Annotated in this window: 53 protein-coding genes, 1 tRNA gene and 2 pseudogenes (1 of these 56 only partly in view); 28 read left to right on the forward strand and 28 right to left on the reverse strand. The window is 63.7% G+C overall.

Translation table 11 applies throughout. The features are described 5' to 3' along the window. From AC27VE_RS17225 to pdxK, 3 genes are all read left to right on the forward strand, one after another. Window positions 1-368: antitoxin Xre/MbcA/ParS toxin-binding domain-containing protein (locus AC27VE_RS17225; protein ID WP_488704521.1), on the forward strand; the 368-nt coding region annotated here is incomplete at its 5' end. Beyond that, window positions 365-874 (forward strand): RES family NAD+ phosphorylase, encoded by a 510-nt coding sequence (locus tag AC27VE_RS17230; protein ID WP_427956463.1) that lies wholly within the window; start codon window positions 365-367, stop codon window positions 872-874. The genes AC27VE_RS17225 and AC27VE_RS17230, both read left to right, overlap by 4 nt. 77 nt (window positions 875-951) lie before the next feature. Then, on the forward strand, window positions 952-1,815 hold the full coding sequence (pdxK, locus tag AC27VE_RS17235; RefSeq protein ID WP_427956466.1) for a pyridoxine/pyridoxal/pyridoxamine kinase: 864 nt from the start codon (window positions 952-954) through the stop codon (window positions 1,813-1,815). Window positions 1,816-1,843: 28 nt separating this feature from the next. Here pdxK and cynS read toward each other — a convergent pair whose 3' ends face one another. From cynS to amaB, 8 genes are all read right to left on the reverse strand, one after another. After that, on the reverse strand, window positions 1,844-2,287 hold the full coding sequence (cynS, locus tag AC27VE_RS17240) for a cyanase (RefSeq protein WP_006222009.1): 444 nt from the start codon (window positions 2,285-2,287) through the stop codon (window positions 1,844-1,846). Window positions 2,288-2,298: 11 nt separating this feature from the next. Next, window positions 2,299-3,093, reverse strand: coding sequence for an ABC transporter ATP-binding protein (locus AC27VE_RS17245; protein ID WP_427956468.1), 795 nt, complete (start codon window positions 3,091-3,093; stop codon window positions 2,299-2,301). A 4-nt stretch (window positions 3,094-3,097) separates the two neighbouring features. After that, window positions 3,098-3,940, reverse strand: a complete 843-nt coding sequence (ntrB, locus tag AC27VE_RS17250) for a nitrate ABC transporter permease (protein ID WP_088590901.1) — start codon at window positions 3,938-3,940, stop codon at window positions 3,098-3,100. Further along, entirely contained in the window at window positions 3,940-5,286 is a 1,347-nt protein-coding gene (locus AC27VE_RS17255) for a CmpA/NrtA family ABC transporter substrate-binding protein (RefSeq protein WP_488704522.1), read from the reverse strand. Before AC27VE_RS17255 ends, ntrB begins: the two co-directional genes overlap by 1 nt. A gap of 135 nt (window positions 5,287-5,421) precedes the next feature. Continuing rightward, entirely contained in the window at window positions 5,422-6,060 is a 639-nt protein-coding gene (locus tag AC27VE_RS17260; protein ID WP_006222005.1) for a response regulator, read from the reverse strand. Between the two features lie 8 nt (window positions 6,061-6,068). Continuing rightward, window positions 6,069-7,184 (reverse strand): sensor histidine kinase, encoded by a 1,116-nt coding sequence (locus tag AC27VE_RS17265; protein WP_280029420.1) that lies wholly within the window; start codon window positions 7,182-7,184, stop codon window positions 6,069-6,071. A gap of 618 nt (window positions 7,185-7,802) precedes the next feature. After that, window positions 7,803-9,095, reverse strand: coding sequence for a phospholipase A (locus tag AC27VE_RS17270; protein WP_427961270.1), 1,293 nt, complete (start codon window positions 9,093-9,095; stop codon window positions 7,803-7,805). A 221-nt stretch (window positions 9,096-9,316) separates the two neighbouring features. Further along, window positions 9,317-10,819 carry an L-piperidine-6-carboxylate dehydrogenase gene (gene amaB, locus AC27VE_RS17275; protein WP_088589256.1) on the reverse strand — a complete coding sequence of 501 codons (1,503 nt, stop codon included), beginning with the start codon at window positions 10,817-10,819 and terminating at the stop codon, window positions 9,317-9,319. A gap of 196 nt (window positions 10,820-11,015) precedes the next feature. Here amaB and AC27VE_RS17280 point away from each other — a divergent pair, with 196 nt between their 5' ends. The 7 genes from AC27VE_RS17280 (at window position 11,016) to AC27VE_RS17310 (ending at window position 16,185) form a co-directional block, all read left to right on the forward strand. Then, window positions 11,016-11,765: an amino acid ABC transporter ATP-binding protein gene (locus tag AC27VE_RS17280; protein WP_006222001.1), complete on the forward strand. Its 750-nt coding sequence runs from the start codon at window positions 11,016-11,018 to the stop codon at window positions 11,763-11,765. A gap of 106 nt (window positions 11,766-11,871) precedes the next feature. Next, window positions 11,872-12,663: an ABC transporter substrate-binding protein gene (locus tag AC27VE_RS17285; protein ID WP_488704523.1), complete on the forward strand. Its 792-nt coding sequence runs from the start codon at window positions 11,872-11,874 to the stop codon at window positions 12,661-12,663. A gap of 71 nt (window positions 12,664-12,734) precedes the next feature. Beyond that, window positions 12,735-13,427 (forward strand): amino acid ABC transporter permease, encoded by a 693-nt coding sequence (locus tag AC27VE_RS17290; protein ID WP_006221999.1) that lies wholly within the window; start codon window positions 12,735-12,737, stop codon window positions 13,425-13,427. A 2-nt stretch (window positions 13,428-13,429) separates the two neighbouring features. Next, on the forward strand, window positions 13,430-14,119 hold the full coding sequence (locus tag AC27VE_RS17295) for an amino acid ABC transporter permease (RefSeq protein ID WP_488704524.1): 690 nt from the start codon (window positions 13,430-13,432) through the stop codon (window positions 14,117-14,119). A gap of 16 nt (window positions 14,120-14,135) precedes the next feature. Next, a complete protein-coding gene (locus AC27VE_RS17300; RefSeq protein WP_488704525.1) occupies window positions 14,136-15,428 on the forward strand; it encodes an NAD(P)/FAD-dependent oxidoreductase in 1,293 nt (430 codons plus the stop codon). A 13-nt stretch (window positions 15,429-15,441) separates the two neighbouring features. Beyond that, window positions 15,442-16,026, forward strand: a complete 585-nt coding sequence (locus tag AC27VE_RS17305) for a helix-turn-helix domain-containing protein (protein WP_006221996.1) — start codon at window positions 15,442-15,444, stop codon at window positions 16,024-16,026. An 82-nt stretch (window positions 16,027-16,108) separates the two neighbouring features. Continuing rightward, a tRNA-Arg gene (locus AC27VE_RS17310) sits at window positions 16,109-16,185 on the forward strand. A gap of 1,230 nt (window positions 16,186-17,415) precedes the next feature. On the opposite strand, the gene AC27VE_RS17315 is transcribed toward AC27VE_RS17310, so the two are convergent. The 4 genes and pseudogenes from AC27VE_RS17315 to AC27VE_RS17330 form a co-directional block, all read right to left on the reverse strand. After that, window positions 17,416-18,396 carry a hypothetical protein gene (locus AC27VE_RS17315; protein ID WP_488704526.1) on the reverse strand — a complete coding sequence of 327 codons (981 nt, stop codon included), beginning with the start codon at window positions 18,394-18,396 and terminating at the stop codon, window positions 17,416-17,418. A 1,418-nt stretch (window positions 18,397-19,814) separates the two neighbouring features. Further along, entirely contained in the window at window positions 19,815-20,093 is a 279-nt protein-coding gene (locus tag AC27VE_RS17320; RefSeq protein ID WP_427957265.1) for a BrnA antitoxin family protein, read from the reverse strand. A gap of 52 nt (window positions 20,094-20,145) precedes the next feature. Beyond that, window positions 20,146-20,910, reverse strand: a complete 765-nt coding sequence (locus AC27VE_RS17325) for a LysR substrate-binding domain-containing protein (RefSeq protein ID WP_488704569.1) — start codon at window positions 20,908-20,910, stop codon at window positions 20,146-20,148. A gap of 48 nt (window positions 20,911-20,958) precedes the next feature. Then, window positions 20,959-21,156, reverse strand: a pseudogene (locus AC27VE_RS17330) (LysR family transcriptional regulator); the annotation flags it as partial. A gap of 236 nt (window positions 21,157-21,392) precedes the next feature. Between AC27VE_RS17330 and AC27VE_RS17335 the strand changes: the two are divergent. The 7 genes from AC27VE_RS17335 (at window position 21,393) to AC27VE_RS17365 (ending at window position 30,840) form a co-directional block, all read left to right on the forward strand. Beyond that, window positions 21,393-23,642, forward strand: coding sequence for a nitrilase-related carbon-nitrogen hydrolase (locus AC27VE_RS17335; RefSeq protein WP_488704527.1), 2,250 nt, complete (start codon window positions 21,393-21,395; stop codon window positions 23,640-23,642). Window positions 23,643-23,678: 36 nt separating this feature from the next. Further along, entirely contained in the window at window positions 23,679-25,277 is a 1,599-nt protein-coding gene (locus AC27VE_RS17340; protein WP_006221993.1) for an ABC transporter substrate-binding protein, read from the forward strand. A gap of 7 nt (window positions 25,278-25,284) precedes the next feature. After that, window positions 25,285-26,226: an ABC transporter permease gene (locus tag AC27VE_RS17345; RefSeq protein ID WP_006221992.1), complete on the forward strand. Its 942-nt coding sequence runs from the start codon at window positions 25,285-25,287 to the stop codon at window positions 26,224-26,226. Window positions 26,227-26,239: 13 nt separating this feature from the next. Beyond that, window positions 26,240-27,142 carry an ABC transporter permease gene (locus AC27VE_RS17350; RefSeq protein ID WP_427957260.1) on the forward strand — a complete coding sequence of 301 codons (903 nt, stop codon included), beginning with the start codon at window positions 26,240-26,242 and terminating at the stop codon, window positions 27,140-27,142. A 25-nt stretch (window positions 27,143-27,167) separates the two neighbouring features. Continuing rightward, window positions 27,168-28,829: a dipeptide ABC transporter ATP-binding protein gene (locus AC27VE_RS17355; RefSeq protein ID WP_488704528.1), complete on the forward strand. Its 1,662-nt coding sequence runs from the start codon at window positions 27,168-27,170 to the stop codon at window positions 28,827-28,829. A 107-nt stretch (window positions 28,830-28,936) separates the two neighbouring features. Beyond that, window positions 28,937-30,469, forward strand: a complete 1,533-nt coding sequence (locus tag AC27VE_RS17360) for a M81 family metallopeptidase (protein WP_488704570.1) — start codon at window positions 28,937-28,939, stop codon at window positions 30,467-30,469. A gap of 167 nt (window positions 30,470-30,636) precedes the next feature. Then, on the forward strand, window positions 30,637-30,840 hold the full coding sequence (locus AC27VE_RS17365) for a cold-shock protein (protein ID WP_174544694.1): 204 nt from the start codon (window positions 30,637-30,639) through the stop codon (window positions 30,838-30,840). 123 nt (window positions 30,841-30,963) lie between these two features. Here AC27VE_RS17365 and AC27VE_RS17370 read toward each other — a convergent pair whose 3' ends face one another. The 4 genes from AC27VE_RS17370 to AC27VE_RS17385 all read right to left on the reverse strand — a co-directional run bounded on the left by AC27VE_RS17370 (window position 30,964) and on the right by AC27VE_RS17385 (window position 32,237). Beyond that, window positions 30,964-31,203 (reverse strand): hypothetical protein, encoded by a 240-nt coding sequence (locus AC27VE_RS17370; protein ID WP_427957258.1) that lies wholly within the window; start codon window positions 31,201-31,203, stop codon window positions 30,964-30,966. Between the two features lie 64 nt (window positions 31,204-31,267). Beyond that, window positions 31,268-31,513: a hypothetical protein gene (locus AC27VE_RS17375; RefSeq protein ID WP_488704529.1), complete on the reverse strand. Its 246-nt coding sequence runs from the start codon at window positions 31,511-31,513 to the stop codon at window positions 31,268-31,270. Between the two features lie 121 nt (window positions 31,514-31,634). Continuing rightward, entirely contained in the window at window positions 31,635-31,913 is a 279-nt protein-coding gene (locus AC27VE_RS17380) for a hypothetical protein (RefSeq protein WP_427957256.1), read from the reverse strand. Window positions 31,914-32,000: 87 nt separating this feature from the next. After that, window positions 32,001-32,237, reverse strand: coding sequence for a CrpP-related protein (locus AC27VE_RS17385; RefSeq protein ID WP_488704530.1), 237 nt, complete (start codon window positions 32,235-32,237; stop codon window positions 32,001-32,003). Window positions 32,238-32,394: 157 nt separating this feature from the next. On the opposite strand from AC27VE_RS17385, the pseudogene AC27VE_RS17390 reads away from it, so the two are divergent. Further along, window positions 32,395-32,892, forward strand: a pseudogene (locus AC27VE_RS17390) (low affinity iron permease family protein). A gap of 848 nt (window positions 32,893-33,740) precedes the next feature. Here the strand turns inward: AC27VE_RS17390 and AC27VE_RS17395 are convergent. Continuing rightward, window positions 33,741-34,859, reverse strand: a complete 1,119-nt coding sequence (locus AC27VE_RS17395; protein WP_427957252.1) for a glycosyltransferase family 4 protein — start codon at window positions 34,857-34,859, stop codon at window positions 33,741-33,743. Then, a complete protein-coding gene (locus AC27VE_RS17400; protein WP_488704531.1) occupies window positions 34,834-35,790 on the reverse strand; it encodes a glycosyltransferase family 9 protein in 957 nt (318 codons plus the stop codon). The genes AC27VE_RS17395 and AC27VE_RS17400 overlap by 26 nt, the downstream gene beginning before the upstream one ends. Window positions 35,791-36,049: 259 nt before the next feature. On the opposite strand from AC27VE_RS17400, the gene paoA reads away from it, so the two are divergent. The 3 genes from paoA to paoC are packed head-to-tail and all read left to right on the forward strand — an operon-like array spanning window position 36,050 to window position 39,847. Then, window positions 36,050-36,694, forward strand: coding sequence for an aldehyde dehydrogenase iron-sulfur subunit PaoA (paoA, locus tag AC27VE_RS17405; protein ID WP_488704571.1), 645 nt, complete (start codon window positions 36,050-36,052; stop codon window positions 36,692-36,694). Then, window positions 36,691-37,641 carry an FAD binding domain-containing protein gene (locus tag AC27VE_RS17410; protein ID WP_488704532.1) on the forward strand — a complete coding sequence of 317 codons (951 nt, stop codon included), beginning with the start codon at window positions 36,691-36,693 and terminating at the stop codon, window positions 37,639-37,641. Before paoA ends, AC27VE_RS17410 begins: the two co-directional genes overlap by 4 nt. A 4-nt stretch (window positions 37,642-37,645) precedes the next feature. After that, the gene (gene paoC, locus AC27VE_RS17415; protein WP_488704533.1) at window positions 37,646-39,847 is read left to right on the forward strand and encodes an aldehyde oxidoreductase molybdenum-binding subunit PaoC; all 2,202 of its coding nucleotides are present in this window, start codon (window positions 37,646-37,648) and stop codon (window positions 39,845-39,847) included. A gap of 31 nt (window positions 39,848-39,878) precedes the next feature. Here paoC and AC27VE_RS17420 read toward each other — a convergent pair whose 3' ends face one another. From AC27VE_RS17420 to cyoA, 5 genes are read right to left on the reverse strand one after another with little or no spacing between them, the layout of a single operon-like run. Then, window positions 39,879-40,994, reverse strand: coding sequence for an aminotransferase class I/II-fold pyridoxal phosphate-dependent enzyme (locus AC27VE_RS17420; RefSeq protein ID WP_488704534.1), 1,116 nt, complete (start codon window positions 40,992-40,994; stop codon window positions 39,879-39,881). Between the two features lie 10 nt (window positions 40,995-41,004). Further along, the gene (gene cyoD, locus AC27VE_RS17425) at window positions 41,005-41,400 is read right to left on the reverse strand and encodes a cytochrome o ubiquinol oxidase subunit IV (protein ID WP_427955351.1); all 396 of its coding nucleotides are present in this window, start codon (window positions 41,398-41,400) and stop codon (window positions 41,005-41,007) included. After that, a complete protein-coding gene (gene cyoC / locus AC27VE_RS17430) occupies window positions 41,397-42,005 on the reverse strand; it encodes a cytochrome o ubiquinol oxidase subunit III (RefSeq protein ID WP_280026996.1) in 609 nt (202 codons plus the stop codon). Before cyoC ends, cyoD begins: the two co-directional genes overlap by 4 nt. 3 nt (window positions 42,006-42,008) lie before the next feature. Then, on the reverse strand, window positions 42,009-43,985 hold the full coding sequence (cyoB, locus tag AC27VE_RS17435; RefSeq protein ID WP_006221975.1) for a cytochrome o ubiquinol oxidase subunit I: 1,977 nt from the start codon (window positions 43,983-43,985) through the stop codon (window positions 42,009-42,011). Then, on the reverse strand, window positions 43,970-44,941 hold the full coding sequence (gene cyoA, locus AC27VE_RS17440) for a ubiquinol oxidase subunit II (protein ID WP_006221974.1): 972 nt from the start codon (window positions 44,939-44,941) through the stop codon (window positions 43,970-43,972). Before cyoA ends, cyoB begins: the two co-directional genes overlap by 16 nt. Before the next feature lie 191 nt (window positions 44,942-45,132). Between cyoA and AC27VE_RS17445 the strand changes: the two genes are divergently transcribed. Then, on the forward strand, window positions 45,133-46,521 hold the full coding sequence (locus AC27VE_RS17445) for an aminotransferase-like domain-containing protein (protein ID WP_488704535.1): 1,389 nt from the start codon (window positions 45,133-45,135) through the stop codon (window positions 46,519-46,521). Here AC27VE_RS17445 and AC27VE_RS17450 read toward each other — a convergent pair. Beyond that, window positions 46,518-47,426, reverse strand: coding sequence for a LysR substrate-binding domain-containing protein (locus AC27VE_RS17450; protein ID WP_424624360.1), 909 nt, complete (start codon window positions 47,424-47,426; stop codon window positions 46,518-46,520). The genes AC27VE_RS17445 and AC27VE_RS17450 overlap by 4 nt on opposite strands. Before the next feature lie 225 nt (window positions 47,427-47,651). Here AC27VE_RS17450 and AC27VE_RS17455 point away from each other — a divergent pair, with 225 nt between their 5' ends. Beyond that, window positions 47,652-48,437: an SDR family oxidoreductase gene (locus AC27VE_RS17455; protein ID WP_488704536.1), complete on the forward strand. Its 786-nt coding sequence runs from the start codon at window positions 47,652-47,654 to the stop codon at window positions 48,435-48,437. 31 nt (window positions 48,438-48,468) lie between these two features. Continuing rightward, window positions 48,469-49,404: a dihydrodipicolinate synthase family protein gene (locus AC27VE_RS17460; protein ID WP_315136514.1), complete on the forward strand. Its 936-nt coding sequence runs from the start codon at window positions 48,469-48,471 to the stop codon at window positions 49,402-49,404. Here the strand turns inward: AC27VE_RS17460 and AC27VE_RS17465 are convergent. Further along, window positions 49,401-49,817, reverse strand: a complete 417-nt coding sequence (locus tag AC27VE_RS17465) for an Hpt domain-containing protein (RefSeq protein WP_088589234.1) — start codon at window positions 49,815-49,817, stop codon at window positions 49,401-49,403. The two genes, AC27VE_RS17460 and AC27VE_RS17465, sit on opposite strands and share 4 nt — an antisense overlap. A gap of 131 nt (window positions 49,818-49,948) precedes the next feature. On the opposite strand from AC27VE_RS17465, the gene AC27VE_RS17470 reads away from it, so the two are divergent. Beyond that, a complete protein-coding gene (locus tag AC27VE_RS17470; protein WP_488704537.1) occupies window positions 49,949-50,650 on the forward strand; it encodes a response regulator in 702 nt (233 codons plus the stop codon). Window positions 50,651-50,663: 13 nt separating this feature from the next. On the opposite strand, the gene ggt is transcribed toward AC27VE_RS17470, so the two are convergent. Together ggt and AC27VE_RS17480 are read right to left on the reverse strand one after the other, a co-directional pair. After that, a complete protein-coding gene (ggt, locus tag AC27VE_RS17475; RefSeq protein ID WP_088589233.1) occupies window positions 50,664-52,259 on the reverse strand; it encodes a gamma-glutamyltransferase in 1,596 nt (531 codons plus the stop codon). A gap of 24 nt (window positions 52,260-52,283) precedes the next feature. Continuing rightward, the gene (locus AC27VE_RS17480; protein WP_488704538.1) at window positions 52,284-53,267 is read right to left on the reverse strand and encodes a Bug family tripartite tricarboxylate transporter substrate binding protein; all 984 of its coding nucleotides are present in this window, start codon (window positions 53,265-53,267) and stop codon (window positions 52,284-52,286) included. A 216-nt stretch (window positions 53,268-53,483) separates the two neighbouring features. Here AC27VE_RS17480 and AC27VE_RS17485 point away from each other — a divergent pair, with 216 nt between their 5' ends. After that, entirely contained in the window at window positions 53,484-54,140 is a 657-nt protein-coding gene (locus AC27VE_RS17485; RefSeq protein ID WP_006221965.1) for a GntR family transcriptional regulator, read from the forward strand. A gap of 16 nt (window positions 54,141-54,156) precedes the next feature. Here AC27VE_RS17485 and AC27VE_RS17490 read toward each other — a convergent pair whose 3' ends face one another. Beyond that, a complete protein-coding gene (locus AC27VE_RS17490; protein ID WP_488704572.1) occupies window positions 54,157-55,044 on the reverse strand; it encodes a DMT family transporter in 888 nt (295 codons plus the stop codon). 38 nt (window positions 55,045-55,082) lie between these two features. Here AC27VE_RS17490 and AC27VE_RS17495 point away from each other — a divergent pair, with 38 nt between their 5' ends. Then, window positions 55,083-55,652 carry a helix-turn-helix domain-containing protein gene (locus tag AC27VE_RS17495; RefSeq protein WP_088589231.1) on the forward strand — a complete coding sequence of 190 codons (570 nt, stop codon included), beginning with the start codon at window positions 55,083-55,085 and terminating at the stop codon, window positions 55,650-55,652. A 160-nt stretch (window positions 55,653-55,812) separates the two neighbouring features. Then, a protein-coding gene (locus AC27VE_RS17500; RefSeq protein ID WP_488704539.1) for a sigma-70 family RNA polymerase sigma factor crosses the window boundary here: on the forward strand, window positions 55,813-56,307 show its 5' portion. It continues 9 nt past the right edge of the window; the window shows 495 of its 504 coding nt (coding positions 1-495); its start codon is at window positions 55,813-55,815; its stop codon lies beyond the right edge, outside the window.

Consider the following 56,307-nt stretch of genomic DNA (forward strand, 5'->3'; position numbering starts at 1 on the left):
TGGGCGACGCCCAGCCGCCCGCCAGCCTGCAGTGCGCCGGCGCATTGCTGCAGGCGCTGCGGCAGACCTATCCCGACGATTTGGGGCGCTGGTTTCCGCTGGTGCCCGAACAGGCGCCGGTGCGCGCCCGCGACGTGTCACGCGAATTGGGGCTGGACTTGTCGGACTTGCGGGTGCTGTACCGGGCGTTGCGGGTGACCTGGCTGGCCGAACTGGTGTTTGGCGGCCGCGAGCAGGCGCGCCAGTGGCTGTGCAGCCCCAAGCGGCGCCTGCTTGGGCGGGTCCCCTTGTCGCTATGCCAGCATGGGCGGCACGCCGGGATGATCGAACAATGGCTCGTCAATATTGATGAAGGAAACGGTCCATGATTGCGCTGTGGCGCTTGAGCAATAGCCAGGACCTGCAGCCGCGGGCCCGGCCTGCGGGCCGCTGGCATGGCGCCGGCGCGCCGGTGGTGGTGCTGGACGCGAACCCGGCAGCGGCCGTGTTCGCGCGGCTGGCCTTGTCTGAGGTGGGGCATCCGCGGGCGTTGCCCAGCCACTATTTCCTGTTGGAGGTGATGGCGCCGGACCATGCCGTCAGCGATGCCGACCCGCCCCTGCACTGGGAGACCGACCTGCCCGTGACCCGGGCGGTCGGCAATGCCTGGCTGGCGCGCGGCGACACCTTGCTGCTGCGGGTGCCGTCGCCGGCGGGCGGCTTCCAATACCTGCTGAATGCCGCCCATCCGCAACTGGCGCAATGCCAGATCGTGTCGTCGGCGGCGTATCCCTATGCGCCGCATCTGGCGGGTATTGCGGACGCGGTGATGGATGGGGCGGGGTGGCTGGTGGCGGCGGGCCGAGAGGGCGGACGGGACAGCGGACGGGACTAGGGCCGGTTATGGCCCTAGAATGAGGCACAGCCGGCGCTGCGCCGGCTGGCAACTTGTTCCCGTCAGGAGCCCGCCGTATGACCGCAATCTCCGCTGCCCCCGCGCCGGGCGCAGCGTTGCCCGCCTACACCGCGCAGGTGGACATCGTTTCCATCCAGTCCCAAGTCGTCTATGGCTACGTCGGCAACAACGCCGCCATGCCGATCTTCCGCCGCGCGGGCCTGCGGGCCATCGCGGTGCCCACCGTCATCTTGAGCAACACGCCGCATTACCCCACGCTGCATGGGGGCGCGGTGCCGCTGGATTGGTTCGAAGGCCTGTTGAAGGGGCTGGACGAGCGCGGGGTGACCAAGGTGGCGCGCGCCGTCGTCTGCGGCTACCTGGGCCAGCCGGGGCAAGCCGATTTGCTGGCGCGCTGGCTGCCGACGGTGCGCGCGGCGCGCCCGGACCTGCGCGTGCATATCGACCCTGTGATGGGCGACCGCAACGACGGCCTGTATGTGGACGCCGGCCTGGTCGCGCAATACCGCGATTTGCTGGTGCCGCTGGCCGACGGCATGACGCCGAACCACTTCGAACTGGAACTGCTGGTGGGCCGCCCCCTGGCGTCGATCGACGACGTGGTGGAGGCCGCTCGTGAATTGATCGCGCAAGGGCCTGAATGGATCGTCGTGACCAGCGCTGCCCCGATGGCAGCCGCCCCCGGCACCTTGCAGCTGGCGGTGGTGACGGGGGACAAGGTCAGCGTGGTAACCCACCCCGAGATCGCCATCCCGCCGTCCGTGCATGGCACGGGCGACGTGTTCATGGCCAGCCTGACGGCCAGGCTGCTGACCGGGCAGGACCTGCCCGAAGCGGCGCGCGAGGCCGCAGCCCAGGTGACGGCAACGCTGGAGCGCACGCGCGAACTGGCCTGGGAAGAGCTGGCGGTGGAAGACTAGGGCCAGGCCCCAGATGGGGCCTCTCCCATCAGTACGTCTTGTACGGCAGGAACTTGCCGCTCATCACGATCTGCACGCGGTCGCCCTTGGGGTCGGCCTCGCGCGACAGGTCCATCTTGAAGTCGATGGCGCTCATGATGCCGTCGCCGAACTCTTCATTGATCAGCGCCTTGAACGTGGTGCCGTAGACGCTGATCAGTTCATAGAAGCGGTAGATCAGCGGATCCGTCGGCACCGACGTCGGCAGGGACCCCTTGTAGGGCACCACTTGCAGTTGCACCACGGCATCGGCGGGCAGGTCCAGCACGCGCGCGGCGGCCAGGGCCTGTTCCTCGGTCAGCGTCATCTGGCCCAGCAGCGCGGCCGTGGTCCATTCTTTGCTCTGGCCGACGGCTTCGGCGATGGCGGTCCACGTCAGCTTCTTTTCCAGCTTGCGGGTGACGATCAGTTCGGTGACTTCAGCGCGGGACATCATGATGGGATTCACTCCTTGTGGGATGCCTTGTCGACCAGGAAGTCGACGAGATGGTTGCGGATTTCGTAGTAGCGGGGCTCGTGGTGCAGGCTGGCCCGGGTCCGGTCGCGCGGCAGGTCCACGCTGACGGATTCGGCGATGCGGGCATAGGGGCCCGCGCTCATCAGCAGGATGCGGTCCGACAGCAGGATCGCTTCGTCCACGTCGTGCGTGATCATGAATACGGTCTGGCGGGTTTCCTGGACAATGCCGCGCAGCTCATCCTGGATGGTGCCGCGGGTCAGCGCGTCCAGCGCGCCGAAGGGCTCGTCCAGCAGCAGCATCTTAGGCTGGATCGCAAAGGCGCGGGCAATGCCCACGCGCTGCTTCATGCCGCCCGACAGCTCGCAGGGCTTCTTGCCGGCGGCTTGCGCCAGACCCACCATGTCCAGATAGCGCAGGCTGTGTTCGCGCACCTGGTCGCGGTCGTAGGCCGGCCAGCGCGACCGCACGCCGAATTCCACGTTTTGCAGCGCGGTCAGCCACGGCAGCAGCGCGTGCGCCTGGAACACCACGCCGCGTTCCAGCGACGGTCCGGCGATCTGGCGGCCGTCCATGATGACGATGCCCTCGTTGGTGTCGTCGATACCGGCCAGCACATTCAGGATGGTCGTCTTGCCGCAGCCGGAATGGCCGATCACGCAGACGAACTGGCCCTGTTCGATCGTGAAATCGATGTTCTCGAAGACGGGCGGCTGGGGCTGCCCGTTGCGTCCCGGGTAGCGTTTTCCCAGGCCTTGTACTTGCAGGAAAGCTTGGCTCATGGCGTCATTCCCGATAGCTGACCAGCCGTGCGGCGCGCGCCAGCAGGGTATCCAGCAGCATGCCGATCAGGCCGATGAAGAAGATGGCGCAGATGATGTTCGCGATGGACAGGTTGTTCCATTCGTTCCAGACGAAGTAGCCGATGCCGGTGCCGCCGATCAGCATTTCGGCGGCCACGATGACCAGCCAGGCGATGCCCACCGAAATGCGCATGCCGGTCATGATGGTGGGCGCGGCGGCGGGCAGGATCACCTGCAGGGCGGTGCGCAGGCGCGACACCTCCAGCGTGCGCGCCACGTTCAGCCAGTCCTGCCGCACGGCGCCCACGCCGAAGGCGGTGTTCACCAGCATGGGCCACAGCGAGCAGATGAAGATGACGAAGATGGCGGACGTGTCGGCGTCCTTGATGGTGTAGAGCGCCAGCGGCATCCACGCCAGCGGCGAGATCGGCTTGAGCACCTGGATGAACGGATCGAAGGCGCGGTAGACGGTCTTGGACATGCCGATCAGGAATCCCAGCGGAATGGCGGCCAGCGCCGCCAGGCCAAAGCCCGTCAACACGCGCGCCACCGAATAGGCCAGTTGTACGCCGATGCCCTTGTCGTTGGGGCCGCGGTCGTAGAACGGATCTTTCAGGTGCTGCCACAGTTGCGCGCCGACGTCGGCGGGGCCGGGGAAGGGTGTCTTCGACCCGCTGGCCGCGGCATTGCCGACCAGCGCGGCGTAGGCCGGGTCCACCGTCGCGCCCCCCGTGTTGGTGCGTGTGGCAACGTGCCACAGCAGCAGAAAAGCCAGGAACAGGGCGACGGACAGGAACGTCGCCCGCCAGTGTTGCACGGACCGCATCAGGTCCTCCGGATCTTGAAGCCGGCCAGATAGGCCTCGGGTTGGGCGGGGTCGAAGGGTTTGCCCATGACGCTGAAGGTCTTGGCCGTTTCGGCGGGCGGGGTCAGGCCGGATTCGCGCATCAGGCGCAAGGCGTCGGTCGCCAGGAAGACCTCGCTGGCCACCTTCTGGTAGTCCACGTCGCCCTTGATCTGGCCCCAGCGCTTCATCTGCGTGAGGATCCATACGGCGAAAGACTGCCAGGGCATGGGATCGAAGTCGATGCGGTTGGGATCGGTCAGCACCTTGCCCAGCCCGTCGGCGTAAGTGCCGGTCAACACCTGCTCCACCACGGTCACCGGCTGGTTCAGGTAGTTGGGCGCCGCGATGGCGGTGGCGATTTCCTTGCGGTGCGCCGGGTTGCGGGCGTAGGCGGTGGCTTCGATGATGGCCTTCAGCAATGCCTGGTAGGTATTGGGCATCGTCGTCACGAATTCCTTGCTGGCCGAGAAGGCGCAGCAGGGATGGCCGTCGCAGATCGCCTTGGACAGCGTGTGGATGAAGCCCACGCCGTCATAGACCGCGCGCTGGTTGACGGGGTCGGGCGCCAGGAAGCCGTCGATGTTGTCGGCGCGCAGGTTGGCCACCATTTCAGGCGGCGGCACGGAACGGATCTGCACGTCGGTGTCGGGGTCCAGTCCGTGTTCGGCCAGGTAGTAGCGCAACAGGTAGTTGTGCATGGAATAGTCGAACGGCACGGCGAACTTGAAGCCTTTCCAGTCCTTAGGATCGCGCCGGTCCTTGTGCTTCATCGACAAGGTGATGGCCTGGCCGTTGATGTTCTCGACGGCAGGCATCGTCCACGGCACGGCGCGGCTGGCGCCCACGCCCATCGAGATCGCCAGCGGCATCGGCGACAGCATGTGCGCGGCGTCGTATTCGCCCGACATGGCCTTGTCGCGGATCAGCGCCCAGCCGGCCGTCTTCACCACTTCCACATCCAGCCCCTGCTTGGCATAGAAGCCCATGGGGTGCGCCATGATGATGGGTGTGGCGCAGGTGATGGGGATGAAGCCGACTTTCAGCTTCTGCTTTTCCAGCGGGCCGGCGGATTGCGCGAAGGCTTCGCGGGCGGCAGCCAGCGGGAAGATCGACGCGATGGCCGCCATTGCCGTGCTGCTGCCCACCGCGCGCAGGAAGCGGCGGCGCAGCGCATCCTGCGGGAAAAGGGCGCGCATCACCGCCTGTTCGACGGCGGTATCCGTGGCGGATTGCCGAGCGGCTTCGTGTTCAGCCTGCGAGGCGTGGCGGCCGCAACCGCAGGCAAGGCGGGTGTCGGCGTCGAACGGATTGCTGAATAGGGACATGGGATGGCTCCGGCCAGACTGGGTTGGAGCCATCATGGGGCCGGCCGCGCAGGGCCGGTATCCCGGGTTCGACGATATGCATGTAGTGCCTTTACTACGCGGTGCGGGCCGTGCGCCGTGCTGGTGCGCGGGCGACTACGGCGCACCCAGCTGGTGCGTGTTGGCGTAGGCCACCAGCTCCACCAGCGTGCGCACGCCGAGTTTTTCGAAGATGCGGCTACGGTAGGTGGAAATGGTGTTGACCGACAGCGCCAGCTGTTCGCCGATGGCCGATACCGAACGGCCGGCCACCAGCAGTTGCAATACCTGGAATTCCCGGTTGGACAGCAGCTCGTGCGGCAGGCGTGAGCTGTCCTGGCGGACGGTCTGGGCCAGCAGTTCGGCCACGGCGGGGGTGACGTACATCTTGCCGGCCGCGGCGTTGACCAGGGCGGCCAGCAGTTCGTCGGGGTCGCAGCCTTTGTTCAGATAGGCGTGGGCGCCGGTACGCAGCGCGCGCACGGCGAACTGCGTTTCGGGGTAGACGGACAGCATCACGACGCCCAGCGCAGGGTAGTCGGCGCGCACGGTCTTCAGCACGTCCAGGCCGTCGCGTTCACCCAGCGCCACGTCCAGCACCATGGCGTCGTAGCGGGCCTGGCGCAGGGCGCGCAAGGCGGACGGCGCGTCGGCGGCTTCGTGCACGAGGGCGACGCGGGGATCCTCTTCCAGGATGCGCGCCAGGCCGCGGCGGATGATCAGGTGGTCATCGACGATAAGCAGGTTCAGGGCCATATTGCGTGTCAGGGTGGGTTAAGGCGCAGGCGGGCGCGCATGCCGGCGCCAGGCGCGCTGTCCAGCGCGAGGTCGCCGCCGATGCCGCGGGCGCGCTCACGCATGCCGAGGATGCCGAAAGTGCGAGGCGTTTCGGGCAGCTGCATGCCGATGCCGTCGTCTTCCACGGTCAGCAGCAGGCCGTCTTCGCTCCAGGCGGCGCTGACGCTGACGCTGCGGGCGCGGGCATGACGCTGCACGTTGGTCAGCAGTTCCTGGACGATGCGGTAGACGGCGATTTCGGCGTTGCGGTCCAGGCGCCGCCGTTCGGTGTCGGGCGGGCACAGGTAGCGGCATTGCAGGCCCGTGCGGGCCTGCAGATCCTGCAGCAGCGTTTCCAGCGCGGCCCACAGGCCCAGGTGGTCCAGGACGACGGGGCGCAGGTCGCTGAGGATGCGGCGAGTGGCGCCCATGGCGGTTTGGGTGACTTCCAGCATGCGATCGACGTGGGTCTGCAGCGCGGGCGTGGCGCCCAGTTGGCGGCGCAGCCAGTTCAGGTCCAGCTGCAGGGCGGTGAATGACGCGCCCAAGTCGTCGTGGATGTTGCGGGCGATGTGGGCGCGCTCTTCTTCGCGCAGGCTGGACAGGTGTGACGACAGGCGGCGTAGCGAGTCGTGGGCGTCGCTGAGTTCAGCGGTGCGTTCGCCGACGCGGCGTTCCAGTTCGCGTTCGATGCGCTTGCGGTCGGTGATGTCGGAGAAGGTGACGACGGCGCCGACGACTTCCTGGTCGTTGAGGATGGGGTAGGAGGCGTATTGGGCGTCGAAGCAGGACCCGTCGCGGCGCCAGAGCACTTCGTCATCGACGCGTTCGCCGCGGCCTTCGCGGAACGCCCGGAAGATGCGGCAGTCGTGGACGGGCATCAGGGCGCGGTTGGCGTGGGAGTGATGGATCAGGTAGTGCATGTTGCGGCCAACGACTTCATCGGGCGTGTAGCCGAGCATGGCGGCGCCGGGGCCGTTGATGAAGATGCAGCGGCCGCGCAGGTCGATGCCGTAGATGCCTTCGCCGGCGGATTCCAGCAGCAGTTCCAATTGCCGACGCCAGGCGGCGTGGTGCGAGAGGTGGTTCAGGTCGGCGAACATGACTGTGTGTCTTTCCGGGGGTGATGCCCCGGCCCCTTGCGAGTTTTTTCGCGTGCTTTTTTTTGGTTTTCGGGGGAGTTTACGCTTACGTTCGCTGCGTGGTGTGTGTTTGCTGGCTGGGGGTGTTGGTTCTTTTGGCGCCCGGGGTGGCGGCGGCCTGGGGGGCGCGGGTCAACGATTGCGGTCCGGAGCCTTCGCTCCGGACTGCCCCGTCGTCATCCTCGTTGCCGCCTACGGCGGCTGCCTTCGGATTCCCTCGGGCTTATCGACTCCCCGCGCCCCCCAGGCCGCCGCCACCCCGGGCTCGGGAAGTTCATGCTCGAAGTCAGCGGGGTAGGGCGGAGTGCTTGGCATCCTGTTGGGGAGTCAGCGCAAGTTTGGAAGATATCGCGGGGTCGCCCATCGCCTGCCGCGCGGGCGGCGGGCGATGGGCATTTGGGCGGGGAACGTGGACGGATGCTGAACGCGTCCGGGGGGAGGGGTGGCGGACTGGGCGCCCTGAATGGGGCGTCGCCGCATTGGTGGATATGACGAACCCCGTAGGATGGGTGGAGCGCGGCATGCCCGTCACGCGCAACCCATTGCGGATCGCGCGTAACCCATCACACCCCGTCCGCCTTACGGCACCAACGACAACCCGATACGGAACTGCGATTCGTTGCGCTGGTTGTATCCAAGCAGCGTTTCGCCGTAGCCGTTGAAGTACTGCAGGTGCAAATACCCGTTCATGTTCAGCCACGTACGCTGCAGCGGCCATGCGAAGTCCAGCTGGGTCGTGCGGCGTTTCTGGTCGCCCTGGCGGTACATCGCCGACACGACGGCGCCGTTGTCTTGCGCCCAGCGCAGTTGCCAGTCGACGCGGCCGGCGTAGTCGGCGTAGTCGCGATTTTCGTCGGCGACGGCGAAGTAGGCTTTGACCTTGGGGGCGAAGGTCAGGGTGCTGCCGCCGTCGAAGCGGTAGTGGAAGCGCGGCTCGATGTAGCCGTCGTTGACGGAGCGGGAGTCTTCGCCGTCCTTGCCGTTGGAGTTGTGTTCGACGCCGGTGTTCATGCCGAAGCGCCAGTTCTGGTTGGCGGACTGCCAGATGTTGTCCGACAGCCAGAAGGCGCTGGGGTTGAAGGTGGTGTCGATGAAGGGCATGGAGTCGCCCTGCAGGTCCCACAGCGAGGTCTGGGTGTAGGCCAGGTAGAAGTTCTCGCCCCACGTCGCCGGGCGGTCGCCGCTGGGGCTGAAGAGGCGGTACTTGGCGCTGATCTGGAAGCGGGCGGTGGTTTGGCCGCGGGTGCCGATGTCGAAGTAGACGGGCTTGTATTCCGAGATCGAACTGCGGAACCGGTCGAACGCTGTTTGTTGCGCGACGGTGGGGATCACTGCGGCGCTGGGCGCGGGGCCGCCTTCGGGCGAGGCGCCGACGGCGGTGACGGCGGCAGGCGGCACGGGTTGGCCGCTGCGGGCATCCACCACGGGACCTTGCGCGGGCGTGCTGGCCAGCGTGCCGCTGTCGCGGCCGGTGGCGTCCAGCGCCATCATGGAGGGTTGGCCTTCGATGGAGACAGCTTGCAGGCCGCGCGCGGTGCTGGGCACGACGGCGGTCCACGCCATGCGCGCGAAATTGTTGACCGGCACGCTATAGCTGGCGCGGTCGCCGGCCAGTTTGGCCAGGCTACGCACGATCTGGCCGTCCTGGCTGCGCCATTGCAGCACGAGCTCCGGCGGCGCTTCCCAGTTGGCGCGCGCGCTGCCTTCATTGAAGTACACCGCTTCGATGGTGACGGTCTCGCCAGGGGCGGCGGACGGGCGGTCCAGGCGGTACGACACGCCGGCGGCGGCTGAGCCTGCGGCGCCCAAGGCGACGATGGCCGTCAGGGTGCGCAGGGAGAATGAGGGGGCGGTGAGACGTCGTGGGGACATGGGCGCAATGTGTTTTTCTTGTGACGAGGCAATGTAGCATCGCGCGCCGAAACTGTTTGTAAGGCAGGCTTATCGGATGTAGAGGGTGTAATAAACGAGTGTTAATCAGAAGGTGATGGCATGGCATGCGGCGCGGGCATCCCGCCATCCGCCGTGCATGCAACAAGGCCCCGCGCATTGTCGACAATGCGCGGGGCCTTGTATTTCAAGCCTTGCGGGGCTTATTCGCCGAACTTGATGCCCTGCGCCAGCGGCAGGTTGCGCGAATAGTTGATGGTGTTGGTCGCGCGGCGCATGTAGTTGCGCCAGGCGTCGGAACCCGATTCGCGGCCGCCGCCCGTCTCTTTTTCGCCACCGAAGGCGCCGCCGATTTCCGCGCCGGAGGTGCCGATGTTGACGTTGGCGATGCCGCAGTCCGAGCCCGATGCCGACAGGAAGGTCTCCGCTTCGCGCAGGTCATTGGTGAAAATGGCCGACGACAGGCCTTGCGGCACGCCGTTCTGCAGCGCCAGCGCATCGGTGAATTCCTTGTAGCGCATCACGTACAGGATGGGCGCGAAGGTCTCGTGGCAGACGACGTCCGTCTGGCCGGGCATTTCGGCGATGGCCGGGCGCACGTACCAGGCGTTGGGGTATTCATCGGCCAGCACGCGTTCGCCGCCAGTGACCTTGCCGCCTTGCTCGCGCGCGGCCTTCAAGGCGTCTTGCATGGCGTCGAACGACACGCGGTCGATCAGCGGGCCGACCAGGTTGCCGCTGTCCAGCGGGTTGCCGATGGGGGCGCTGGCGTAGGCCTTGTGCAGGCGTTGGACCAGTGCGTCGGCGACGCTTTCATGCACGATCAGGCGGCGCGTGGTGGTGCAGCGTTGGCCGGCCGTGCCGATCGCGCCGAAGACGATGCCGCGCGCGGCCATGTCCAGGTCGGCGGTGGGGCCGACGATGATGGCGTTGTTGCCGCCCAGTTCCAGCAGCACGCGGCCGAAGCGTTGCGCCACGCGCGGGCCCACCTGGCGGCCCATGCGGGTGGAACCTGTGGCCGAGACCAGCGCCACCGTGTGCGAATCCACCAGCGCTTCGCCGACTTCACGGCCGCCGATCAGCACTTCGGACAGGCCGGCGGGCGCGTCGCCGAAGCGCTGCATCGCCTGGGCGAAGAGCGCCTGGCAGGCCAGGGCGGTCAGCGGGGTCTTTTCCGACGGCTTCCACACCACGGCATTGCCGCAGACGATGGCCAGTGCGGCGTTCCAGGACCACACGGCCACGGGGAAGTTGAAGGCGCTGATGACGCCGATGACACCCAGCGGGTGCCACGTTTCCATCATGCGGTGGCCGGGGCGCTCGGACGCGATGGTCAGGCCATACAGCTGGCGCGACAGGCCGACGGCGAAGTCGCAGATGTCGATCATTTCCTGCACTTCGCCTTCGCCTTCCGCCACGATCTTGCCGGCTTCCAGGCTGACCAATCGGCCCAGCGCGGTCTTGTTCTCGCGCAGCGTTTCGCCCAGCAGGCGGATCAGTTCCCCCCGGCGCGGCGCCGGCACGTCACGCCAGGCCAGGCTGGCCTGACGCGCACGGGTGATGGCCGAATGGGCTTGCGCCACCGTGTGTTCGTGCACCTGGGCCAGTTCGGCGCCGTCGATCGGGCTGCGTGCGGTCAGCGTGCCGCCGGTAAGCGCGGCCGCGTTCAGGCCGAGCGCGCGCAGGATGTCTTGGGGGGTGTCCATGCCGGTTCCTTGGATTGCCAGCGAAGCCCATGTCTTCGCTTAAGGGTTATGCCTAAGTGGCGATTCTGGAAAAAAATTTACTATACGAAACTCCAGCGTGAATTGCGAAACTTTTTTTTCTTAACCGGCTTTAGCGCCGCTTCCCTCGAGAGGCCGCCCCGGGGCCGGTTTGGAAAACCTCTTTCGGGGTGCATCAGTGGCAGACGCTTTACTTGATGTCCAAGCAGTCACCAAGACCTTCCAGCGCGACGGCCAGCCGCCGCATCGGGCGCTGGACGGCGTCGATTGCCAGCTGAACCGGGGCGAAGTCATGGTGGTGGTCGGGCCTTCAGGCTCCGGCAAAAGCACCTTGCTGCGCACGCTGAACGGCCTGGAAAGCATCGACAGCGGCACCATCCGGGTGGACGGCGTGTCGCTGACGGACCCCGCCACCGACGTGAACCGGTGGCGCACCGAGGTCGGCATGGTGTTCCAGCACTTCAACCTGTTCCAACACCGTACTGCGCTGGACAACGTTGCGCTACCCCAGCGCGTGGTCCGCGGGCGCAGCCGCGCCGACGCCGAACGCTATGCCCGCGACCTGCTGGGCCGTGTCGGCATGGGGGATTACGGCGAGCGCTATCCCAGCCAATTGTCCGGCGGCCAGCAGCAGCGCGTGGCGATTGCCCGCGCGCTGGCCATGGACCCCAAATTGATGCTGTTCGACGAAGCGACGTCCGCGCTCGACCCTGAAACCGTGGGCGGCATCCTGGAACTGATGCGCGGCCTGGCGCGCGACGGCATGACGATGGCTGTCGTGACGCACGAAATGGGCTTCGCGCGCGACGTCGGCGACCGGGCGCTCTTCATGGATGCGGGCCGCATCGTGGAAATGGGCACGCCCGACGAGGTGTTCTGTCATCCGAAAGAGCCGCGCACGCGCGCCTTCCTGGAAAAGATTTTGTAGTCCAAGCAAGCCGGTCCGGCTAAATCCGGGCGCTGCCGGCCTTGCGGCAACACCACATGCTTTGCCCGGAATGACAAGGTTTCATCCACCTCTAGGGGATATTGAAATGCTGAAAATCAAACAATGGCTGGGCGTGGCCAGCGTCGCCCTGGCGGCCGCCACCGTGGCGCTGCCGGCGCAAGCCGATGAACTGGGCGACATCATCAAGCGGGGCGAACTGCGCGTGGCGGTGCAGACCTCGGGGCCGCTGATGAGCTTCATGGACAAGACGGGCAATCGCACGGGCTTGGCGGTGGAAGTGGCCAAGCGCATGGCCGACGACCTGGGCGTGAAGCTCGTCCTGCAAGACTATGAATGGAAGGGCCTGTTGCCCGCGCTGCTGTCCGGCAAGGCCGACATGGTGGCAGCCGACATGACGCCCACGCCGCAGCGCGCGGCCCAGGTGCTGTTCTCGGCGCCGATGTTCTATGCCGAGACCGTGGCCGTCGTGCCCAAGGATTCCCCGTACAAGTCGTACGAGGAACTGGACAAGGCGGGTGTGAACGTCGGCGTGCTGGGCGCCAGCACCTACGCCGAAGTGGGCAAGAAGATGCTGCCCAAGGCCACCCTGAAAGAGTTCTCGGGCGGCAGCGCCCCGGTCGGCCAGGCCCTGTCCAGCGGCCGCCTGGACGCCGGCATCATGTCCATGTCCACCGCCAACCAGTTCCTGGTCGACTTCGGCAACCTGCGCGTGCTGGACGGCGTGATGGTGCGCGAACCCCTGGCCTTTGCCGTCGGCCCCAACGCTTTCCGCCTGAAGTTCTGGCTGGACAACTGGCAAACGCTGAAGACCGCGGACAACACGCTGCCCGAGCAGGTGAAGTACTGGTACTCCACCGACTGGAAGAAAGACCATTAATCACTTGGGCCTGCGCAAGGCTTCTTAGTGTCAACAGGCTCTAGCACCGCTACGGGGAGACCGGACCGCCCATGGACTGGCTGATCGATTACTACAACTGGCGCATCGTCAGCCAGTACACGGGCCAATTCGCCACCGGCCTGGCCAACACGCTGATCGCCGCGGGCGCAAGCCTTGTGCTGTCGGTGTTGGCCGGTGTGCCGCTGGCGCTCTTGCACATGTCGTCCAAAGCGGCCATCTGGCGCCCCGTGGCGGCCTACGTGCAATTCATCCGGTCTACCCCGTTGCTGGTGCAGATCTACCTGGTCTATTACGCCGTGCCCATGCTTATCCCGGGCGCCAAGGGCTGGAGCGAGATGGTGCTGGGCATCCTGGCGATGACCCTGCACCACGCCGCCTACATGAGCGAAATCATCCGCGTGGGCATCGAGTCGGTGCCGCGCGGCCAGATCGAAGGCGCCAAGGCCTGCGGCATGAACTATCAGCAGCGGCTGCGCTACGTGGTGTTGCCGCAGGCCTTCGTCAACACGCTGCCGCCCTTGCTGGGCCAGACCGCCGTGCTGATCAAGGACACCTCGCTGCTGTCGCTGATCACCGTGTTCGAACTGGTGGCAGCCGGCGTGCAGATGAATAGCGACCGCATCGTGCCCAACGAAAGCTTCCTGACCATCGCCGCGGGCTATCTGCTCATCTACGGCGTCATGCTGTTGTTGTCCCGGGGCGTGAGCCTCTGGCTGGCGGGTCCGGCCTGGAACGCGAGGTAAGCATGCTGGATTCCTATCTTTCCACCGCCGGCGTCGTGCTGCCTTTCTTGCTGAAAGGCTTCTGGGAGACGCTGAAGATCTCGTTCGTGGCCATCATCGCGGGCTCGCTGTTGGGCTTCGTGATCGGCGTGATCCGCAGCTACCGCATCCGCGGCATCCACCAGTTACTGGGCCTGTACATCCATATCCTGCGCGGTACGCCGTTCCTGGTGCAGCTCTATATCTTCTACTTCGTACTGCCCAGTTCCGGCATCGAACTTCTGCATTGGGATTCCGGTACCGCGGCCTTCGTGTCGCTGTCCGTGTACACGTCCTGCTATGTGGCGGAAATCGTCATGGGCGCCATCCAGTCCGTGCCGCGCGGTCAGACCGAAGGCGCCATGACCCTGGGCCTGCGTCCCCTGCAGATCCTGCGGCTGGTCATCCTGCCGCAGGCCATGCGCCTGATCGTGCAGCCCATGAGCGGCGTCTACGTCATGCTGATCAAAAGCACTGCCATCCTGTCGGTGGTCGGCATCACGGAGCTGACCCGGCAAGGCGAGGTGTTCATCATCACGTTCCCGGCTAAATCGCTGTTCATCTACGGCATGATCGCCGCCATCTATTTCATCTACTGCTACCCGTTGCTGCGCCTGGCCAACTGGCTGGAAAAGCGCCTGACGGGTGGTTTGCAGGGCGCAAGCCTGAACTGACACGGACCCCACCGGCATGGCCTCCGAGTACATCGACACCTATTACAAGCGCACGCTGTCAGACAGCGCGACCTACTATCCGCCGCTGGCGGGCGCCTGCAACACGGACGTCTGCGTGGTGGGCGCCGGCCTGGCCGGGCTGTCCACCGCGCTGGAACTGGCTCGCCGCGGGCGCAACGTCACCTTGCTGGAAGGCAAGCGCGTCGCGTGGGGCGCGTCGGGCCGCAACGGCGGATCGGTCTCGCCGGCGTTCTCGGCCGGCGCCGACGCCATCAAAAAGCACGTCAGCGAAGACCACTATCGGCAGCTGTACCGGCTGTCCATGGAAGGCGTGGAGATCATCCGCGACAATATCCGCAGCCTGGCCATCGCCGACGCGCACAAGGTCGACGGGCGCCTGCGCGTGGTGCGCTATGAAGCGACCGATGCGCTGAACCAGTGGTGCGATGCCCAGCGCCGCGACTTCGGCCGCGACGTGCGCTTCCTGACGCGCAGCCAGGTGCGCGAGCGCCTGGTGTCGGACGTCTACCACCAGGGTGTCGAAGACCCCGCCTCGTTCCATTTCCATCCGCTGAACTACGCGCGGGCGCTGGCCCGCGAATGCGCCCGGCTGGGCGTACGCATCCATGAAGATTCCCCGGTCATCGGCGCCGCCCTGAACGGCGCGGTCAAACACCTGCAGACCGAGCGCGGGCAGGTCGACGCCCGCACCGTCGTGCTGGCCACCGGCGGCTACACGGGCGACGTCGTGCCGGCCCTGCGCCGGGCGATGCTGCCCATCGCCACCTACATCATGTTGACCGAACCCCTGGGCGATCGGGTGCGGGAGGCCATCCGCAGCACCGCGGCCATCGGCGACGACCGCCGCGCCGGCAACTATTACCGGGTGCTGGATGGCGGGCGCATCGGCTGGGGCAGTAGAATCACCACCCGTGTCGACGACCCGCCCGATCTGGCCGAGTCCCTGCGCCGCGAATTGCTGTCCGTCTACCCCCAATTGCAGGGGCTGCGCGTCGAGACCGCATGGTCGGGGCGCATGGCCTACGCCCGGCACCTGATGCCGCAGATCGGCCTGTTGGCGCCGGACGTGTGGTATTGCACGGCGTTCGGCGGCCACGGCATGAACACCACGTCGATCGGCGGGCGCGTCGTGGCCGAAGGGATCACGGGCGACACCCAGCGCTACAAGCTGTTCGAACCCTTCGGACTGGCATGGAACGGGGGCAGCCTGGGCGCGGCAGCGGTTCAACTGACCTATTGGTCTTACCAGGCGCGCGACTGGTGGCGGGAGCGCACAACGCGGGCATGACAAGGTACACAGGATGCAAGGCAACAAACAGAGCGCATTGGCACAACGGCTGCGAGCCCTGCGCCAGGCGCGCGCTTGGACATTGAAGCAGGCAGCGGCGGCCACGGGCGTCGCCGCGTCCACGCTGTCCAAAATCGAGAACAGCCTGCTGTCGCCCACCTATGACAACCTGATCAAGATTGCCGCCGGCCTGGACCTGGACGTGGCCGAACTATTCACGGCGTCCGACGCGCACATGGGCACCGGCCGCCGCAGTCTCAGCCGCCAGGGCGAAGGGCGCCAGTACGAAACCCCGTACTACGACCACCGCCTGCTGTGCACCGCGTTGTCGCACAAGCGCATGATGCCGTTCCACACGCGGGTCAAGGCGCGCTCGTTCGACGAATTCCAGGACTGGAGCCGCCACCGCGGCGAGGAATTCGTCTACGTGCTGGAAGGCGAGGTGCAGCTGTACACCGAGTTCTATGAACCCGCGCGCCTGAAAGCCGGCGAAAGCTTCTATATAGACAGCCGCATGGGGCACCGGGTGATCAGCCTGAGCAAGGACGACGCGATCGTGCTCTGGGTGTCCACGCACGCGGATATCGAAGAAGAGTAGGGCGGCATCCGTCCCGCCCACCTTTTTCCGCAACAAGGTAAAATGCGGCGCCCGGATCTCTTCCGGGGCGCCAAAAGACTGCGCGGCAGTAGCTCAGCTGGATAGAGCACGGGCCTTCTAAGCCCGGGGTCGGGGGTTCGAGCCCCTCCTGCCGCGCCATAGGACTTCTTTAAATCAACGGCTTGGTACCAAACAATTTTTCTAAGCCGCCGTTGTAAACGCGCACTCAATTTTTCAATTGGGGCGGGCGTGGATTTTGTTAATAATCTTTATTAATAATTAGCCTGTTGTGCCGCATCGTCTGCATTTTCTTTTGCCACCAACCTTCACTTCGTGGTCAAGAAATTTTACCCATTCATGATCTTCTCGTCCTGTTTCAATGGTCCCGCAGTCACGGCATTTGCTAATTAATCTGCAATTTTCGTCCTTTCCATTATTTTTGTATTCGTGAACTACTTGTTCTTCAGTGCTTCCGCAATGTTTGCACTCTCGAATGGAATTGCAATTTGAATAGTTGATTTTTTTCCACTCGGTGTAAGAGTGTTTGTTTGTTGTCACGTAAGTATGGCAATCGGGGCATGTCTTTCCCATTGAGCATTCCGGGCCGCCGGCAGTTTTTTGCCAATCTCCTGCATGCCATCCGGTCGCACACTTGGCAGAAAGCGCAACGCTTTTTACTACGTCCCAAAAACCCATTTTTCTCTCTAATCAGAATTGAAGTTCGGTCCCGTATTCATATATGGGAAATAAGAAATATTAAAGTCAAGCCACCATCTTCATGTGCTATTGTGCTTCGATAACACAGCCACAGCCACAGCCACAGCCACTGACTCTTAAGGACTATGGGGGGCAGAGCTATAGAACTCTTCCTCAACCGGCTTTAAGCCTCAGCGCACTTAGCCGTTTTTTAATCCAAAGAAATTTTGCCAATAGCGTTCTAGTTGATTTATGTCCTCATCTGGAGATACATTGCAAATGAACGATAGTCGTATCGTCTCGCCAGCTTTAACAGCTTGCGCCATCCGTCTATGTATGGGCCTGAACTTTGTCGGTTTGCTCTTTCGATATGGCTGGCCGGTTAACAAATTAATAACATTGCGTTTGTACTGAGTGCGAGGTCGGTGCGCTCCCCCGGAGGCTTTGCCGACGTATCTACAGACAATATTTCCGTGGGAATTAAGAATTTCCCATAGATATATAAGCGCTCGAGCAGGGTCGATATTTCCAGGTGATTCCGTGAAATTCATTGGCTTTTGTGGATATTCAATCGGATGGCTAGCGGGCAATAATTCATACAAAGTATTGATCGGGTGAGGTAATGCACGCTACGGTCGAAAAATTGTGCCCCATTATGCGTGAAGCCTCGTGCCCGGTGGATCATCACCACGATCACGCTCCCGTCCAGCCTCCGCCGGTATGTCCTTTAGAAGATTGGACAGCGAAAACGACTGAGTCCAGTACGGCAAGGTTTGGAATGTCATTTCGATGGATTTGCGCGATCATCAGCGCCTTGCGAATCACATCTTCGACTTCAAGGTAAGCGTTACGGCGACCGAGATCGGCTGGGTCGAAATGCATCCTGTGGCCGATGTACGCTTTCCAGCGGGAATCCAGAGGGATGACATTATGGGCGAGGCCAGTATTTACGAGGATGTTGCGAATCTGCTTGTGGCTGATTCCATATAGTTCGTCGGCATCTAGGCTCCTGCTAAACCTCGCCGAAGTGGCAATTTCGTGATCGTTCGTGAGGCCGCGTGCTAAATCGAGGAAGACAGATAGTCCTCCCCCAGATCTTCCATTGACTAGCAGATCGTCAAGTCCTCTTGTGGTTACGAAAGCGCGTCGAGCTGCTAGGACCAGCTCCCTTTTCTTCCCCGTCATCCGGTTCAAACCTGCTGCGGCAAGTTCAGCGGCAATCCAATCCGGATTCTCGCCATTGGCAATAACGGACGGCAGATGCATAAGTGACGATTCGCCCTCGGCGAACCGACCAAGAGGGGTATCGGGGTCACTCTTTTCCTGGCTTGAGAATCCGCAAGTGATGTACTGCCGCCACAGATCAGAGAAAGTCTTTACGGGGTCGGCAAGTCGTCTAAGGCGTGCATGCGCGTTAGGTACAGCGGTAACGGGCGGCAAATTTACAAATAGCTCCGCAATTTCTTCTGCGGCAGTACTTGGAATGATCTTCGCAATTCTTTTTTTCAGTCTACTTCCTGACCTTGATGCGGGTACTGCATTTAGAATCTGGTCGCAGCGCTCCACCACGACGTCATGTCCGAGGCAAAGTGCATTTCGGCGAAGGTTATGTACTTCAGGCTTAGACAAGCTTCGAATACGTTCGATCGGCCAATTGTCAAACTGAGCAGTCAAGAGCCCTCCCTTTGTCGCAGAAATATGTCAAAAGCTACTGATGTTTTCAATATGATATCAAATACTTCTTCGTGGGGCGAGAGGCATGTATTTAGGAGACCATTACTCGGTCGTGGGTTGCACAGGGAGCAATTTGAACTGTCCAATTCGGGGGGAGGTCAGGAGGCATCGTCCCTATCGCAGCTTGGTATGTCCGTTCGGATAGCACACGTACCTCCCCGTCTAAACCGCATTGCCAGAGTCGTCATTGATCGGAGGCAACTCTGGAGCACTCGTAAGTGGACTACGCTCCTTTCCTCCCGACGGCGACTCCCGTCAAGTAGTTAGCTTTTCAATCTGCTAGCGTGGTGATTCGGCCGGTTCATTCTTGAGCGAATTGCTCTACATTGAGTTCGAGTTCGATGATGAAATCGGTGCAATCCGTTATGCCTCGATACGTCCACTTCACGGTGCCCTCGACATCCGTGACTGGGAGATGAACACAACCCACTGGGTAATTAAGGATGAGGATCTTTTCGATGTGCTAACTAGGGCGGGCGTGATCAGGACTAGGGTAGAGACTCCGAAAATTTATCGTTCCGATTTGCCGGCACCAAATGCGCCCCAGGAGCAGGCAGATAACGTTGGCACCTTTGTTGGGACGATACTGCGGCTGAGTGGCGCGAACAGTGAGGTCTTCTATCGCGGGCGCTCCAAACGCAAGGGCTATCTGCTCGAGCCATCCCTACTCAGAAAGGATGCGAAGGGCACACTAGCGGATCCGTGCCATTTGAGAGTGAAACCTCAATGTCTCGGTTGCGTGGCGCTCCAAGCTCGGAGCGCGTCTTAACTTCGACCCATTCAGCACTACCGCCCACTCGGGAGAGCGGGCGACGTTGATGTACAGCACCGGGAATGCCCCCCGTGCCATGGAACGAGGCTGAGCGTCGAGTGCGAATGCAGTGCGAAGGGCTGCATCCCGTAACGTGCACCTAGTTGCATGTTTATGGGAAGGGAGGAAATGCTCATATTTCAATGCATTAGGGGCGGTCTGGTGTTTCTGTGAACCCTGACGTCCTAATATAAGGGTTCGAGTCCCTCCTGCCGCGCCAAAATCTTTAGTAAATATAGGGAGTTACGGGCGATGTGCGTTCGCTAACAGGCTAATCATTAGAATAAAAATGCCTTCGTTAGAACTTTACTCTGCCGCAAGAGCCCTCACCACGCACCGGTCGTAATGCTTATGGGGTGTTGTTGGGTTGGCGTTCCTCGAGCCAAAGCCGGGGTTTTACGTTGGCGCCTTCGCGTGGACGTTACTGTACGCGACAGCAATACCCCTAATGCTTGCAGTTCCGCAAGCTGACTAGGACAAGACCCGGCGTGGCACGTCGGACTCATACGCCGGAAGTTGCAGGTTCGATCCCTTCTTGCGCAACCATTCAATGCGGGGCGTGGGTTTTCAGCCAATCGCGCAGGGCTGCATCTACTTTTGTCTGCCATCCGGAGCCGGTGGCTCGGAAGCGTTCCAGAACGTCCGGAGACAAGCGGATTGTGATGCGTTCTTTGGTGACTTCGGCCTTCGGGCGGCCCATTTTTTTCATCCGCTTGAAGTCGGCCGTGTTGAGTTCGTAGGTATCCGGGTCTGCGGTGATGCCACGGTTGATGGCCTCGTCCTCTTCCCGAGTGGGGACAATCGTCCCTTGCTTAAGCTTCGGCATAAAGGTTCACCTCTCTTGAATTTGCCTTGCGCAGGCTGATGATGCGCCGTTCTCAGCTTCCGTTATTCAGCATCTGCAATTGCATGGACGGGGTCTGGCGGGTAACCGCGGCATGCTGCGCGAAATGCTGATCGCGTTGATGGCGGAATTCATCGGCTTCGGCAAGCATCCACCCCTGCAGCGCGGCGATCTGTTCGGACGGCTGGTGCGCGGTCGCGAAGAAGTAGGATGCGGGTGACGGCGCGAAGATGCCGAACACATCGATCAACCGGCCTGCCAGCACGTCTTCGAAAACGATCGCGGCGCGTCCCATCGCGATGCCTTGCCCGGTCATGGCCGAGCCCACCGCCAATTGCGACAAGTTAAAGCGTTGGCCCAGGTGCAGGTCCGGCAACTCCACGCCGGCATGTTCCAGCCAGGTGCGCCATTCGATCAGGGCGGGTGCCCCCGCCCATGCAGAGTCGTCATGCAGCAGGAAGTTCGACCGCAGGTCTTGAGGGGTCAGGATTTCGGGGTGCGCTGCCAGGAATTCCGGACTGGCGACGGGAAAGATCCATTCATCAAGCATTGCCACGCCCTTGGCGGGCGCCGTCTGCGCGGGGGTGAAGCAAATCATGGCGTCGATGTGTTTGCCAGGAGGGTGCTTGTCGTCCAAGGGCTGCACTTCGGCCTGCACGCGTAGGGGTATGTCAGGATGGCATCGAAAAAAGTCTCCCATGCGGGGCATCAGCCAGCGCATGGCGAACGAGGGCGCGCAAATCATTTCCATCGGTGCGGTCATGCGTTCCTGGCGGATTTCACCGATGACCGTATCCATGCAGCGAAAGGCATCACTGACCACGCAATGCAATCGTTCGCCTTCCGCGGTAAGCAGGACTTCCCGGGGTAATCGCTGGAGCACGGGCACTTCAAGCCAACCTTCAAGCTGCTTGATTTGCTGGCTGACAGCACCCTGGGTGATGTGAAGTTCTTGCGCCGCACGGGTAAAGCTGCCGCAGCGCGCAACGGCCTCGAAGCAGCGCAACCAAGTCAATAGAGAGGGTGAGAAACGCGTCTTCATCATCTGCTTCGTTAGTTGGGTGCCATTCCCCAGCGTGGTGCAGGATTGGCATGAGACGGTGCGAAAAAAACCTCATCGCGGTGCAGCAAATTGTGCGTTGCCCGATCCCGGCGATTGTCTGGCCTGAGATTAGTGCCGCTAATGGGCTGGGCCAGTATAAGTCGTTTGTATCGTCTTCTGATCAAGGTGACTATGCAGCCATCAGCGACCACATGCAGGTCGACTTCACGGAGACGAAGATGGCACGGCACATCACGATCGGCGCGGCGCAGCTTGGCCCGATTGCCAAGGGAGAGGGCAGGGAAGCGGTGGTCAAGCGGCTGATCGCATTGCTTCGGCAAGCCAGTGCCCGCGGCTGCGAACTCGTGGTTTTTCCCGAACTGGCACTGACCACCTTCTTTCCGCGCTGGCTGATTGAACGCGGCCCCGAGCTGGACGCCTGGTACGAGGCGGAAATGCCGAATGCGCAGACGCAACCGTTGTTCGATGAGGCGCGCGCCTTAGGCATTGGCTTCTACATCGGGTATGCGGAGCTAGCCGTCGAAGACGGCAAGACGCGCCACTACAACACGTCCATTCTGGTCGGTGCGGACGGGGAAATCATTGGCAAGTACCGCAAGATCCATTTGCCCGGGCATGTGGAGCCGCAACCCGGCCGCGACTCCCAGCATCTGGAGAAGCGCTATTTTGAACCGGGAAATCTGGGTTTTCCCGTATGGGACGCCTTTGGCGGCGTGGTGGGCATGTGCTTGTGCAATGACCGGCGCTGGCCCGAAACCTATCGGGTGATGGCCCTGCAAGGCGCGGAGCTAGTCGTGCTGGGCTACAACACGCCCAATGACCACACCGGCGACGGTGCGGTGGATGGCTTGTCCAATTTCCATAACCACCTGGCCATGCAGGCAGGGGCGTATCAGAACAGCACGTGGGTCGTGGGCACGGCCAAGTGCGGCCGCGAAGAGGGGTCCCTGATGATCGGGCAGAGCGCCATCATCGCGCCCTCCGGCGAAATCGTGGCGATGGCAACGACTCTTGAAGACGAACTCGTGACCGCGCGCTGCGATCTGGACATGAGCAAGGTGTATCGCGAGACATTCTTTGATTTCGCGCGCCATCGCGAGCCACAGCACTACGGCTTGATTGTCGAGCGCAAGGGCGTGGGTCCGGCCTTGACCAAGAAAGTGGCCACTCGCGCCCATGCCCCCCTTGATGCCTGCGTGAAAGGAATGCCGGGCCTGATCGGGGCGGTGCCCATCGAGGACATCGCCAAGCAGGGATGGAACGTATTGCGCGAGGATTTGCCGCTGCCGCTGGCAGTAATCAGGCAAGACGCCTTGCATCACAACAGCGACTGGATGCGCCGGTTCCTGGAAGAGCGCGGCTCGATTTTCGCGCCCCACGGCAAGACCACGATGAGCCCCCAGCTGTTTGATCTGCAACGCCGCGATGGCGCCTGGGGCATCACGTTGGCGACCTGCCATCAGGTTCAGGTCGCACGCCAGTTCGGCGCGAAGCGGATTGTGTTGGCGAACCAGCTGGTCGGCAAGCAGTCTGTCGCGTACATCCTGCAGGCACTGCGCGACGATCCGAGCTTCGATTTCTATTGCCTGGTGGACGACGCGGCGCATGTCGAAGCCCTGGCGCAGGCCGCCCGCGAGGCCAATATCGGCAGGCCGCTGCAGGTGCTGCTTGAAGTGGGATATGCCGGCGGCCGTACCGGGTGCCGAGACGATGCGTGCGTGCAAGCGGTGATTGCCGCCTTGAAGCAAGCGTCCCCTTACCTGGCCCTGCGTGGGGTGGAAGGATTCGAGGGTTTGATCAAGCCCTTGCCCGACCAGGATGTGGAAACGCAGATCGCCGCCTTCCTTGCCCGCATGATTGCCACCGTGCAGGCGTGTGAAGCCCAGCAGGTGTTTGCCGACGGCCCGATTCTGCTGAGTGCCGGTGGCTCGTCTTTCTACGACCTGGTGACACGGCACTTTTCCCCGCTGCATTTGTCGCGCGAGCACATGGTGTTGACCCGCAGCGGCTGCTACCTGACGCACGATTCGCATCTCTACAAAGAGGCCTTCGCTCGATTGAAGGATCGCAGTCCGGATGTTGCCAGCCTGGGGCATGGCTTGCGGCCGGCGCTGGAAGTCTGGGGCTATGTGCAGTCCCGGCCAGAGTCAGGAAAGGTCATCGTCAATCTCGGAAAGCGCGATATTTCGCCCGACCATATGCCCCCCGTGATGGGGTGGTTCCGGCCGGGCACGGATACCGTACCCGCAGCTGGCGCGGCACCTTCCCCCTTGTCGCCCGGTCACGTCGCGACTGGCCTGGATGATCAGCACTGCCACATGAGCGTTCCCGTCGATTCACCCTTGCGCGTGGGCGACATGGTGTGTTTCGGCATTTCGCACCCGTGCCTGACGTTCGACAAGTGGGAGGCCATTCTGATGGTGGACGAGCGGTATGACGTGGTAGGAGCCATTCGCACTTACTTCTAAGCAGCTTTCATTCTTTTAGACCAAGGGGAAAAAAACATGGCACAAAAGCAATCGATGGCATTGCAGGCGGTACGCCTGGCGCTGACCGCCAGCGCGGTATTCGGCACGGCCGCATTGGCGCCCGTTCAGGCGCAGACCGTGACGGCAGTGATGCATGCCGCTTTGCGTTCATTGGACCCGGTGATCACCACCGGCTATATCGTCCGGAACCATGGCTACATGGTGTACGACACCCTGTTCTCTCTCGATGGGGACAACAAGATCCAGCCTCAGATGCTGGAGTCCTGGAAAGCCTCCGATGATGGCAAGACCTATACCTTCATCTTGCGAGAAGGGCTGAAGTGGCATGACGGCAAGCCGGTGACGTCGGCCGACTGCATCGCGTCGATCAAGCGTTGGGCGTCGCAGGACAAGATGGGCCAGATGATGGCGTCGATGATGTCCGGCATGGAAGCGGTCGATGACAGGACTTTTGTCATGCGCTTTTCCGAGGCCACGGATCTGGCGGTGCGCGCCTTGGCCAAGCCCAGCGCCATCCCCGCCTTCATGATGCCCGAGCGTGTCGCCAATACGCCGCCGTCGCAAGCGATCAAGGAGACCATCGGTTCGGGCCCGTTCCGCTTTGTGACCGAGGAATACAAGCCGGGCGTGCAGGTGGTCTACGTGAAGAACACGGATTATGTACCGCGCAAGGAGCCTGCAAGCGGCCTGGCGGGGGGCAAGGTCGTCAAGGTGGACAAGGTCAAATGGGTGACCATGCCGGATCAGATGACGGCGGTGAATGCGCTGATCAACAAGGAAATTGATTTCCTCGAAAAAGCGCCCTTCGATCTGTTGCCGATGCTGGAAGGCAATAAAGACATCAACGTGCACGTCCTGACCTCGCAAGGCGGGCAGTCTGAGATCCGCTTCAATTTCGAGCAACCGCCGTTCGACAACAAGCTGATTCGACAAGCCGCGGTATTGGCGGTCGACCAGAAAGAGGTGCTGCAGGCGCAGATTGGCAATCCCAAGTACTTCCAGACCTGCGCCGCCGTATTCGGCTGCGGCGGCCCCTATGAAAGCAATATCGGCGCCGAAAAACTGGTGAAGGGCGACCCCGTAAAGGCCGCGGCGTTACTGAAAGAGGCCAAGTACGACGGCACGCCGGTCGTGATATTGATGCCCTCGGACAATCCGGGCTCGGCACCCATCCTGCAGGTGGTTGCGCAATCGCTGCGCAAGGCCGGCTTCAAGGTGGATCTGCAGTCCATGGACTGGCAGACGGTGCTCAATCGTCGCGCTTCTCACGAACCGGCCGCCAAGGGGGGATGGAATATCTTCGGCACCTATACGGTGATTCCGGATATTCGGGACCCGCTTGCCTTCATGGGCGTGGCGGCGAACGGCAAGGACGCCTGGTTCGGCTGGCCGGACGTGCCGGAGATCGAAAAGCGCCGCGCACAGTTTGCACGCACGAATGACCCGGCCGTGCTCAAGCGCCTGGCCGACGAGATCCAGGAACTGGTGATCGATGAAGGCGTCATCGTGCCCCTGGGGCAGTTTTCAAACCTGTCTGCCACGGGCAAGCAAATAACAGGTGTGGTGGTGGCTCCGGTTCCCGTGTTCTGGGACCTTCAAAAAACCGGTAAGTGAGTCGGCCATGCCTGGATTTCTTTTGAAGCGCCTGTTTTCCGTCATTCCGGTATTGGTGGTGGTCGCCATCATTGTTTTTGCCATGTTGCGTCTGACGCCCGGGGACCCCGCCGCAATCATTGCCGGCGACGGGGCCACCTCGGCTCAGATAGACGAAATACGCAAGAACATGGGGCTGGATAAGTCCATCCCGGATCAGTTTTCGATTTGGGTGGGCCGACTGGCACAGGGAGATCTGGGCACCTCGTTGATTTCCGATGCGCCGGTGTCCAGTCTGATCGCCGACCGCATCGGGCCGTCCATCGCGCTGTCGCTGTCGACCATCGTCTTCACGGTGCTGGTCGCGATTCCACTGGGCATCGTGGCGGCCTGGCGGCAGGGGAAATTGGTGGATCGCGCCATCATGGCAGGTTCCGTCGTCGGATTTTCCGTGCCGGTGTTCATCATTGGCTATGTGTTGATCCTGATCTTTTCAATGCAGCTGGGCTGGTTCCCCGTGCAGGGGTATCAGCCGATGGCCGAAGGGGTGTGGCAGTTCGCGCAGCGATTGATCCTGCCGACCCTGGCCTTGAGCACGGTGTATGTCGCCCTGATCGCGCGCATTGTGCGCAGTAGCGTGATTGAAGTCATGCAGGAAGACTTCATCCGCACGGCGCGCGCCAAGGGGCTGCGCGAAAGCGGCGTGTTGCTGCGTCATGCACTGGGTAATGCCGCCGTTCCCATCGTGACGATCATCGGGGTGAGTATTGCGATGCTCATCGGCGGCGTGGTGGTGACGGAATCCGTGTTCAACATTCCAGGCCTGGGGCGATTGGTCGTGGACGCCGTCTTGACGCGGGATTATCCCGTCATCCAAGCCATGATCCTGCTTTTCTCATTGGTCTATGTCGGAATCAATCTGGTGATCGATCTTTCGTACACCGTTCTTGATCCGCGCATTCGTTACTGAAGGTGCGCACGCCATGTCTGCTACGACTTCATCTTTGCCGGCGCCTGGCGCGCCTGTCGTCGAGGCCGCCGCCTCGTCTTCGATCCTGGGGCAACTCAAGACCACCATGTCGGCCTGGCCGGCCATGCTGGCTATCGCCTTATTGAGCTTGTTGCTGGTCGGTACGATCTTTGCCCCGTGGTTGGGGACCGTGGATCCCACGCTGATGGATCCGGCCATCCGTCTCAAGCCGATGTCCGCCGAGCACTGGCTGGGCACCGATGCGTATGGCCGCGATGTGTACTCGCGTACGCTATTTGGCGCGCGCGTGTCGTTGGCGGTGGGGTTGGGCGCAGTGGTGGCCAGCTTGCTGGCCGGCCTGGTCCTGGGGATCCTGGCCGGATACTTCAAGGCTGCCGACACCGTCATCATGCGCTTTCTGGATGGGGTGATGGCCATTCCGGGCATCTTGCTGGCGATTGCGCTGGTGTCCTTGTCCGGGGCCAGTCTGTTCACGGTGCTGGTGGCGATTTCCATTCCGGAGATTCCCCGGGTGGCGCGTATGGTGCGCAGCGTCATCCTGTCTGTCCGCAACGAACCCTATGTTGAAGCGGCGGTGTCGCTGGGTACCCGGGTGCCGGTGCTGGTGCTGCGGCACATGCTGCCCAATACCTACGCGCCGCTCATCGTGCAAGGCACCTATATCTTCGCCGCGGCGATTCTGACGGAGTCGGTACTGAGCTTTCTGGGGGCGGGGATTCCGCCGGAAACGCCGTCCTGGGGCAATGTGATGGCCGAGGGGCGCGTGTACTTCCAGATGCTGCCAGGCCTGATCCTGTATCCCGGGCTCTTGTTGTCGTTGACGGTGCTGAGCGTGAACATTCTTGGCGACGCGCTGCGCGACGCGCTCGATCCGCGATTCTCGCGCCGCTTCTGATGGCTTACCCAGGATTCACGACGTTATGAAAACAACATCCGCTAATCGTGAGACGGGCCAGGCGCCTGCGCTGAAGATCTCGGCGCTCACCGTGCAAGCCGGCCATGGCGCCGCCCGTCGGCCGGTGATCGAGAACATATCGTTCGAGGTCTATCCCGGCGAAACCCTGTGCGTGGTGGGCGAATCCGGGTCGGGAAAATCCGTGACCTCGTTGGCCGCCATGGGACTGCTGCCCAAGGGCGTGCTGACCGCGACGGCCGGCAGCATCCTGCTGGGTAATGATGATGTGCTGCAGGCGACGCCTGACCGACTGCGCGCGCTGCGCGCTTCCCGGATCGCCATGGTGTTTCAAGAGCCCATGACGGCATTGAATCCCGTGCAGAAGGTGGGCAGGCAGATTGATGAGGTGCTGCGCTTGCACAGCCGCTTGGGTGCGTCCGAGCGACGCAAACAAGTATTGGCAATGCTGGAGTCGGTGCATTTGCCGGACATCGAGCGGGTCTACAACGCCTACCCGCATCAATTGTCTGGTGGGCAGCGCCAGCGCATCGTGATTGCGATGGCCCTGATCCTGAAGCCGCAGGTGTTGATCGCGGATGAGCCGACCACCGCGCTGGACGTGACTACGCAAAAGCAGATCCTGACCCTGATCCGGGAACTCCAGGAGCGGCAGCGCACGGCCGTGGTGTTCATCACGCACGATTTCGGGGTGGTGGCCGAGATTGCCGATCGCATTGTGGTCATGAATCGAGGCAGCGTCGTTGAGACCGGCACGCGTGATCAGATCCTTGCCCGGCCGTCGCAAGCGTATACGCGCATGCTGGTGTCTTCGGTGCCCAGTCTTGTACCGCAGCAGCGGCCCTTGCCTAGCGGAGAGAAAGTGCTGGAGATCATCGGGCTGGGCAAGACCTATAAAGAGAAGCCTTTTTTTGGCGCGGCGCGTGTGGTCGCGGCAGCCAAAGACGTGGCCTTGACGGTGAGGCACGGTGAAATTGCCGGGGTGGTGGGGGAATCGGGATCAGGCAAGTCGACCGTCGCACGCTGTGTCGTCAGGTTGATCGAGCCGAGCGCGGGCGCCATTTTCCTCAAGGACGAGGACATCGTGCAGGTATCTAGTGCCCAGATGCGCCTGCGGCGGACCCGTGTACAGATGATTTTCCAGGATCCCTATCGTTCGTTGAATCCGCGGCGTCAGGTGGGCGATTCGCTGATTGAGGGCTTGGTCAACTTTGGCGTCGCAAACGCCGAAGCCCGCGAGAAAGCCGCGCAGGCGCTCGAACTGGTGGGTCTTGGGCGCGACGTCATGCAGCGTTATCCCCACCAGTTCTCGGGCGGTCAACGTCAACGCCTGTGCATTGCGCGCGCCGTCGTGATGGAACCGGATCTGCTGGTGGCCGATGAGGCGGTTTCCGCCCTGGACGTGTCGGTGCAGGACCAGGTTCTCAAACTGCTGGAGGAGATCCGGGCCCGGACGGGCGTGGCGATCCTCTTCATTACGCACGATTTGCGGGTGGCGGCCCAGATCTGCGACAGCATCGTTGTCATGCAGAAGGGATGTGTCGTGGAGTCCGGCCCTGCCGCCCGCGTGTTGACGGCCCCACAGCAGGCCTACACGCGCGAACTGATCGAGGCGGCACCCGGGCGGGATTGGGATTTCCGCAATTTCCGCGCCTTGCGCGCGGCATGAAGCGCTGGCCAAGAATTCAGTTCACAGGGCCAGCCGGATCGAGGCTTGGTCCCTCGTCCAGACATGTCGGTGGTCTAACCGTTTTTCCATTTTCAGAGGAGCGCAAGATGCGCATCATTGTTGGCGGTTTTCAGCACGAAACGAATACGTTTGCACCAAGCAAGGCAGATTGGGACGCCTTCATGCTGGGCGGAGGCTGGCCGGGCATGGCGCGCGGCGAAGCCGTCTTCCCGGCTATCCAGGGCGCCAATATTCCCGCGGCGGGCTTCGCGGAGGCGGCGCGTGGACACCAGCACACCTTGATCCCCACGTTGTGGTGCGCCGCGAGCCCTTCGGCGCACGTCACGCGCGATGCCTTCGAGCGCATTGTGGCGATCCTGCTTGCGGACATCGCCGCGGCGCTGCCTGCCGACGGGGTATATCTTGATCTTCACGGGGCAATGGTCGCCGAGCATTACGACGACGGGGAAGGGGAAGTGCTGCGCCGCGTGCGCGAACTGATCGGGCCGGAGGTGCCGCTGGTCGCCAGCCTGGACCTGCACGCCAACGTGACCGAGCGCATGTTGAAAGAGGCCGATGCCCTGATCGCCTATCGCACGTATCCCCACGTTGATATGGCTGACACGGGCGCCCGCGCCTTTGCCTTCATGCAAAAGCGGTTAGACGGCATGCCGCGTCCCTGCGTCGCCGCCCGCCGCATCTCGTATCTGTTGCCGACCTGCTGGCAAAGCACGATGGCCATGCCGGCCAAAGGACTATACGAGCGTCTTGAAACGCTGGAGGCCGAGCCGGGCGTTTCCAGCATGTCGTTTTGCATGGGTTTTCCCGCCGCGGACTTTCCGGACTGTGGCGCGCTCGTGTGGGCCTATGCCGACACGCAGTCAGCGGCGGATGCTGCGGCAGATGCGCTGACAGACGATGTCGAGGCGGCCGAAGCCGCGTTTGCGGGCAAGCTGTATTCACCGGAAGAAGCGGTGGTGCAGGCGGCGAAGCTGGCTGCCAGCGCCAATAAACCGGTCGTCATTGCCGACGCGCAGGATAATCCCGGCGCAGGCGGGGACTCCGACACTACGGCCATTCTGCGCGCACTCGTGCGTCACAACGTGCCGGGCAGCGCATTGGGACTGATGGTGGATCCCCAGGCGGCCTTGCTGGCTCACCAGGCGGGGGAGGGGGCGACGGTGCGCATCGCGCTGGGCGGCCACTCTCGGATTCCGGGGGATGCGCCTTTCGAGGCGGATTTCGTGGTGGAGCGGCTGTCCGATGGGAAGTTTGTCGCAACCGGCCCCTTCTACTCCGGCTTTCGCATGGAGCTGGGGCCGAGCGCCTGCTTGCGTATTGGCGAAGTGCGCGTGGTCGTGGCGTCGCATAAAGCGCAGATGGCGGACCAGGCCATGTTCCGCTACGTGGGCATCGACCCCACCCAGCAGAACATCCTGGTGCTCAAGAGCACGACGCATTTCCGGGCGGATTTCACGCCCATTGCGGCAGACATCCTGATTTGCGCTGCCCCGGGACCGATGCCGATGAATCCCTTGGATTTGCCCTGGACCAATTTGCGCGACAGCTTGCGCATGCATCCCGGCGGCCCCACCTTCGCGCAGTTCAGGGCGGGAACGCGCGAGTTGGAATCGGCTTGAAGTCCCGGAAACGGGCGGCGTCGTGCTTGCGCGCGTGTCGCCGCCCTGTCGCGCTGAAGAAGGCGGCAGATGTGTCATTTCGAAACAGCGATATCTTTGTGGTGGCTAATCACCCATAGTGGCCCCGGGAATATTTTTTCCCTGTACATCTAGGACATACATTGAAGATAGAAACTGGCATCGTGAAGTGGTTCAACAACGACAAGGGCTACGGCTTTATTTCGCCGGAACTGGGTGGTAAAGACCTCTTCGCGCATTACTCTGAAATCCAGGGTGATGGGCACAAGTCTCTGGAAGAGAACCAGCGCGTGTCGTTCGTCGCCGGCCAAGGACAGAAAGGTCCTCAGGCGACGATGATCAAACCGATTTAAGAGCTGAACTGCTTGCCGCAAGGCGGGCAGGTCGGTAGCAGTTGTGGGGCCGGATCCTTTGAAACATTGGATCCGGCCCTTTGATTTTTGGGGCGGGCGGCAAGCAGGCGCCATCCGTTGCGATCAAGCGCCGGATTTATTCTTCATCACCCCGCGGATATTCATCGCAGCCAATCCCAATTGCAATGCGATGAGGGCAATGGCGTCGTCGTGCAACCCCCAGGCGATCCATAGCACATTGCTCAGCAGGAAAACCCAGAACCCCGCATTGCGTTTGCCCTGCCCGCGCGATGCCACAAGCCATGCGGCGGCGAGGGATGTGGCCATCGCCGGCCATTGAAGAAGATCCCACGTCAGGTCCATGTCGTGTGCCGGGCCTTGCCGAAATCATCGTCCCGCGCGGCTGGGCTGACCGGCGATTGGCGCCTCATTGCCACCACGCCGACGGACCATAAGCACCCAGCCGGTCGATTCCCGGGGTCTGCTGCGGATCCACGCCCGGCATGGGATTCGGGATGCTGTCGGGCGGCCACGGTGCTTCCTTACCGCCTTCGTGCTCGCCGGGGGCATCCTGCTTTGGCTTGGAAGGCGGAATTTCTGCCGGGTGTTGCTCGGGCGGCGCGCCGTCATTGTCCGGCCGTGGGGGCGTATCGCTCGCGTGAAGGATGTTCATGTTTTGCTCCTTGGGGTGCCGGGAAGGTGCATGTCGTGGGGAGGTCCGCCACGATGACGCTCACAGCAAACGCCGTGCCGAACACGAGGAACGGACGGCATGGTGCGCTGTTCGGCTTCCTTTAGTGGAGTTTCTTGAGCACGCGGGCCAGGCGAGCGATTCCCCCGGTGCCGCTGGCCGCCCTGCCGATCAGGGCACTGCCCACGGTGGTCATGGCCAGGCGGGTGAGAAGGGTGCCTCGGCGCATACCTGCCATCAACAGCCATGCGCCGAGGCCGAACACGATCAGGTGTTCGCCCGGGAAATCGGGACGCCGCGCATCAATGTCTTGTAGTTGCTGCACCAACGATTGAGGGTCGCGGTCAGGGGTGTCGGAATCGGCAATCGCATCGGCTTTCATGGGGATCCCCAGTTTTCAATGGATCCACGCGTCAGCAAGAGGCATGCCACGCTGACATTGCTCGCGCCGGGATACCTCCGCCGCGGCTTAATGGCGGCGGCGCTCGGTTGTGCGGGGCACATACCGGATGACCCCATCGGGCGGTTTCCAGGATTTTGTTTCGGCCATCCAGCCGGCTTCCCAGGCCTCGACCTTTTCGCGCCATTCAACGATCGATTCACCGGTATGCCCAGGCATGACCGCTGCCTGATAGTAGGGACAATCCCACAAGGTCAAACCATCACGGGCGGCTTGGGCGCCCAGCTTTCGGATGTCGTCGTGCATTGCCGCACCTCCAAAAGTAGATGAATGGGCAATTAGTATCGCGCCGCCAATTCCTTCCCCGCAATAGTGTGGGGGTGCTAGGCGGTCTAGTATGGCCGCAGGGGCTTTCGGTACGAAACTTGCTCAGCGTCGGGCATGGGCTGAAAGGGGGACGAGCATGCCGGAAGAAAAGCAGGGTAAAAAAATGAATGCCGTCTCACGGTTTTTCGACCACTTCGCCGCCCAGGTCAACAAGTGGGCGGGCTCTCCTATCGCTTTCGGATCCGCGTTGATCGCCGTGTTGATCTGGGCGGTGTGTGGCCCCGCCTTCGGGTATTCCGAAACCTGACAGCTGGTGATCAACACCGGCACCACGATCGTCACGTTCCTGATGGTATTTTTGATCCAGCAGAGTCAGAACAAGGACGGGCAGGCATTGCACCTGAAACTGGACGAGTTGCTGATCGCCCTGAAAGGGGCGGATGAAGGACTTGTGGATGCGGAACAGCTGGACGAAGACAAGCTCTTGGCACTGGCGGCAGCCTGCACGGCGCGCGCCAGGCTTGCCGCGCGGTCAGACCGGCGCAAGGCGCGCGGGGAACGGGCTCCTGACAAACGCCACCGTACGGTGCGAGGCAGCTTGCGGGTACGCCGCAAGGCCTTGCGCGCCGGATAGCCGAACAACGCTTTCCGCTACCCTTTGGAACCCCTCTGCGAACCGGGGCTTGCTATAAAGAGGCTTACAGCAGCTATCTCAGGGCCAGGAAGATGTCCATTCATACGCTGAGCCGATGCAGTGTCGCGCTCTTGCTCGTCGCACTCGTTTCCGGGTGTTCTTCGATCCTTCCGGGATCATCCAGCTCCAGTCCTGGCACCGGTTCAAGTGCAGCGTCGGAACGGGTAGTCAGCGACAACTGCAAGTTTCTTCGCAGCCGGTGCATTTACGAGGGATCGTACGATGCGGGAGAACGTAACTATGCCGAGCAGGAAGCCAAGCGCCTGAATACTGCCGAACTGGAGCGGTTGCGGCGCGCATTTGCCAAATGAGTGAAATGCCTGCATGCGGATCGCACGCGTAATCCGGGGGTAATCGGCTGAACGCACGCGCCGACCTCGCGCTCATTGTCATTGCCCAATCAGCCTGGAAACTATATTGCGGAATAAATCGAAATATAGTTAACGCGTTAGATACTTTCTGTCTGCTTTATTTGCGTTTACTAGCGACGGCAAATCGCATCTCTCTCTACACTTCGCGCTTCCTGTAGAAATGCGAATCGAGGATGCTGAACTGGACTGTGGTCGTGTCTGTGGCTTCTTTACTTGCGGTCTGGCCATCGCAAAAAATAATGGAAGAGATAATCTGCGTGACGCCGCCGGTCCAGGCAAAAATAATCGTGCTGATGAGGAAAGACGTCTTTCTGCAATGGCGCCAGCCACAGATATCCAGTTGCAGGAACGCTCAGGAAAAAGACGTTGGACAAATCCGTCTCGTCACCGGGATACGTGGCTGATCCCTGACCCGACCTAGGCCGCGCCCGTCGCCCGCCGATATGCCTCCAGCGTATTGAACATCTGCCCGTCCAAGCGAAAATGCGTTTCCGCGAACGCCCTGGCGCTGGCCACGATGTCCTCTGCCTGCCGCGGGCGGCTTCTGATCTGCATAATGCAATCGACATAACCCGCGACGTCACCGGACGCGGCCAGCCAGCCGGTCCGGCCGGGGGTGACGATCTCCGGCAGGCCGCCCACATCGCTGGCAACAACCGGCCGGCCTACCGCGAAGGATTCGGGCACGATGCGCGACCAGGCTTCCGTCGCCGACGGCACCAGCACCACGTCGGCCGCCCGGATCATGTCGGGCACATCGGTCCGGTGCCCGGCGAACACCACATGTTCCGCAATGCCCAGATCTACTGCCAAGCGGTAGAGTTCGTACGCATAGGGCTTGGTGCTGGGGGTAGGCATGCCCACGACCAGAGCCGCGGCCGGCACCCCTTGGCTGCGAAGCCGTTGCACCACGCGCAGCAGATCGGCCTGGCCCTTTTCCGGGCGCAGCATCCCCACGGTAGCGATCACGAAAGCCTCTTCGGGGGTAGCCATCTCCAGATTGCGCCGGATGTGCAAGCGTGCGTCGGGCTTGCTGGCCGGCTGGAAGAAATCGTCGCCGGCCCACTCGCCCACGACGCTTATCCGGTCTTCGGGAACCAGCCGTGCCGCCAGCAGTTCCTGTTTACCGACGTCGCTGGTCGCGATGACGTGGTCGCAGCCTATCTTCCATTCCAGTCGACGGCGGGGCGAGGTGCGCATGGCTTTGGCGAAATGGCGGGTCCGGACGACCGCGCACAAGTCGCGGCACAGCGCGGCGGTTTTGCCGTCGGCGCGGCTGTGGCTGTCGATGACCTGGATCCGTAGCGCCTTGATGGCGCGCCGCAGCGCCAGGACGGTCGACGGCGAATACGCAGGCTTGAAGTCGATGTCCACCGTCGTCAAAGCGCGCGCGCGGGCCTCCCGGCTGACTGTGCTGCCTGCGGGCGAGGCGATGGCCACTTCGTAACCGTGGCGTTGCAGCCAGCTTGCTTGCTCCAAGGTGCGGAATTCCAGTCCGCCCAAGCCATGTTCAGCCAGCGTATGCAATATGCGCATGATGCTCCAGTACCTTGCGGCAGGCGCCCAGCACGTCGTCGGGCGTAATGGTGTCGATACCGTCCTCGGGGCGCCGCGGAACGACCGCGGCCGAGCGGGGCCGCTGCCAGAACCATTCGGGATTTGGTTCGTTGAAAATCCCGACGTAAGGCACACAGGCGCCTTGCGCGATATGCGAGGGACCGCAGTCATTGGCCACCACCAGGCGCGCGCGCAGCATGATGGCGCTAAGTTCCGGAACCGGTCGGCAATAGGCGATGGCAAAGTCCGGCCGATGCATCGCCTTCAGCGCATCCCGTTCCGTGGCCTCTTGCCGGCCCAGCACGAAGATGAACCGGGTGCCGTTGCCCAACAACTGTTTGAGCCGGTCGGCCAGCCGAACGTAGTTCGCCAGGCTCCATCGCTTGAACGCGCCGGCTCCACCGCCGGGAATCATCACCACGTCGGCACGCTGGGCGGTGCGCAGGTGCGGACGCGCCAGCGCCTGGAAGCACTCGCGCGCCGCGCGTTCAAGGTCGAAGGGGCGATACGAGGCCAGCAGCCGCAGATTGGCCTGGCCGATGTATTCGGCGGTGTTCTTGCGGTGGCAGTGCGTCCAGATCAGGTCGCTGATCCGTGCGTTGCGGAACCCCAGCCGAATCGCCGGCAGACGCAGCAGATTGATCAGGCCGAAGCGTTCGCTGCTGTGGTGCAGGCTGACGCAAACCCCTGTCTCCTTTTTCAAGCTGCGCAGGTAGTCGCCGAACGTCGACGCGCGTACGAACTCATCGACCCAGGGCAGCGCCCGGTAGAAACTGCCCACATCGTCCCGGGCAACCACCTTGATCCGTTTCGATGACCACCACGTCTTCAGCTGATACAGGGTCGGCAGGGCGACGATCTGGTCGCCGAGTTGCGGCTGGCTTCTGACATACACAACGATTTCCGACACGTGGGCCTCCCTTGCTTACGCTGCGGCCGGGCGACCGCTGGCGGGCAATGTATCGGGAGACGGACGGCAATTTTCCCGGATCCCTTTAAGGAGTGTGAAGAACGAAGCGGGGGCGCTTTAAACAACTACACAATTCAGCGCCAGCCGGCGAACCGGCATGCGAGGCGAGCGGGGGCGCGCGCCCTTCGGGAATGCGGCTTGCTGGCAGTCCCGCCGGATCGCGGCACGGCCCGCGTCGCGGATTAAAGAAGGGGCTGCCTTGGAAAACTCGCTATCAATCAAGATTACCCGGCGTAGTCTGCTGAAGGCGGGCGCCGTATCCGCTACCGCGATGGCGGCGCCGTCGCTGGCCTGTGCGCAACAACAAGCCGCGCAGGGCAACATGCAGCCGATGGCGGCCACCGTGACGCTGCGCGTCAACGGCACGGCGCGTGAGCTGGCGCTGGACATGCGCACGACACTGCTCGACGCCTTGCGGGAAAATCTACAACTGACCGGCACGAAAAAGGGCTGCGACCACGGGCAGTGCGGCGCCTGTACGGTGTTGCTGGACGGCCGGCGCGTCAATTCCTGTTTAACGCTTGCCGTGATGCACGACGGGGCCGAAATAACGACTATCGAAGGCCTGGGAACGCCCACCGCGCTGCATCCGCTGCAGGCCGCTTTCATCAAACACGACGGTTACCAGTGCGGCTACTGTACGCCCGGGCAGATCTGCTCCGCGTCCGCCATGCTGGAAGAGGTGGCCCAAGGAATTCCCAGCCATGTCAGCGCCAGCCTGACGGAACGTCCGATCCTCAGCGTGGAAGAGATCCGTGAGCGCATGAGCGGCAATATCTGCCGATGCGGCGCCTATTCGAACATCGTCGACGCGATCGTCGAGGTAGCGGGGGACAAAGCATGAGGCCCTTCACCTATGAACGCGCCCGCACGCCGGCCGAGGCGGCGGCCAGCGCCGCCCACGTGCGCGGCGCGCGCTTCATCGCCGGCGGGACGAACCTGCTTGACCTGATGAAGCTGGAAGTGGAAACCCCCACGCATCTGATCGATGTGAATGGATTGGATCTGGACCGCATCGCCGAGACACCGGAGGGCGGCCTGCGGATCGGCAGCCTGGTGCGCAACACGGACCTGGCCGCGGATACGCGGATCCGGCGGGATTACGGCGTGCTGGCGCGCGCCATCCTGGCCGGCGCCTCCGGACAGATCCGGAACCGCGCCACGACCGCCGGCAATCTGCTGCAGCGTACGCGCTGTCCATACTTCTACGATACGAACATGCCCTGCAACAAGCGGGCGCCGGGCAGCGGATGTTCCGCCATTGGCGGCGTGACCCGCCAACTGGCCGTGATTGGCGCCAGCGAGGCCTGTATCGCCACGCATCCCAGCGACATGGCGGTGGCGATGCGCGTGTTGGATGCCCAGATCGAGACCGTAAAGCCTGACGGCGCCCAGCGGGTGATTCCGATTGCGGACTTCTACCGGCCGCCGGGAAACTCGCCGCACATCGACAACGCCTTGAATGCCGGCGAGCTCATCACGGCAGTCACATTGCCCAAGCCGATCGGCGGCGTCCACCTCTATCGGAAAGTGCGAGACCGCGCGTCGTTTGCCTTCGCGCTGGTGTCCGTGGGGGCGGTGCTGCAGCCGGACGGCAGCGGCCGGATCGCGCTGGGCGGCGTGGCGCCGCAGCCATGGCGGGTAGAAGCCGCCGAGGCGGAATTGCCTCGCGGGGCAGCGTCAGTGGCCGGCCGGCTGCTGGCCGGGGCGACGCCTACTGCCGATAACGCCTTCAAGCTGACGCTGGCGACGCGAACCCTGAGTGCAGTGCTGGCGCAAGCGAGGGCCTGACGCGATGAAATTCGATACTCCTGCCACCCAAAACCCCATCGACCAGCTGAAGGTCGTTGGCCAGGGCGTCGACCGCGTCGACGGCCCCTTGAAGACGACGGGCAAGGCCGCCTACGCCTACGAGCGCCATGACGCGGTGCGCGACGCGGCCGTCGGCTACGTGCTGGGCGCCGCCATCGCCAAGGGTCGGATCGCCGCCATGGACATCGAGGCGGCGCGTCGCGCGCCAGGTGTGCTGGCGGTTGTCACCGCGCAAAACGCAGGCAAGCTGGGCAAAGGAAAAATGAATACCGCCACGCTGTTGGGTGGTCCCGACATCCAGCACTATCACCAGGCCATCGCGCTGGTCGTGGCGGAAACGCTGGAGCAGGCGCGGGCGGCAAGCCGGCTGATCCGGGTGCAGTACGAGCGCGCGCCGGGCGCCTTCGACCTGGCCGCGGAAAAAGACGCCGCCGAGAAGGCCGGCAAACTGGCCAAGCCGGACTTGGTGGGCGATTTTGAAGGCGCCTACGCGGGGGCGGCAGTCCACATCGACCAAACCTACCGAACGCCCGACCACACGCACGCGATGATGGAGCCGCATGCCTCCACCGCCGCGTGGGAGGGCGACGCGTTGACGCTGTGGACCTCAAACCAGATGATCGACTGGGGACGCGGTGACGTGGCCAAGACGCTGGGCGTGCCGAAGGACAAGGTGCGGCTCATCTCCCCTTACATCGGCGGCGGGTTCGGCGGCAAGCTGTTCGTGCGCGCCGACGCGCTGCTGGCGGCGCTGGGGGCGCGCGCCGCGCGGCGTCCGGTCAAGGTGGCGTTGGCGCGCCCGCTGATTGCCAATAACACGACGCATCGGCCTGCCACCATTCAGCGTATCCGCATCGGAACGACAGAGGACGGCAAGATCACCGCGATTGCGCATGAAAGTTGGTCGGGCGATCTGCCTGACGGCAAGCCTGAAGAAGCGGTCCAGCAGACGCGCCTGCTGTATGCCGGCGCCAACCGGCTGACCGCGTTGAACCTGGTGGAGCTGGATTTGCCGGAAGGTAATGCGATGCGCGCCCCGGGTGAGGCGCCCGGACTGATGGCGCTGGAAATCGCCATGGACGAGATGGCCGAAGCGCTTGGCCTGGATCCCGTTGAATTCCGGGTGCGCAACGACACGCAGGTAGACCCTTCCGCGCCGGAACGCCGGTTTTCGCAACGGCGCCTTGTCGAGTGCCTGCGCATGGGCGCCAAGAAATTCGGCTGGCAGGAACGCAACGCGCGCCCGGGTTCACGCCGGGACGGCCGCTGGCTCGTGGGGATGGGCGTGGCGGCGGCCTTCCGCAACAACCTGGTAACGGACTCGGCCGCGCGCGTGCGGCTGGACGCGGCAGGGCAGGTCATCGTGGAAACCGATATGACCGACATCGGCACGGGCAGCTATACCATCATCGCCCAGACCGCAGCCGAGATGCTGGGCGTGCCGCTGGCGAAAGTCATTGTGCGCCTGGGCGATTCGACGTTTCCCGTGTCGGCCGGATCCGGCGGGCAATGGGGGGCGAACAGCTCGACGGCCGGCGTGTACGCGGCCTGCCAGAAGCTGCGCGACGCCGTTCTCGCGAAGCTGGGCTTCGCTGCCCAAGGGGCGGTGTTCGCGGATGGCTCCGTGACGGAAGCCAGCGGCCGGACGGCGCTGTTACGGCAAGCGGCTTCGGACGGAGAACTGGTCGCCGAGGACGTGCTTGAATTCGGCGACCTGGACAAGACCTACCAGCAATCCACCTTCGGCGCCCACTTCGTCGAAGTCGGGGTCGACGCCGCCACCGGTGAAACCCGCATCCGCCGCATGTTGGCCGTCTGCGCGTCGGGCCGCATCCTCAACCCCAAGACCGCCCGCAGCCAGGTGATCGGCGCGATGACGATGGGCATCGGCTCGGCGCTGATGGAAGAACTCGCCATCGACCAACGGGCCGGCTTCTTCGTCAATCACGACCTGGCCAGCTACGAGGTGCCGGTGCATGCCGACATTCCCTTGCAGGAAGTGATCTTCCTGGACGAAACCGACCCGATGTCCTCGCCCATGAAAGCCAAGGGCGTGGGCGAATTGGGCCTGTGCGGAGTGGGCGCGGCGATCGCCAATGCGGTCTACAACGCCACGGGCGTGCGGGTGCGTGACTACCCGATCACCTTGGACAAATTGCTGGAAGGATTGCCGGAATCGGCGTGATCCCCGCCGCGAGGCGGCTGCCCGCGTGCTGTCAGGGCGCGCTGGCTCCCGCGATCGCGTGGGCGATCTGGGGCAGGTTGCGTTCGGTGATCAAAGAAATACCCAGCCGGCCGGATGCCGACACGATGCGCGGATCAGGCAGGGCAGCAGCTTCTGCCAGGCCGCTGGCCGGGTGCAATGCCGGGTCGTAGCTGAAGAACCCGCGCTGATGCGTCAGATACGACCAGTCCCAGGCGGGCGACAGCCTGCACAAGGTCTTGTGCAGGGCCGCGCGCACTTGCCCGACGCGGTCGCGCATGCTGTTCAGTTCGTCTTGCCACAGCTTGCGCAGGCCCGGCTGGCTGAGGATGCGGGCCACCACACCCAGCGACGCGGGCGGCGCATCCATGCGCGTCCACGACTGCATGGTGCGGGCAAGCGGCTGCGCCTGAGCAGCCGAGGGGCAATAGGCGCTAAGGCTGCCGCAGCGCGTTTCCGACAGTTGGAAGATCTTCGAACACGATTGCGCGACCAGCGTGAAGACCCCGCGGTCGGCCATGGCGGTCACGCCGTAGTTGTCGTTCTGCAGCGTATCGCCCAGGCCCTGGTAGGCCATGTCAATGAAGGGGATGTGCCCCAACGCTTTGATCACGTCGGCGATCACATCCCATTGGTCGCGGTTGAGGTCGCTGCCGGTGGGGTTATGGCAACTGGCTTGCAGCACGATGATGGCGGGGTCGGGCAGCCGGCACAGGAAGCCGACCAGCGCGTCCACATCCAGCTGGCGCTCGTGCGCATCGAAGTAGGGATAGTGTCCGACCGCGAACCCCGCTTCTTCGAAGATGCGCTGGTGGTTGCTCCAGCTGGGGGTGGGCAAGTACACGCGCCGGGTAGGCGGCATGCCCGCCAGCAGGCGCGCACCCAGCGTCAGGGCGTGTGTGCCGCTGGCCGTCGGGTGGGTCAGGAAATGCCGCGGGTCCTGGCCGTCGCGGCTGTCGCCGAACACCAGGCCGCCCACGGCCTCGGCGTACAGGCCGGCATCGGCGGCGGCTTGCGCCGATCCGCCCACGCGCAACTCGGTACGCGCCTGGCGCACGCTCTCGAACTGGGGGACGTTGCCCTGGGCGTCCAGGTAGAGGGCGGGCGGGTCCAAGCGCAGGCGTTCCATCTTGCTTTCCTTAGGGGCGGGACTTCGCCTGATCCACCGACATCTGCATGGGCATCATGTTTTCGTTGGCGTTGTGCATGACCCACAGCGAACCCGCCACGATGATGGCGATCAGCAGCGCCGTGCAGATGAAGACGCCGGTGTTGTCGCGCTGCGTGCGGGACGCGCCCAGGTGCAGGAAATACACCAGCTGCACCAGCAACTGCACGATGCACAGCACCACCAGGGCCAGCAACCGGCTCTCGCGCGGCACCAGGTCCGTCATGACGGCGCCGAATGACGCCAGCGTGAGTACCAGCGACAGCAGGAAGCCGACGATGTAGCTCTTCAGGCTGCCATGGGACTTGTCGTGCCCGTCCGCATGCGGATGCGCGCCATGGGGGGAGGGATGGGTGATCGTGCTCATACGAACTCGCGCAGGTAGACAAAGGTGAAGACGCAGATCCAGACCAGGTCCAGGAAGTGCCAGAACATCGACAGGCAGGACAGGCGGCGCGTGACGATGCCGTCCAGGCCGAAGCGATGCACCTGATGCATCAGGACCAGGATCCAGATCAGGCCGAACGACACGTGCAGGCCGTGGGTGCCGACGAGTGTGAAGTACGCCGACAGGTACGCGCTGGTGCTGGGGCCGGCGCCTTCGGCCAGCAGTACCGAGAACTCGTAGAGCTCCATGACGATGAAGCCGGCGCCGACCAGGAAGGTGATGCCCAGCCAGGTGATGACCTGCTGCTTGCGGCCCGCCTGCATGCCCAGCATGGCCACGCCGAAGGTGAAGCTGCTGATCAGCAGCAGCATGGTTTCGCCCAGCACGAAGGGCAGATGGAAGAGTTCCGCGCCGGTGTGCCCGCCCGCGGTGCTGTTGCCCAACACCGCGAAGGTGGCGAACAGCACGGCGAAGATCAGGCAGTCGCTCATCAGATAGATCCAGAACCCCATCGTGGTCTTGGATCCGTCGTCGTGGTGTTCCTCGTGCGCGCCTGCGGCGTCGCTAAGGGTCAGATGGCTCATGGCTTACGCGGCCTCCTGAAGGCGTTCATAACGGGCGTTCTCGATGCTTTCGACTTCGGCGGCGGGAATGTAGAAGTCCACGTCGCGGTCATAGCTGCGCACCACGAACGTGATGACGATGGCAACCAGGCTGCCCACGGCCACGGCCCACATGTGCCAGACGAGCGCAAAGCACAGCAACAGGCCCCACATCGAAATCGCGAAGCCCACCGCGGTGTTGCGTGGCATATGGATCGGGTCGTACTTGGCCGGGCGCACGTAGGCGCGGCCCGATTGCTTGTTGTCCCAATGCTGCTCCAGCGACGTGATTTCCGGCGTCACGGCGAAGTTGTAGGACGGTACCGGCGACGCGGTCGCCCATTCCAGGCTGCGCGCGTCCCAGGGGTCGCCCGTCAGGTCGCGGTTCTGCTTGCGGTCCTTGATGCTGACGGCGATCTGGATCAGCAGCGACAGAATGCCCAGGCCGATGATGACCGCGCCCACCAGGGCCACGATCAGGTACGGCTGCCAGTCCGCATGCGGGTAGTGGTTCATGCGGCGCGTCATGCCCTTGAAGCCCAGGATGTACAGCGGCATGAAGGCCAGGAAGAAACCGATCAGCCAGCACCAGAACGAGGTCTTGCCCCAGAATTCATTCAGGGTGAAGCCGTAGACCTTGGGGAACCAGAACGTCAGGCCCGCCAGGCAGCCGAACACCACGCCGCCGATGATGACGTTATGAAAGTGCGCGACCAGGAACAGGCTGTTGTGCAGCACGAAGTCCGCGCCCGGCACGGCCAGCAGCACGCCGGTCATGCCGCCGATGGCAAACGTCACCATGAAGCCGATCGTCCACAGCGTGGCGGAGTGGTAGCGGATGCGGCCGCGGAACATCGTGAACAACCAGTTGAACAGCTTCACGCCCGTGGGAATCGAAATGATCGACGTCATGATGCCGAAGAAGGCATTCACGTTGGCGCCCGAGCCCATGGTGAAGAAGTGGTGCAGCCAGACGAAGAACGACAGGATGCCGATGGACGACGTGGCGTACACCATCGACTTGTAGCCGAACAGTGGCTTGCGTGAGAACGTCGCGATGATTTCCGAGAACGCGCCGAACGCCGGCAGGATCAGGATGTAGACCTCGGGGTGGCCCCAGATCCAGATCAGGTTGATGTACATCATCGCGTTTCCACCAAGCTCGTTGGTGAAGAAATGCATGTCGAAGTACCGGTCCATGGTCAGCAGCGCCAGGGTCGCCGTCAGCACGGGGAACACCGCCACGATCAGGATGTTGGTGATCAGCGCGGTCCACGTGAACACCGGCATCTTCATCAGGTTCATGCCGGGGGCGCGCATGCGCAGGATGGTCACGATGAAGTTGATGCCGGACAGCGTCGTGCCCAGCCCCGATATCTGCAGGGACCAGATGTAGTAGTCCACCCCCACGGTTGGACTGTATTGCAGCCCTGACAATGGCGGATACGCGACCCAGCCCGTGGCGGCGAAATCACCCACGAACATCGAGATCATGACCAGGACCGCGCCGACGGCCGACAACCAGAAGCCCAGCGAGTTCACCAGCGGATAGGCCACGTCGCGCGCGCCGATCTGCAACGGCACGACCACGTTCATCAGCCCCAGTATCAGGGGCGTGGCCACGAAGAAGATCATGATGACGCCATGCGCCGTGAAGATCTGGTCGTAGTGGTGCGGCGGCAGGTAGCCGGCGGCGTCGCCCACGGCCATCGCCTGCTGGGCGCGCATCATGATGGCGTCGGCAAAGCCGCGCAGCAGCATGATCAGCGCCAGGATGATGTACATCGCGCCGATGCGCTTGTGGTCGACGGTGGTGATCCACTCGGTCCAGATGTACCCCCACTTGCGGTAGTACGTCATGGCGGCCACCAGGGCCAGGCCGAGAAGAATGACGACCCCCAGCGTGCCCATGATGATGGGCTCGTGGTAGGGGACCGCCTCTAGGGTCAGTTTGCCGAACATAGTTCGCTCGCTATTGCTTGTTCCAGGGATTGCGTAAGCGCCAGTTGCTTGGCGGTTGCGCGCGGGGTGCCGTGGTCGTGCATGTACAGGTTGACGATGGCGTCGAACAGCGCGGGCTGCACCTGCGAGAACACGGCCGGTTCCATGCGGCCGCTGGGCTGCGCCAGGCGTTCATAGGCGGCGGCGTCCAGCTTCTGCGGCGCGCTTTGCGCCTGCTTCACCCAGGCGTCGAACTCGGCGCGCGAGGTCGCATGGGTCAGGAAGTGCATGTCGGAAAAGCCCGGGCCGCTGTAGGCGGCGGACAGGCCCGGGAACACGCCCGGTTCGTCCGCGATCAGGTGCAGTCGGGTCTGCATGCCCGCCATCGCATAGATCTGCGTGCCCAGTTGCGGGATGAAGAACGAGTTCATCATCGACTGCGCGGTCAGCTTGAATTCCAGCGGCGTGCCCACAGGCACCGGCAGCTGATTGATCGTGGCGATCCCGTAGTCGGGGTAGATGAACAGCCACTTCCAGTCCAGCGCCACGACTTCGATACGCAGCGGCGCCACTTCGGATTCCAGGGGCTTGTACGGGTCCAGTTCGTGCGTGGTCTTCCAGATCAGCACGCCCAGGATGGCCACGATGATGCAGGGAATGGTCCAGACCACGACTTCGATGGAGGTCGAATGCGACCACTTCGGTTCGTAGCGAGCGCGGGTGTTCGTTTCGCGGTAGCGCCAGCCGAAATACAGCGTCAGCAGAATCACGGGGATCACCACCAGCAGCATCAGGCCCGATGCGATCAGGATCAGGTTCTTGGTCTGGACGCCGATGTCGCCCTTGGGCGCGAACAGGGCCCAGTCGCAGCCGCTCAGCAGCAGGGGCAGCAGGGCGGCGCAAGCGGCCCGGGGCGCGGCGCGCAGGCAGGATGCCCGGGCGCCGGCCAGGCGGGCCCAGAGTCTAGAGTTGGACATGTGATATCCCTTGGTTAAGGACACTAAATCCATACATCAGCCAGGGATTGGGTCGGGCAGGCGCGCAACAGCATCCGTCCGGCTATGAGAGCCGTACAAGATTTATAATGTATGGACTTATGTGAAGATTGTTGCCATACTAATTGATTAATATCATCCATACATTGCGACATTCTGGCGCAGGTAAAACCATGCAAGAGCAAGATTTGTATGCGGTTTGGCCCCAGGCCCTCACGCGTGGCGGGGGCCCGCGCTACCGCCAGATCGCGGATTTCATCGAGCGCGCCGTGGCGGAAAACCAACTGCAGCCGGGCGACCGCCTGCCGCCGCAACGCGGGCTGGCGCAACGGCTGGGCGTGGATCTGACGACCGTCACGCGGGCCTATGCCGAAGCGGGGCAGCGGGGCCTCCTGGATCCGCGCGGCGCCTTGGGCACCTTCATCGCGCGGCCGGCTGCGCAAACCGCGCAACTGATCGACCTGGGCATGAACATGCCACCCCCGCCGTTGGGCTGCGACCTGCAAGACCTGGTGCAGCGCGGGTTGGCCAAGGTCATGGACCGCCACGACGTCAATGTGATGATGGCCTATCACCTGGCCGGCGGCGGGCCGGAGGCTCGAGAGGCCGGCGCGCAATGGCTGGCGCAGGCGGTCGGGCCCATTGACCCTGCGCTGGTGCTGGTGTGCCCCGGCGCGCAGGCCGCGCTGGCCGCCCTGATCCTGGCCTATAGCCAGCCGGGCGATGCCATCATCGCCGAACCGCTGGCGTATCCGGGGCTGCTCAGCGCGGCGCACCATCTGGGCCGTGAGGTGCGGGCCGCCGACGTCGATGAGGACGGCATGACGCCCGCGGGCCTGGAGCGGGCGTGCCGCGAAAGCGGCAGCCGGTTGGTCTATCTGAACCCGACCCTGCAGAACCCCACCACGCACACGATGAGCGCGGGGCGGCGGCGCGATCTGGTCCGATCGGCCTCGGCGTGCGGCGCCCGCATCATCGAAGACGATCCCTACCGCTTGTTCCTGGACGACGCGCCGCCGCCGCTGGCCAGCTACGCGCCGGCCTCAGTGTTCCACATCGCCACGCTGGCCAAATGCCTCACGCCGGGCTTGCGCACCGCCTTCGTGCTGAGCCCCGATCAGGACAGCCGCGAACGCGTGCTGGCCGCCATGCGCTCGTTCGCGCTGATGGCCACGCCTCTGATGGGGGCCTTGACGACGCAATGGATCGTCAGCGGGGCGGCGGACACGGTGCTCAACGGCGTGCGGGCCGAAGCGCAGGCGCGCCAACGGTTGGCGCGGCAATTGCTGCCGGGCCCGTTTCCCTCTACTCCAGTCGGCATTCACCTGTGGCAGGCGATGCCGCCGCAATGGACCGCTTCAGATCTGGCGCGCGTCGCGCGCGATGAAGGCCTGAGCGTCACGTCGTCGGACGCATTCCAGGTAGGACAGGCGGCGGGCCCCAACACCATCCGTATTTCGCTGGGCGGCGTGAAGGACCGCGAGGAACTTGCGCAGGCGCTGACCCGCCTGGCCGAACTGATGCGCCGGCGGCCGTATGCGCAGCGCGACCCTATCGTCTAAGGATTGGCACGCGCCTGGCCGCTTTCCTCCAGCAACCAGTCCCTGAAAGCAGCGACGGGCGGGGTCGCAAGCTTGTCCGGCGGCGCCAGGAAAAAATAACCCGCGCCCGTGCTGAAGGCTTCGTCGATGGCGGGCGCCAGCACGCCTTGCTGCAACTCGTCTTCCACCAGGAACGTCGGCAGCAGCCCGATGCCGATACCCGAGGCCACCGCCTGGATCAAGTGGGTGGTCAATTCGAACTGCGCCCCCCAGCGCATGGTGCGCACCGGCAGGCCGTGCGCTTCGAACCAGCGTTGCCACACCGCGGGGCGGGCCGCCACCTGAAGCAGGCTGTGCTGGGCCAGATCTGCCGGCTGGCGGATGGGGTGGCTGGCGGCCAGTTCGGGGCTGATTACCGGGATGACGTGTTCATCCATCAAGCGGTAAGACGCCAACCCGGGCCAGTCGCCGTCGCCCACGGCGATCACGGCGTCGATGCCGGCCAGGTCCAGGTCGAAGCGCGTGACCCGCGAATGCAGGTGGACCAGGATGCCGGGGTGCCGCGCATAGAAGCGGTTCAACCTGGGCATCAGCCATTTCGCGGTAAAGGTAGGCAGCGCAGCCAGATGGAAGGCGCCGCGTCCGGTCCGATGTGAGATCGCCTGCAGCGAAGCGCTGCGGATGCGTTGCAGGGCCGCTTCCAGTTCCTTCTGATACCGCATGCCGGCTTCGGTCAGCAGAATGCGCCGCTTCTCGCGTCGGAACAGCGCGACTTCCAGCAGATCCTCAAGGGCCTGCACTTGCCGGCTGACGGCGCTTTGCGTCAGCGCCAGCTCGGTCGCGGCGCGGGTGAAGCTGAGATGGCGGGCACTGGCTTCGAATGCCAGCAGCAGCGACATGGACGGGGTGAGGCGGCGCGGGTTCATTCTGGAAAGACATGATCGGAAGAGGTTCACTATACCGTGCCCCCCTGCTGCTTCCGATGTTTGTCCGGAAAGCCCGGGCAGAGGCCGATAGGGGTAGATCATTCAAAAAATGAATGATCTGCCTGAGTATTTTCCATTTTCACACTCCCGTTTCCTGACTGAAAATAGGATCAACGGACGGCAGAGGCCTGCCGGGTCCCGGCAAGTTCAATGACGGAGGTAACGATGGATTTGGGTATCAAGGACAAGATCGCGCTGGTGCTGGGCGCAGGCGGCGGCCTGGGGGGCGCCATTGCTGCCTCGCTGGCGCAGGAAGGCGCGCGTGTCGTGGTGGCGGATCTGAACCTGGAGGCAGCTACCGCCACGGCGGACAGGATCAAGTCGGAAGGGCTGACTGCCATTCCAATGCAATGGGACCTGCGCGCACTGGACTCGATCGACAGCCAGGTCGCATGGATCGAATCCCAGGTGGGTCCGGTCGAGATCCTGGTCAACAACACGGGCGGTCCGCCGCCCACGCCTTCGTCGGGCCAGACGGCGGACCTGTGGCGCGAGCACTTCGAAGGGATGGTGCTGTCCGTCATCAAGCTGACCGACCGCGTGCTGCCCGGCATGCGTGAACGGCAGTGGGGCAGGATCATCACCAGCACCTCGTCCGGCGTGATCGCGCCGATTCCCAACCTGGGCATTTCGAACGCGTTGCGCATGTCGCTGGTGGGGTGGTCCAAGACGCTGGCGCGCGAAGTCGGCAAGGACGGCATCACGTCGAATATCGTGCTGCCCGGCCGCATCGCCACCGCCCGCATCTCGTTCCTGGACGAGGCGCGCGCCAAGCGCGAAGGGCGCAGCGTGGAAGATGTCAGCCGCGAAAGCACCGGCAGCATTCCGGTGGGCCGCTACGGGGACCCGAAGGAATACGGCGACGCCGTGGCCTTCCTGGCCAGCGCGCGCGCCAGCTACATCACCGGATCGACGATCCGCGTGGACGGCGGCCTGATCGCCAGCATCTGATCGCAAGCCAAGACATTCAAGGACGTTGAAAATGAAACTGACTGCCGACGCCAAGGGCGTCTTCCCCATCGCGCCCACCCCGTTCTTCGATGACGGCGCGGTGGACCACGCGTCGATCGACCGCATGATGGACTTCTACCAATCTTGCGGCGCGACCGGCCTGACGGTGCTGGGCCAATTGGGCGAAGCGCCGAAGCTGGATTTCGCGGAATCGCTGGACATCGCTTCGCAAGTGATTGGCAAGGCCGGTGGCATGCCCATCGTGGTGGGCGTGTCGGCGCCGGGGTTCGCCTCCATGCGCTCGCTGACGCGCGCCGTGATGGACCTGGGAGCCGCCGGCGTGATGATCGCGCCGCCGAACACGCTGCGCACCGACGACCAGATCGTCACCTACTACCATCAGGCGGTCGAGGCCATTGGCGACGACGTGCCGTTCGTGCTGCAGGACTACCCGCTGACGTTCTCGGTGCAGATGGCGCCGTCGGTCATCCGGCGCATCGTGACGGACCTGGCGTCGTGCGTGATGCTCAAGCACGAAGACTGGCCCGGGCTGGAAAAGATCTCGGCGCTGCGCCGCTTCGAGGCCGAAGGCGCGATGCGCCACATCTCGATCCTGTGCGGCAACAACGGTCTGTTCCTGGACTACGAAATGGCGCGCGGCGCAGACGGCGCCAACACCGGCTATTGCTTTCCCGACATGCTGTGCGACTTCGTCAAATGGGTGGGCGAGGGCAAACGCGAGGCCGCGCATGATCTGTTCGATGCGCACCTGCCGCTGTTGCGCTACGAGCAGCAACCGGGGGTGGGGCTGGCGGTGCGCAAGTACGTGATGATGCGTCGGGGCATCCTGTCCAGCGCCGCGCAGCGCCGCCCGGGCGCCGCCCTGACGCCCGCGGCGAAGGCCGAGGTGGACCATCTGCTGACCCGTTTGGCCAAGCACGATCCGCGCGCCAAAGATCTGGTCTAGGCGTCTTCTGCGTTTTGCGCGTCCTGGGCGATTCGGCGAAAGGACTCGCCGAATTCCTCCAGGGCGATTTCCAGGCGCTGGGTATAGTCATCAAGCGCCGATGCGGCTGCGGCGGGATCGGCGCATAGCAGTTCCAGCGCAGCGCAAAGCGCGCTTAGCTGGGTGTCGTCCGTCATCTGGGCGGCGCCCTTGATGCGGTGGGCAAGCACGCCCAGCCCGGTCCAGTCCCGGTTCGCCTGCAACGTGCGGACTTGCAGGATGTCCTCGTTGTTGACGGTGCTGAAGGCGTGCGCCAACTCATGGATGCGCGCAGGATCAGCAGACGTCAAGTCGACCAGCACGCGCAACCGTTGCGCGTGGCGCGCTGGTCGGGTGGGGAAGGGCGTGTCGCGGGGAAGGGATGTCTGGCTCATGCAAAGCCATTGTGCCGCATAGTGACTTTCGTACTCTTCCTATTTTTTTATTGAAGATACGACAGCACTATGTGCTGTATGCCGAAAAGTATTTCCCCTACGGCGCCCCCCCCATGCGAGTCATCCGTCATATGCCATCACGATATATTCGCGTCATCGTTGCCGACGATCACCCCGCAGTGGCCCTGGGCATCAGTTACGAGCTAGGCCTGGATCCGGCAATCGACGTTATCGGATGCGCCAAGAATTCCACTAGCCTGATCGCCCAGCTTGACGCGCAGCCGTGCGATGTGGTGGTGTCCGACTACACCATGCCGGGCGGCAAGTATGGCGATGGGCTCGCCTTGTTTGCCTTGCTGCGGCGGCGGTATCCCGATCTGCGTATCGCGGTGCTGACCATGATCGATACCCCAACGCTGATCCGGGCCTTGCTGGGGCACGACAAGGTTTGCGTATTGAGCAAGTCTGATCCCACCAGCCACATCGTCAACGCGGTCCATGCCGTGTACCGGGGAAAGACCTACTACTCGCCCAAGATCCAAGGCATGATCGTCAATGAGTCGTCCACGATAGGAAGCCTGCAGCTGACCCGGCGCGAGGCCGAGATCGTCCGGTTGCTCTGTGCGGGGGCGACGGTGACCGAAATTGCGCAACAGTCCCACCGTAGCGTGCAGACGGTCAGCTCGCAGAAAAGAAACGCCATGAAAAAGCTGGGTATCGAACGCGACGCCGACCTGATCCTGTATGGCGCCGACGCCGCTAAAGCCTCTCAGGGCGAAGCCGGGCTTCAAGCGCTTACCGAGCCAGACCCGACCGCCTGGCGCAGTACGTGAAACCCCTGCCTGCTTAGAAACCTACTGCCTGTCCGTCGCGGCGCGAGTCTGAGGCCGCCATATAACCGCCCTGCGGCAGGCGGCAGATCAACTGGGCCGACCCGAACTCCAGGCTGTCTACAGGCGCCACCGCCACGTTGTGGCCGCGGGCGCGCAGCGCCTCCACCACGTCTGCCGGCAGGTGCGATTCCACATTGACGACCGGGCCCTTTTCCACGCGGAAGCGCGGCGCATCGCTCATGGCCTGCGGGTTTTGGCCGAACGCGGCCAGTCGCGTCACCATCTGCAGATGGCCCTGCGCCTGCATCGATCCGCCCATCACGCCGAACGACATCAGCGGTTGGCCGCCGCGCGTGACGAACGCGGGAATGATCGTGTGCATGGGCTTCTTGCGCGGCGCTACCTGGTTGGCGTGGCCCGGCGTGAGCACGAAATTCAAGCCCCGGTTGTGCAGGCTGATGCCCGTGCCGGGCACGACCACGCCCGAGCCGAAGCCGTGATAGTTGGACTGGATGAAGGACACCATGGTGCCGTTGGCATCCGCGGCGGTCAGGTAGACCGTGCCGCCGGTGGCAGGCGTGCCCGCGGTGGGCACGCTGGCGCGGTCCATCGAGATCAGGCGCGCGCGCTCGGCCAGGTAAGCGCGGTCAAGCAGCGCGCGGGCGTCTGTGCGCATATGGCGCGGGTCCGCCACATGGTGGTGCAGGTCCGCGAACGCCAGCTTCATCGCTTCGATGCTGACGTGGTAGTAGTCGGCGCTGTCGCGGCCCATGCCTTCCAGATCGAACTGTTCAAGCATGCCGAGTGCCATCAGCGCGGAAATGCCCTGGCCGTTGGGCGGAATCTCATGCAGCTCGACGTCACGGAACGATTGCGAGATGGGTGCAACCCATTCGGGGCGGTGCTCGGCCAGATCGGCGGCGCTCAGCGCGCCACCCGTCTGGCTGGCGAAGTCGGTGATCTTGCGGGCGAGTTCGCCGCGATAGAAGCTGTCGCCGCCGCTTTCGGCGATCTCGCGCAGGGTCTTGGCCTGGGCGGGAAAGCGCCACCATTCGCCGGCTTGCGGCGCGCGGCCTTGCGGCAGGAAGGCGTCGGCAAAACCGGGTTCGTGCGCCAGCTTGGGCGCTTGAGTGGCCCATTGGCGCGCAATGGTGGGCGATACGGCAAAACCCTCTTCGGCGTAGGCGATGGCGGGTTCGAACAGCTTGGCGAACGGCAGCTTGCCGAAGCGCTCGGACAAGGCCTTCCAGCCCGCTACCTGGCCGGGCACGGTGACGGTGCCCCAGCCGGTGCCGGGCATGGCGTCGCGGCCGTTGAAGTATTCGGGCGTCCATGCGGCCGGCGCACAACCGCTGGAGTTCAAGCCATGCAGGCGGCCGTCATGCCAGACCAGCGCGAACATGTCGCCGCCGATCCCGTTCATGACGGGTTCGACGACGGTCAGGGCGATCGCAGTGGCAATGGCGCTGTCAACGGCATTGCCACCGGCCAGCAGCATGCGTAGTCCCGCCTGCGCGGCCAGCGGCTGGCTGGTCGCGACCGCGTTGGCGGCCAGGACCGGCATTTTTCGGGAAGCGTACGGAAAAGACCAATCGAAGGGGGAGGACATGGATGCTGGAACTCGTAGAAAGGATTACTGCGGGGTGATGCCGGCTTGGTCGATCAACTGCTTGGTGCGCGGGATTTCGGCCTTGATGAAGGCGGCGAACTCCTCGCGGCTGCCGCCGCGCGGTTCGGCGCCGGCTTCGGCGAGCTTACCGCGCAATGCGGGGTCGGCCAGCACCTTGTTCACGGCGCGGTTCAGTTTGTCGAGGACCGGCGCGGGCGTGCCTTCAGGCGCGACCAGACCGTACCACGGGGCGATGTCGTAGCCGGCATAGCCTTGTTCCGCGATGGTGGGGATGTCCGGGGCCAGCGACGAGCGCTGCGAATTCGACATGCCCAGGGCCAGCAACGAACCGCTCTTGACCTGGGGCAGGCCGGTCATGATGGTGTCGAAGTACATCGACACCTGGCCGGACAGCAGGGCCGGAATGGCTTCGCCCGCGCCCTTGTACGGCACGTGCAGGATATCGATGCCGGCGATGGACTTCAGCATTTCGCCCGCCATGTGCGAGGTGGTGCCGGTGCCGAACGAGGCATACGTCAGCTTGCCCGGGTTGGCGCGGGCGTAGGCGACCATCTCAGGCAGCGTCTTGAAGGGCTGCTGCGGATTGGCCAACAGGATGTTCGGCGTGTAGGCCACCATGGACACCAGCGCGAAGGCGTCCGGGTCATAGGCCAGGCGCTTCTGCAGGAAGCGGTTGGTAACGACGGCGGCGGGGCCACCCATCAGCAGCGTGTAGCCGTCCGGCGCCGAGCGCGCCACCGAGGCGCTGCCGATCGCGGCCGCGGCGCCCGGACGGGCTTCCACGACGAAGGGCTGTCCAAGTTCGGTGGCCAGCGCGGCGCCCAGCTGGCGCGAAATCAGGTCGGTCGCGGATCCGGCCTGGAAGGGCACGACGATGCGTACCGGATGTTGCGGCCAATCGGTGGCGGCGGCTGTCTGCGCGCCGGCCTGGGCCGCGAAGGCCACGGCGGCGGCGCCGGCCAGCGTCCGGATGAGACGAAATTTCATGGATTCCCCTTGATCGCGTTATGGAAAACGAGTGCCGCCGGGCGGGTCTGATGCCCGTTCCAGCGCGTAGGGCGCATGACAGCGCCCGGCCAGGATGATTAAACGGGAAGGGGCCATTCCGGCCTATTGGTGTTTGCATCCATGGATCACTGGATCCAGTTTGTGTTATTTTTGCGTTTATCTATCATTGCGGCTTTCCAAGCCGTGGGGACGACGATGCTGCAATTTCAGAAGACAGCGATCAGCGCCGAAGACGAGGCGTACCTGCATTTGCAGCGCGAGATCCGGCTGGGCCGCTATGCGCCCGGCCAGCGCCTCGTGCCGGACGTGGTCGCCAGCGAAATCGGCACCAGCCGCATGCCTGTTCGGGGCGCCTTGCGCCGGCTGGCGTCTGAAGGCCTGGTGGAAATCCGCGCCAATCGCGGCGCGGTGGTGCGCGGCCTGAACCAGCAGGAAATGCTGGAAGTATTTGAGATGCGCTCGGTGCTGGAAGGCTTGGCGATGCGCAACGCCGTACTGCACATGAATGCCGAACACGTCCGCCGCTTGTCCAGCCTGCTGGATCAGCTGGAGCAGGGCTCCGGCGACTATCTGGACTGGACGACTGCGCACCGCGAATTCCACGAATACCTGTGCGGCTTTTGCCAGCAGCCGCGGCTGCTGCGCCAGATCTCCGAACTGCATTCCGTGGTGGAACCCTATATGCGCCTATGGGCGGCCCAGCCCGGCCGCGTGCTGCGCGTGCGCGAATCGCACCAGGAACTGATCGATGCGCTGCAAACGCGCGATCCGGACAAATGCGAGGCGGCGATGCGCCAGCACGTGCTGAATACGGTTCCCGCCCTGCAGGCATTCCTGGAGCAGGCGGCCTGACCGGGGCCGCTCCGTATCAGGCTTCGTTCAACCCGGTGCTCACGGATTTTTTCCGGCGGAACTTGATTTCGCTGGCAAGCACGCCAGCCACGATCAACGCGGCGCCCACCAGCGCAAGCGCCGGCAGCCGGTCGCCCGCCAGGCGCCCGACGATGCCGCCCCAGACCGGCTCGCCCGCGTAGATAACCGTGGCGCGGGTGGGCGATACTGATTTCTGCGCCCAGTTCATAGTCAGCTGGATAATCGCGCTGGCCAGCCCCAGCCCGATGGCAGCGCCGGCCCACAGCCATGAAAACTCGGGCACGCCTTCGCCCAGCACCGGCATCAGCGCAAACGACATCAGGCCAGCGGTCAACAACTGCACCGCGGTCACGCGGCGGCTGTCCACGCGCTTGGCGAACATGCCGATCAGGATGATCTCGGCGGCGATCGCCACCGCGCCGGCCAGGGTGGCGACCTCGCCGGGGCTGAAGTTGAGCGAACCCGCTTCGGGGCCTGCCAGCAGGATCAGTCCCGTGAAGGCCAGCGCCACGCCTATCCAGCTCATCAAGCCCGGCGGGCGCTTCAGCACCGCCCATTGCAGCAGCGGCACAATCGGCACGTACAGCGCCGTGATAAAGGCCGACTGGCTGCTGGTGATGGTGCGCAGGCCGTGCGTTTGCAGGTAGTACCCCAGGAACAATGCGCAGCCGATCGCGACGCCCGCGCCGATCTCGAATCGGGTGATGCCCATCATGTGCTTGCGGAACAGCAGCATCGTCACCAGGCCGGCAATGGTGAAACGCACGCCAACGAAGAACAGCGGTCCGCTATGCTGCATGGCGATATGGATAATGAGGAACGTGCTTCCCCACAGCATGGTGACCAGCACCAGGGCGATTTCCTGGCGCGTCAGGGCGAACATCGATTTGGGCTTCACGGCAGATATCAGGTGTCACTAATTTGAGCAATATACTGCACATTACTAATTCCGAGAGCGATGTCCTCACGCACGTCGGGGCCAATCTGAAGCGGCTGCGCAAGGCGGCGGACCTGAGCCAGACGGCGCTGGCCGACGCCTCGGGCATCAGCCGCCGCATGATTGCGGGGCTGGAGGCCGGCACGGCCAACATCAGCCTGTCCAGCCTGGACAAGCTGGCGCATGCGCTGGGGGTGGGCTTCGTGGATCTTGTCAGCGATCCGGCGCGCGAACGGCGCCGCATCGAGGCCCGCGCCTGGCGCGGCAAGCGGCCCGGCAGCCAGGCCGTGCTGCTGGGCGCTGCCCCGGCCAGCTGCGAGGCGCAGTTGTGGCTGTGGGTGCTGGCGCCGGGCGAGACTTACGTGGCTGAGCCCGATCCGCCCGGCTGGCACGAGATGGTCTACGTCATGGAAGGCACGCTGCGGCTGGAATTGTCGGGCGTGGTGCAGCAAGTGCAGACCAACGACTTCGCCATCTACAGCAGCGCCCAGCCGTATTCCTATCGCAATGACGGTGACGCGCCGCTGCGCTTTGTGCGCAATGTATTGAGATAGCGCGGTGCAGTACCGGCGCCCGGCGGGGCTCTCCCGGCCGGCCGTGGGTTTGCCGCCACGGCCCGATTTTTCCTCTGCCACGGGGGCAGGCCTCTCGGCTAGAATCGAGAATAATATTCATTCCTAAGTCGCTCGGTTGCATGGGCGTCAAGTCCGCCCCATGTCAGACCAGGCTCCCGACCTCTCTCTCGAAGCGCTGTACAGCGACCACCACCCCTGGCTGGTGGGCATGCTGCGTCGCAAGCTTGGCAATCGCGACAACGCCGCCGACCTGGCGCAGGATACTTTCCTGCGCGTGCTGGCCAACCGTAACGTCGAAGCCATCCTGCGTCCGCGCGAATACCTCGCCACCATCGCCCGCGGGCTGGTGACCGACGCCTACCGCCGCCAAGCCATCGAACGTGCCTATCTGGAAACCCTGGCCGCGCGGCCCGAACCGGTCGCCATCTCGCCCGAGGCGCGCGCCATCGTGCTGGAAACCGTTCTGGCCATCGATCGCATGCTGGACGAGCTGGGGCCGCGCACCCGCGCGATCTTTCTGTTGGTGCAGTTCGAGGAACTGACCTACGCCCAGGCCGGCGCCAAGTTGGGCGTGTCCGTGACCACTATCAAAAAGCACATGGTGCGCGCGCTGACGCAGTGCCTGCTGCTGGCC

It is taken from the genome of Achromobacter sp. 18P8.1.1 (genome assembly GCF_057799415.1).

Bases quoted from the DNA above. Each gene is read 5' to 3' on its own strand.
- AC27VE_RS17230 (WP_427956463.1), top strand. From the start codon at position 365: ATGATTGCGCTGTGGCGCTTGAGCAATAGCCAGGACCTGCAGCCGCGG.
- pdxK (WP_427956466.1), top strand. From the start codon at position 952: ATGACCGCAATCTCCGCTGCCCCCGCGCCGGGCGCAGCGTTGCCCGCC.
- cynS (WP_006222009.1), bottom strand. From the start codon at position 2,287: ATGTCCCGCGCTGAAGTCACCGAACTGATCGTCACCCGCAAGCTGGAA.
- AC27VE_RS17245 (WP_427956468.1), bottom strand. From the start codon at position 3,093: ATGAGCCAAGCTTTCCTGCAAGTACAAGGCCTGGGAAAACGCTACCCG.
- ntrB (WP_088590901.1), bottom strand. From the start codon at position 3,940: ATGCGGTCCGTGCAACACTGGCGGGCGACGTTCCTGTCCGTCGCCCTG.
- AC27VE_RS17255 (WP_488704522.1), bottom strand. From the start codon at position 5,286: ATGTCCCTATTCAGCAATCCGTTCGACGCCGACACCCGCCTTGCCTGC.
- AC27VE_RS17260 (WP_006222005.1), bottom strand. From the start codon at position 6,060: ATGGCCCTGAACCTGCTTATCGTCGATGACCACCTGATCATCCGCCGC.
- AC27VE_RS17265 (WP_280029420.1), bottom strand. From the start codon at position 7,184: ATGTTCGCCGACCTGAACCACCTCTCGCACCACGCCGCCTGGCGTCGG.
- AC27VE_RS17270 (WP_427961270.1), bottom strand. From the start codon at position 9,095: ATGTCCCCACGACGTCTCACCGCCCCCTCATTCTCCCTGCGCACCCTG.
- amaB (WP_088589256.1), bottom strand. From the start codon at position 10,819: ATGGACACCCCCCAAGACATCCTGCGCGCGCTCGGCCTGAACGCGGCC.
- AC27VE_RS17285 (WP_488704523.1), top strand. From the start codon at position 11,872: ATGCTGAAAATCAAACAATGGCTGGGCGTGGCCAGCGTCGCCCTGGCG.
- AC27VE_RS17290 (WP_006221999.1), top strand. From the start codon at position 12,735: ATGGACTGGCTGATCGATTACTACAACTGGCGCATCGTCAGCCAGTAC.
- AC27VE_RS17295 (WP_488704524.1), top strand. From the start codon at position 13,430: ATGCTGGATTCCTATCTTTCCACCGCCGGCGTCGTGCTGCCTTTCTTG.
- AC27VE_RS17300 (WP_488704525.1), top strand. From the start codon at position 14,136: ATGGCCTCCGAGTACATCGACACCTATTACAAGCGCACGCTGTCAGAC.
- AC27VE_RS17305 (WP_006221996.1), top strand. From the start codon at position 15,442: ATGCAAGGCAACAAACAGAGCGCATTGGCACAACGGCTGCGAGCCCTG.
- AC27VE_RS17320 (WP_427957265.1), bottom strand. From the start codon at position 20,093: ATGCCGAAGCTTAAGCAAGGGACGATTGTCCCCACTCGGGAAGAGGAC.
- AC27VE_RS17325 (WP_488704569.1), bottom strand. From the start codon at position 20,910: ATGGATACGGTCATCGGTGAAATCCGCCAGGAACGCATGACCGCACCG.
- AC27VE_RS17335 (WP_488704527.1), top strand. From the start codon at position 21,393: ATGGCACGGCACATCACGATCGGCGCGGCGCAGCTTGGCCCGATTGCC.
- AC27VE_RS17340 (WP_006221993.1), top strand. From the start codon at position 23,679: ATGGCACAAAAGCAATCGATGGCATTGCAGGCGGTACGCCTGGCGCTG.
- AC27VE_RS17345 (WP_006221992.1), top strand. From the start codon at position 25,285: ATGCCTGGATTTCTTTTGAAGCGCCTGTTTTCCGTCATTCCGGTATTG.
- AC27VE_RS17350 (WP_427957260.1), top strand. From the start codon at position 26,240: ATGTCTGCTACGACTTCATCTTTGCCGGCGCCTGGCGCGCCTGTCGTC.
- AC27VE_RS17355 (WP_488704528.1), top strand. From the start codon at position 27,168: ATGAAAACAACATCCGCTAATCGTGAGACGGGCCAGGCGCCTGCGCTG.
- AC27VE_RS17360 (WP_488704570.1), top strand. From the start codon at position 28,937: ATGCGCATCATTGTTGGCGGTTTTCAGCACGAAACGAATACGTTTGCA.
- AC27VE_RS17370 (WP_427957258.1), bottom strand. From the start codon at position 31,203: ATGGACCTGACGTGGGATCTTCTTCAATGGCCGGCGATGGCCACATCC.
- AC27VE_RS17375 (WP_488704529.1), bottom strand. From the start codon at position 31,513: ATGAACATCCTTCACGCGAGCGATACGCCCCCACGGCCGGACAATGAC.
- AC27VE_RS17380 (WP_427957256.1), bottom strand. From the start codon at position 31,913: ATGAAAGCCGATGCGATTGCCGATTCCGACACCCCTGACCGCGACCCT.
- AC27VE_RS17385 (WP_488704530.1), bottom strand. From the start codon at position 32,237: ATGCACGACGACATCCGAAAGCTGGGCGCCCAAGCCGCCCGTGATGGT.
- AC27VE_RS17395 (WP_427957252.1), bottom strand. From the start codon at position 34,859: ATGCGCATATTGCATACGCTGGCTGAACATGGCTTGGGCGGACTGGAA.
- AC27VE_RS17410 (WP_488704532.1), top strand. From the start codon at position 36,691: ATGAGGCCCTTCACCTATGAACGCGCCCGCACGCCGGCCGAGGCGGCG.
- paoC (WP_488704533.1), top strand. From the start codon at position 37,646: ATGAAATTCGATACTCCTGCCACCCAAAACCCCATCGACCAGCTGAAG.
- AC27VE_RS17420 (WP_488704534.1), bottom strand. From the start codon at position 40,994: ATGGAACGCCTGCGCTTGGACCCGCCCGCCCTCTACCTGGACGCCCAG.
- cyoD (WP_427955351.1), bottom strand. From the start codon at position 41,400: ATGAGCACGATCACCCATCCCTCCCCCCATGGCGCGCATCCGCATGCG.
- cyoC (WP_280026996.1), bottom strand. From the start codon at position 42,005: ATGAGCCATCTGACCCTTAGCGACGCCGCAGGCGCGCACGAGGAACAC.
- cyoB (WP_006221975.1), bottom strand. From the start codon at position 43,985: ATGTTCGGCAAACTGACCCTAGAGGCGGTCCCCTACCACGAGCCCATC.
- cyoA (WP_006221974.1), bottom strand. From the start codon at position 44,941: ATGTCCAACTCTAGACTCTGGGCCCGCCTGGCCGGCGCCCGGGCATCC.
- AC27VE_RS17445 (WP_488704535.1), top strand. From the start codon at position 45,133: ATGCAAGAGCAAGATTTGTATGCGGTTTGGCCCCAGGCCCTCACGCGT.
- AC27VE_RS17450 (WP_424624360.1), bottom strand. From the start codon at position 47,426: ATGAACCCGCGCCGCCTCACCCCGTCCATGTCGCTGCTGCTGGCATTC.
- AC27VE_RS17455 (WP_488704536.1), top strand. From the start codon at position 47,652: ATGGATTTGGGTATCAAGGACAAGATCGCGCTGGTGCTGGGCGCAGGC.
- AC27VE_RS17460 (WP_315136514.1), top strand. From the start codon at position 48,469: ATGAAACTGACTGCCGACGCCAAGGGCGTCTTCCCCATCGCGCCCACC.
- AC27VE_RS17465 (WP_088589234.1), bottom strand. From the start codon at position 49,817: ATGAGCCAGACATCCCTTCCCCGCGACACGCCCTTCCCCACCCGACCA.
- AC27VE_RS17470 (WP_488704537.1), top strand. From the start codon at position 49,949: ATGCCATCACGATATATTCGCGTCATCGTTGCCGACGATCACCCCGCA.
- ggt (WP_088589233.1), bottom strand. From the start codon at position 52,259: ATGTCCTCCCCCTTCGATTGGTCTTTTCCGTACGCTTCCCGAAAAATG.
- AC27VE_RS17480 (WP_488704538.1), bottom strand. From the start codon at position 53,267: ATGAAATTTCGTCTCATCCGGACGCTGGCCGGCGCCGCCGCCGTGGCC.
- AC27VE_RS17485 (WP_006221965.1), top strand. From the start codon at position 53,484: ATGCTGCAATTTCAGAAGACAGCGATCAGCGCCGAAGACGAGGCGTAC.
- AC27VE_RS17490 (WP_488704572.1), bottom strand. From the start codon at position 55,044: ATGTTCGCCCTGACGCGCCAGGAAATCGCCCTGGTGCTGGTCACCATG.